Below are 53,795 nucleotides of genomic sequence, written 5' to 3' on the forward strand. Positions count from 1 at the left end.
CCCCCCCCCCCCCCCCCCCCCCCCCCCCCCCCCCCCCCCCCCCCCCCCCCCCCCCCCCCCCCCCCCCCCCCCCCCCCCCCCCCCCCCCCACCGCCTTGTCCCCTTACGTTCGTCCCGCTGCGAGCCGCCAGGACAACGGCGGCTCCCCAGACGGGAGATCGGGGGTGCACACGTGCGCATAGGACTGGTTACCGAGGGTGGCTATCCCTATGTGAGCGGTGACGCCATGCTCTGGTGCGACCGGCTCGTGCGGGGACTCGAACAGCACGAGTTCGACGTCTACGCGCTCAGCCGTGGCCAGCACCAGGAGGCCGAGGGCTGCGTTCCGCTCCCACCGCAGGTCAGCCGGGTGCGGACCGCGCCGCTGTGGACGGCCGGGGGCGAGGGGGCCGCCTACGGCCGACGCGCACGCCGGCGCTTCGCGGAGTGCTACGGGGAACTGGTGGCGGCGGTGTGCGCCGGGGCCGACGGGGGCGAGGGCGCAGGGGGTGACGGGGCCGGGAGCATCGCGGCTGGGGCCGGCCGGGCGTCGGACGTCCGGTCGCAGGACGCGCCCGCTGATCTGGCGGACCGTTTCGGCAGCGCGCTGTACGGGCTCGCCGAACTCGCCCGCGAGGAGGGCGGACTCGTCGGCGCCCTGCGCTCCGACGCGGCCGTACGCGCACTGGAAGGCGCCTGCCGCGCCCCCCGCGCGCTGCGCACGGCACGCGAGGCGCGCGTACCCGATCTGCTCACCGTCGCCGCGCACCTCGAACGCGCCCTGCGCCCCCTCTCCCTCGACTGGTACGGCGACGACGGCCTCGGCGCGGCCGACCTCTGCCACGCCACCTCGGGCGGTGCCGCCGCCCTCTGCGGACTCCTCGCCCGGCACTTCTCCGGCGTACCGCTGCTCGTCACCGAATACGGCGTGCAGCTCCGCTCGCACTACCTGACCCTCGGTCCCGACGCCGCCGCCCCCGCCGTACGCGCCCTGCTCGGCGCCTTCTACGGCCGGCTCGCCGCCGAGGTGTACCGGGGAGCCGAGATCCTCACCCCGGGCAACACCCACGCCCGCCGCTGGCAGGAACGGTGCGGTGCCGACCGCGCCCGGATCCGCATGGTGTACCCCGGCATGGCGGCCGACCGCTTCACGGAGGTCGGCGAGTCCCCGGACCGCGCCGACCCGCACACCCTGGTCTGGGTCGGACGCGTGGACCCCGCCAAGGATCTGGTGTCGCTGCTGCACGCCTTCGCGGAGGTGCGCAAGGAGGAGCCCGAGGCGCGTCTGCGGATCGTCGGCGCGCCCTCCGGCGCCGAGGGTGCCGCCTACCTGGGCCACTGCCGGGCGCTCGCCGCGCAGCTGTTCCCGGACGAGGCGGAGGGCGCGCACGCCGTCGGCGACAACCCCGTCTCCTTCGAGGAGGTCGGCGCCCCCGACGTGCCGACGCTGCCCGACGCGTACGCCGCCGGCGCGGTCGTCGTCCTCTCCAGCGTCGTGGAGGGCTTCCCGATCAGCCTCGTCGAGGCCATGTTCTGCGGCCGTGCCACCGTGTCCACGGACGTGGGCGCGGTGGTGGAGGTCATCGGCGGCACGGGCCTGGTGGTGCCCCCGCGCAATCCCCGGGCGCTCGCGGAGGCGTGCGTGGCGCTGCTGCGCGACCCCGAGCGCCGTGAGCGCCTCGGTGCCGCCGCGCGCGCCCGGGCGCTCGAACTGTTCACCGTCGAGCAGAACATCGCGGCATTTCACGGCATTTACCTGGAGATCGTCTCGCACTGCCCGGTCCGCCGGGTGGTCCTGGACGAGTCCGGCGAGCCCCTGCCGTTCGCCGCCCCCGCCGAGTCCCACGTCCCCGGCCACTGGACCGGCCCCGCACCCCGCGTCCTGTCCCGAGGCATCCCCACCTGGGCCACGAACACCCCGGTCAGGGCCACACCACTGGCGACGGAGGGCGCCCGATGAGCGAGCTGGACAGCACCTGGACGCCTGGTGGCGGTCTCGCCGGCGGGGGGCTCGGTTCCGACCTGGCGGGGGAGCTGGATGCTCGTCCGGAGGGTGAGCCGGTTGTGCGTTCTAGGGATGGGGCGGGTGAGCCGGATGTGCGTCCGACGGATGGGCCGGCTACTGGTCCGGCGGGCGGGTCGGGCGGTGCCGACTTCGCCGGGGGCGGCGACACACCGGGCCGGAGCGAGCCGACCGGAGCGGACCGGCCGGGGATGCCGAGCGGGGCCGGTCCGTGGGACACGTGGTCGGGGGAGTGGCTGGCGGGCGTGCCCGACGACGTCGCAGGCGGGGAGCCGTCGGCAGAGGTCGCCAGGACGACCACCGCCCCTGTGCCCTCGGCCGCCGGGCTCGGCACAGCCGACGCGACCGGCCGGACGGATCAGCGCGCCTTCACTTCGACAGCCGATGCCATAGGTGAGCCGGCCCGGCATGACTCCGGCTCGTCGGCCGGTCTCGCTGGGGAGGCGTCCGGGCCCGAGTCGGGATCGTCGGATGCGAGGGCGGGTGCACGTGCCCGGCGGCAGTGGGCCCCCGCGCCCCGCCGGGGGTCCGGCGACCCGGTGAAGGCCCTGCTGCACCGGCACCGGGAGCTGTGTGAGCGGGCCGTGGATCCCCTGGAGATCGCCGCGGGGCTGGAGGCGCACGGGGTCACCGACCGGACCGCCGCCCGCTTCCGGCACCGTGACGTCTTCTCGCTCGCGGAAGAGCTGTACGCGCGCGTGCCCCGCGCCACCGAGCCGCGCGCGGAGCCCGAGTCCCTGCCGGTGCCCCGCGTCCGCGTCGGCTGGGTCCTGCTCGCTCTCCTGCCCGGAGCGCTCGGCGCGGCCACGGTCGCCGGACCGCGGCTCACCCAGGGACACCTCCGCCTGCTGGTGGCACTCGGCGGTCTCCTCGCCGTCGCCCTCGCCACGCGAGCGGCCCTGCGTCACGGCCCGCTCGCCGGCCCGCCCGGCACGCGCGCGTGGGGCACCACGCCCGGCACGCGCGCGTGGGGCACCGCCGTCGGCACGCGCGCGTGGACACTCTGGCTGCTCGGGTACGCCCTCGTCGGCGACGGCCTCCTCCACACCGTCCTGACGGGCGGCCCCGACGCCCTGCCCACCGGAGCCCCGGACGCCCCCTGGCCCACGGCCACCGTGCCCGTCCTGGCCCTCCTGCTGGCCTGCGCCCCGGCGGCCTGGTCCGCGCACCTCCTCACCGTCGGCGCCCGGCGCAGGCTCGCCCGCAGCCGGGGCCTTGAGGACTTCACGGCCGCCGCGAAACCCTTGCTGCTCGGCGCGTTCGCCCTGTTCCTGGCCGCCCTCGCCGCTCTGCTCGCGCTCTGCGGCGCCTTCCTGCGCGAGCCCGCGGCCTACCCGCAGGCGCTCACCCTGGGCGCCCTCCTCCTGCTCGCCCGCCTGCTCACCGTGCACCGCCACCGGCACGCCCCCGCCCTCGCGCTGGGCGCCGCCGTGGCCACGGAGGCGGCGGCTGTCGCGCTGCCGCTGGCCGGCCGACTGCCCGGCTGCGCCTTCCTGGCGCCCCCCGTCGAGACCCTCGTCGGTGCCTGGGGCGAGGCCGCCGTACCGGCCCTCGCCTGCGGCACCGTGGCCCTGGCCCTGCTCTGGCACGCCGGCCGCACCCTCACCCAGGCCTCGGCCCACGCGCCGACGGGAGCACCCGACTGAACCTTCCGCCCCGGCCCGACCCACCGCCGGAGGCAACCGCACGACCCCCCTGAAGGAGAACACCAGATGACCACCTCCCGACCCGGAGCGTCCGGAACCCCCGGCACCACCGGAGCGCCCGGCGCAGCCGCAGGAGCCGTCGACCCGGCCGGTACCACCGGCGCGCACACCCCGGGAGCCGGCCGATGAGGGTCCTGCTGATCGGAGCCAACGGATTCATCGGCCGTTTCGTCGCCGACCGCCTGCTCGCCGACCCGGCCGTCCAGCTCACCGCGCTCGGCCGCGGCGACGACGCCGACGTGCGCTTCGACCTCGCCACCGGAAGCCCGGGCGCGCTCACCCGCTTCCTCGACGCGGTCCACCCCGGAGTCGTCATCAACTGCGCCGGCGCCACGCGCGGGGGCGCCCGCGAACTCACCCGGCACAACACCGTCGCCGTGGCCACCGTCTGCGAGGCCCTGCGCCGCAGCGGCTGCGGCGCCCGCCTGGTGCAGATCGGCTGCGGTTCCGAGTACGGCCCCAGCCAGCCCGGTTCCTCCACGGCCGAGGACGCCGTACCGCGCCCCGGCGGCCCGTATGGCGTCAGCAAGCTCGCCGCCACCGAACTGGTCCTCGGCTCCGGCCTGGACGCCGTAGTGCTGCGCGTCTTCTCACCGGCCGGCCCCGCTACCCCGGCGGGCTCCCCGCTCGGCCGGCTCGCGGAGGCCATGCGCCGCGCCATGCAGTCCGGCGACGGCGAACTCAAGCTCGGCGGCCTCGGCGTCCAGCGCGACTTCGTCGACGTCCGCGATGTCGCCCGTGCCGTGCACGCCGCCTCGCTCTCCGCCGCGCAGGGCGTGATCAATATCGGCTCCGGCCGCGCCGTCCGTCTCAGAGACGCCGCCGCCGTCCTCGCGCGTGTGGCCGGATACGGCGGCGCTCTCCACGAACTCGACGCCCCGCCCGGGCCGCTGCGCAGCGCCATCGGGCACCCCCGCGCCGACTCCGAGCACGCGATCCCGGTGGCGTACCCGTACCCGGACGGCTGCGGCAGCTGGCAGCAGGCCGATGTGCGCACCGCGCGCGACCGGCTCGGCTGGCGGCCCCGCATCAACCTCGAAGAGTCCCTGGCCGACATCTGGATGGAGGCGGCGTGCCGCATCTGACCAGCACCACAGCCGGCGCCACCGGAACCGGCGTACGCACCGCCCTCGGCATCCCCGGCTACGCCCATCCGCTCGTCGCCCCGGCGCAGTGGGCGGAACTCGCCCGCCCCGGCACCCCGCTGGACTGGGTGGTCCTCGACGTCGCCGCCGGCCCCGGCTCCCGCCCCGACCCGCACTGCCTGGAAGCCGCGGGCCGGCTCCACGCCGCCGGCGTCCGCGTCCTCGGCCACCTGGACCTCACCTACGGCGCCCGCGCCTTCGGCGACCTGCTCTCGGACGCCCACCGCCACCTCGACTGGTACCGCGTCGACGGCTTCCTGCTGGACCGCTGCCCCACCGAGCGCACCGCGCTGTCCGAGGTCCGCCGCGCGATCACCACGCTGCGGGCGATCAGCGACACCGCCCACATCGTCCTCGGTCACGGCCGCCACCCGTACCCCGGCTACGCCGAGAACGCCGACCAGCTGGTGACCTTCTCCGGCCCCTGGTCCGACTACCGCTGGTCGCAGGCGGCCGAGTGGACCGCCGACTACCCGCCCGACCGCTTCTGCCACTTCGTGCACGGCGTGCCCCGTGGTCACCTGGACGAGGCGCTGCGGATCGCGCGCTGGCAGGGGGCGGCCACGATCTACTTCACGGACCGTACGGACAGGGACGGTCGCGTGGACCCCTGGGAGACCATGCCCGGCTACTGGGACGACATCGTCTCGCGTCTCGGAACGGGTGTCTCGGAATGAAGAAGGCCGTGGCAGTGTTACAAGGAGAACAACTGTAGTGATTGACCGACCAACGGAGTCCCCGTGTCGCTGCCACCCCTGGTCGAGCCAGCTCCTGAGCTCACCGTAGACGAGGTCCGCAGGTACTCCCGCCACCTGATCATCCCCGACGTGGGCATGGACGGGCAGAAGCGGCTGAAGAACGCCAAGGTGCTGTGTGTGGGCGCCGGCGGCCTGGGCTCGCCGGCGCTGATGTACCTGGCCGCCGCGGGCGTGGGCACCCTCGGCATCGTGGAGTTCGACGAGGTCGACGAGTCGAACCTGCAGCGCCAGATCATCCACAGCCAGGCCGACATCGGCCGCTCCAAGGCAGAGTCCGCCCGTGACTCGGTCCTCGGCATCAACCCGTACGTGAACGTGATCCTTCACGAGGAGCGGCTCGAAGCCGAGAACGTGATGGACATCTTCAGCCAGTACGACCTGATCGTCGACGGCACCGACAACTTCGCGACCCGCTACCTGGTCAACGACGCGTGCGTGCTGCTCAACAAGCCGTACGTCTGGGGCTCGATCTACCGCTTCGACGGCCAGGCCTCGGTGTTCTGGTCCGAGCACGGCCCCTGCTACCGCTGCCTCTACCCGGAGCCCCCGCCCCCCGGCATGGTCCCCTCCTGCGCCGAGGGCGGCGTCCTGGGCGTGCTGTGCGCGTCCATCGGCTCCATCCAGGTCACCGAGGCGATCAAGGTCCTCACCGGCACCGGGGAGCCGCTGGTCGGCCGCCTGATGATCTACGACGCCCTGGAGATGCAGTACCGCCAGGTCAAGGTCCGCAAGGACCCCGACTGCGCGGTCTGCGGCGAGAACCCGACCGTCACCGAGCTGATCGACTACGAGGCCTTCTGCGGCGTCGTCTCCGAGGAGGCCCAGGAGGCGGCCGCCGGCTCGACGATCACTCCCAAGCAGCTCAAGGAGTGGATCGACGACGGTGAGAACATCGAGATCATCGACGTCCGCGAGATCAACGAGTACGAGATCGTCTCGATCCCCGGCGCCAAGCTGATCCCGAAGAACGAGTTCCTCATGGGCACTGCCCTGGAGACCCTCCCGCAGGACAAGAAGATCGTCCTGCACTGCAAGACGGGTGTCCGCAGTGCGGAAGTCCTCGCGGTCCTGAAGTCCGCGGGCTTCGCCGACGCGGTCCACGTCGGCGGCGGCGTCATCGGCTGGGTCAACCAGATCGAGCCGGAGAAGCCGGTCTACTGACCGGCCGTCCCGCCGACCGGCGGGCCAGCAGAAGCCCACGGCATCTGACCAGGTCAGATGCCGTGGGCTTCTGTTCGTTCTGCCGGATGCGTAACGGATACACGGCTCAGCGGCGGCTGATACACGGTCATCGTGATCCCGACACACGGGCCCGGGAATGTGGGCGGCATCCCACTTTCCCCGGTTCGGAGGTCGTCCGATGCTGCTGTACTCCCCGCCCGGCCGGCGGCTGCGCCATGTGCCGCCGTGGATCGCGCTCGTCTGCCTGTCGGCCGTCGCCGTCGCGGCCGTCGCCGTCGGCGTCGGCCGGCCCGGGCTCACCGACGGCCACAGCGCGGCGGCGGACCGGGACCTCGCCGCCTTCGCGGCAGAGCTGCCGTGGCCGGACGACGGTCAGTCGAGCGTGGAGGTCGAGGGGCTGGGCAGCCTCGGGACGCGGGGCGAGCAGACGCCGGTACCGATCGCCAGCCTCACCAAGGTGATGACGGCGTACGTGATCCTGCGCGACCACCCGTTGCACGGCACGCAGCAGGGCCCGGAGATCACCATCGACCCGCGGGCGGCCGACGAGTCGGTGTCCGGGACGGAGTCGACGGCCCCGGTGCAGGCGGGACAGAGGTACTCGCAGCGCCGGCTGCTCGAACTGTTGTTGCTCCCGTCGGCCAACAACATCGCCCGGCTGCTGGCACGTTGGGACGCGGGCAGCCAGGAGGCGTTCACCGAGAAGATGAACAGGGCGGCGTCCGGGCTCGGCATGGACCACACGACCTACACGGGCGCGAGCGGCATCGAGACGACGACCGTCAGCACCTCGCGGGATCAGCTGAAACTGGCCCGGGAGGCAATGAGGAACAAGGTGTTCCGGAAGATCGTCGCCACCCGGAGTACGACCGTACCCGGGGTCTCGGGGACGGTCACGAACACGAACACGCTGCTGCGGATACCCGGGGTCGTGGGCCTCAAGACCGGCTCCAGCACCCCGGCCGGCGGGAACCTCGTGTGGGCGGCGACGGCGGACAGCGACGGCCGGGAGCGGCTGGTGCTGGGGGTGGTCCTGCACCAGCGGGCGGGCACGTCCCCGGCACAGGGCCTCGAGGCGGCCCTCGATCGCAGCGAGCGACTGATCACAGCGGTCCGCGCGGCGCTGGCTTCGGGACGGGGGACGTCGGCATGAGCGGTGGTACGGGCACAGCGTGGCAGGTATCGGCCGGACCCGAGCAGGGGGCCAGGGCCAAGGGCCTCACATCACCGTGGTCGTGGGGGCGCGGGCGGGTGACGGCGGGGCTCGCGCTGCTGTGCACCGCCGCGCTCCTGCTGCACCGCCGGATACCCAACGGTCCCGGCCGGCTGCCCAGCCTGGTCGAGAACTTTCTGCCCTGGGTGGGCGCGGCCGTGCTCCCTCTGCTGGTGATCGCCCTGGTCCGGCGGTCGGCGACGGCGCTGGTCACCGTCTTGCTGCCCGCCGTGACCTGGGTGTCCCTCTTCGGGGGCACGCTCGCCGACAAACGCGGCACGGGTGGTGACCTGACTGTGGTCAGCCACAATGTGGGTGACGCCGACCCCGGCCCGGCCGGCCGTGTACTGGTCGCCTCCGGCGCCGATGTGATCGGGTTGGAGGAGCTGACCGACGCGAACGCCCCCGGGTACGAGCGGGCGCTGGCCGGCACCTATCCGTACCACCAGGTGGACGGCACCGTCGGCCTGTGGAGCAAACGGCCGTTGCGGGACGTGCGGCCGGTGCCGATCATGGCGTGGACGCGGGCGTTGCGCGCGACGGTCGAGACACCGAAGGGGCCTGTCGTGGTCTTCGTGGCCCATCTGCCGTCGGTGCGGGTGCGGCCGGCCGAGGGGTTCGCGACAAACTGGCGTGACCACGCCGTGGTGCGGCTCGCCGGCGCGGTCCGCGAAGCTCCGGAGCGGCGGCGGATCCTCATGGGCGATTTCAACGGAAGCCTCGATGACCGCGGACTGGCCCCGGTGGCCTCGGTGATGCGGTCGGCGCAGCAGGTGGCCGGCGCGGGCTTCGGGTTCACCTGGCCGGCGGCCCTGCCGGTGGTGCGGCTCGACCAGGTGTTCACGCAAGGGGTCGAGCCCGTGGCGGCATGGACGCTCCAGCGGACCGGGAGCGACCACCGGCCGGTCGCCACCTCGGTCAACTTCTGATCGCAGTCTTCCTTACTCTTGCGGTGGCTGATCGTGAAATCGTGCGTATGTGACAAGCAGGGCAGGTGTGGCAGGGGTGTCCGAGACCGTGAACGTGCTCCTCGTCGAGGACGACACCGTGATCCGCAGGGCCGTGGGGCTCGTGCTGGAGCGCTACGGCTACACCGTGGCATCCGCGGAGGACGGGCTGGCGGGCCTGGACCTGTTCCGCGCGGGCGGACACGACCTGCTGCTTCTGGACGTGATGCTGCCGGGCCTCGACGGCATCGGTCTGTGCCGACGGGTGCGGGAGACCAGCTTGGTGCCGATCCTGATGATGTCCGCTCGCGGCGACTCGATCGACGTGGTCGGGGGACTGGAGGCAGGCGCCGACGACTATGTCGTCAAGCCCGTCGAGCCCTCGGTTCTGGTGGCGCGGATACGTGCGCTGCTGCGCAGGGCCTCCTTCACCCGTGCCGAGCCGACCGCCGAGCCTGCCGCCGCCGGGCACCGGGTGCTCACCTTCGGAGATCTGACGCTCGACACGGAAGGGCTGGAGGCGCGGTTGGCCGGCGAGCCCGTGGCCCTGACGCCGACCGAGCTGCGACTGTTGCTGGAGTTCGCCGCGCATCCGGGGATGGTGCTGGAGCGGCAGAGGCTGCTGCGCGATGTGTGGGACTACGGCTGGGACGGCGACAGCAGGGTCGTGGACCTGTGCGTGCAACGGCTGCGAAAGAAGATCGGCGCCGAGCGGATCGAGACGGTCCGCGGCTTCGGCTACAAGCTGGTGCGCTGACATGCCCCGCCCTTTCGCCTCGCTGCGTTGGAAGATCACCGCTCTGGTGGCCACTGCCTGCGGCGTGGTCGCCCTGGTCATCGGTGTCCTCGTGCACTCCGCGACGTACGAGCGCTCGATCGCGGAGGGCGAGGCCAAGGCCGTTCTCCAGCTCGCCGACGCGGTGCGGCAGGAGCCCGGCGCGTACGACCCCGTCATCAGGAGTCCCGACGAACTGCCCCCTACCCTCCGCGAGCAGGTACGCGAGGCCGGGGGCAGACCGCAGACCTGGTACGACACACGTGTGGCTCATGTGCCCTGGATGTGGGCCGCCCAGGAGTCCGAGGGCCGATGGACGGGCGTCCGCGTCGCCATGGACCTCGACTGGCTCAGCCGTAAGGCACTCGACCGGCACATGGTGTACGCGGCGATCGCGGCGCTGGCCGTGGTGCTGCCCCTGTCAGCCCTGGCCACCGGGCTGATGGTCCGGAGACTGCGCCGGGTCGCCGCCACCGCACGCCGCATCACCGACGGCGAACTCGACGCGCGCACCGGCGGCCCGGGCCGGGGCAGGGACGAGATCGCGGACATCTCGGTGGCCGTCGACCAGATGGCGGGCAGCCTGGAGCGGCGGCTGCGCAGCGAGCAGCGGTTCACCGCCGATGTGGCGCATGAACTGCGGACCCCGCTGATGGGACTGGTCACCTCGGCGGAACTGCTGCCCGGGAGCGAGGCGACCGATCTGGTGCGGGACCGGGTCCGGGTGCTGAGCACGCTGGTTGAGGAACTGCTGGAGGTGTCGAGGCTGGACGCGGGCGCGGAACAGGCTGAGACGGTGACCGTTCCGCTCGGCGAGGTGGTGGAGGACTCGGTACGGCGCACCGGGCTGACGGTGCGGATGTCGGCGACGGATGCCGGGACGGTACGCACCGACCCGCGGCGGCTGGACCGGATCCTCGCGAACCTCGTCGGCAACGCCCACCGGCACGGACGGGCACCGGTCACAGTGACGGTGGACGGCGCCACCGTCGTCGTACGCGACCACGGCCCGGGCTTCCCGGCGGAGCTGCTCGCCCACGGGCCGCAACGCTTCCGAACCGGAGCGGTCGAGCGCGGCCAGGGCCACGGCCTCGGGCTGACGGTCGCGCTGGGCCAGGCACAAGTCATCCAGGCACGTCTGGAGTTCGCCAACGCGCCCGACGGAGGCGCGCTGGCCACACTGCGTCTCCCGCCCGGCTGACCGACGCCCCGGTTGCGAGGACCAGCCTTCGCGGACGGCCCGGACACCGGTGACGTCGGCGTCCGGGGCCCCGTCCGCGGGCCCCGTCCGCGTCAGGAACAGACCGTTCCGGCCTTCGGCGTCTTCCCGTCCAGCAGGTAGCCGTTCACCGCGCTCTGCACGCACTCGTTCTTGCTGTCGTACGAGCCGTGCCCCTGGCCCTTGTACGTCAGCTCGACGCCGACGCCCTTGCCGAGCGCGTCCACCATCTTCCGCGCGCCCTCGTACGGGGTGGCCGGGTCGCCGGTGTTGCCGACGACGAGGATGGGCGCCGCCCCCGGTGCGCTGACGTCGGGATGGTCGGCGGCGCCCGGCACCGCCCAGTCCGTGCAGCCGACCATGCCCCAGGCCAGGTAGTCGCCGAACAGCGGGGAGGCGGCACGGAACTCGGGCAGCTTCCGCTGGACGTAGTCCGCGGTGTACCGGGGTTTCTCGTCGGAGCAGTTGATGGCGATGTTCGCCGCCGTGAGGTTGCTGTACTCGCCGTTCTCGCTGCGGCCGTTCATCGAGTCCGAGAGCAGCATGAGGACCTTGCCGTCGCCGTCGTACGCCTGCTCCAGCCCCTCGGTGAGGTACTCCCAGAAGTCCTTCGAGTACAGGGACTGCGCGATGCCGTTGGTGGCGGCGGTCTGCGTCAGCTGACGCGGGAAGATGCCCGGGATCGGCTTCTTCTCCAGGTCGGCGAGGAGTTTCGCGATGCGGTCCTTCACCTCCTGCTCGGTGCTGCCGACCGGGCATTCCTCGGTCTTCGAGGTGCAGTCCTTCGCGAAGTTGTCGAGCGCGAGCTGGAAGCCCTTGGCCTGTCCGAGCGCACTCTGCTCGGGGTTCTGCGTGGGGTCCACGACCGCGTCCAGGACGGCCCGGCCGACGTTCTTCGGGAACAGGTGGGCGTAGACACCGCCGAGTTCGGTGCCATAGGAGATGCCGAAGTAGTGCAGTTTGTCGTCGCCGAGGACCTGGCGCATCAGGTCCATGTCGCGGGCCGCGTCCGTGGTGCGCACATGCGGCAGGATCTTCTCGGACTTCTTCTCGCAGGCCGCGTTGAACTGTTTGGTGCGGTTCAGGAGCCCGACCTGTTCGGCGCGGTCGTCCGGGGTCGCGTCCTGCTGGAAGTACTCGTCCAGCTGGGCGTCGCTCTCGCACTCCACCGGTGCGCTGCGGCCGACCCCGCGCGGGTCGAAGCTGACCAGGTCGTAGCGGGTGCGCAGGGCGGTGTAGTCCGCGCCGAACGCGGGCAGGGTGGTCACGCCGCTGCCGCCCGGGCCGCCGAAGTTGAACACGAGCGAGCCGATCCGCCTGCCGGCGGGGCCACTGGCCCGGGCGCGGATCAGGGCGATGTCGATCGTGTCGCCCTTGGGCTTGCTCCAGTCCAGCGGCGCCTTCATGGTCGCGCACTGCCATGTCCCGCCGTTCGGCAGCGGGGAGGGAGGGCTGCCGCCGCCCTCCGCCTCGGACGGGGCCGGGCAGTCCTTCCAGTCCAGCTTCTGCGCCGTGAGGTCCCCGTCCTTGCCGCTGTCGCCGCATCCGGCCAGCACAGCGGAGAGCAGCACAGCGGTGGTGGTCAGCACGGCGGCGCGCAGCCGGAACGGGTTCGCCATACTCCCATCGTGGGGGCGCGCACGCCGGGGCGCGCGGGACGCGGGCCGTACGAGGTACAGCACGGCAGCGCCGGGACCGCACCGGACAGGCTCGCCTACAGGGCTCCCTTGCGGGTGAGGTGGTTGAACGCCAGCCAGCCCGGCAGCACCGGCAGCCACAGGGTCAGCAGCCGGAACAGCAGTACGGCCGGCGCGGCGACCTCCTTGGGCAGGCCCACGGCGATCAGACCGACGGTGAGGGTCGCCTCGACCGCGCCCACGCCACCGGGGGTGGGCGCGGCGGAGCCGAGCGCGTTGCCGGCGAGGAAGACGACGGCGACGCTGGCGATGCTCAGCGACACCGATCCGTCGCCGAAGGCCCGGATGGAGGCGTCCAGGCACATCACGAAGCAGGCGGTCAGCAGCAGCATGCCGCCGATGCCGGTGATGAGCTTCTGGGGCCGCTGGAGCACGTCGAGCATCCGCGGCACGACACCGGCGAACAGCGACCTCACGCGCGTGACGACGAATTTCCGCAGGAACGGCACCGAGGTGACCACGAGGACCAGGACCGCCACGGTCAGCAGGCCCGCGATGACCGTGCGGGACGGCGACAGCGACGGCGTCTTCTCGGTGCCGGTCAGATAGCCGAAGGACAGCAGCATCAGGATGTGACAGCCGAGCCCGAACAACTGCGACGCGCCGACGCTCGCCACCGCGAGCCCCGGGCGTACGCCGGCGCGCTGGAGGAAGCGCGTGTTGAGGGCCACACCGCCGACCGCGGCCGGTGCCACGATCTTCACGAAGGACCCGGCGACCTGCGCCGCCACGGTCCGCGGGAACGGCACCCGCTCCGGCACGAAGCCCAGGAGGGCCATCGCGGCGGCGACATAACTGAGCGCGGAGAACAGCACCGCCGCGGCCACCCAGCCCCACTGGGCCTGCGCGAACAGCGTGCCGAACTCGATGTGGGTGAGCTGCGTCAGCAGGTAGTACGCGCCGATCGCACCGGCGATGAAGCTGATCAGCGTGCGCGGCCGGACCCGCTCCAGGCGGGCCGGTTCCACGGGCGCCTGGGGCCTGATCCGCAGTACCTGGTGCCGGATCTGGGTGAGCAGATCCTCCTCGCGGGCCTCTTCGAGGGCTTCGTCCATGGCCCGCTTCTCCGCGCGCTGCTCGGCGCGGACCGCCTTCTTGTCGGGCTTCTCGAGGGCGGACGGGGCCGTCTCGGGAGCCTCCTCCAGACGGGCCAGCTTGGCCTGCCGGGACGCTTCGAGCACCGCTTCCCGTTCGCGCTGGGCCCGCTCGCGGGCCAGCCGGCGCAGCGTCGCGCGCGTGGAGCGCGTCAGCGCGATCGGCTGGAGCATCGGCAGACAGTCGGCGACCGCGTCCGGGCCGAGCACCCCGACCGCCGAGGCCACCGCCCGCTCGGCACCGACCCGCAGACCGAGCGTGGTCACCAGCTGGGCGACGTCCATGCGCAGCAGCAGATCACCGGCCGCGATCTCGCCGCCGCGCAGCTCGGTGAGGATCACCCTGCCGGAACGATCCACCAGAATCGCGTCTCCGGCCAGCCTGCGGTGCGCGATGCGCCGGGACTGCAATGCCTGCACCTGGTGCCAGGTGTTGCGCAGCAGCTCGTCGGTGATGTCCTCGTCGGCCAGCGAGTCGAGCGTGCGCCCGCCGGTGTGCTCGTAGACGAGCATGACCGCGTCCGGGCCGAGTTCGGAGGTGGCGATCAGCTTGGGCGCGTTGGCGCCCGCCGCGATCGCCGCGTACGCCAGCAGCGCCTCCTGCTCCAGTGCCTGGCGCAGCGACTGGAGGCTGGAACGGGTGGCGAAGCCGCGCAGGGTCAGATTGCGCCAGGCGCGGTAGAAGAAGCCCTGCGCCTGCTGTTCCCGGTCGACGACGGTGACGTCCAGCGGCGGGCCGTTCTCCAGGGTGACGAAGTAGCGCCGGCCCCGGTCGCCGTTCTCCGTCTCCACGGCATCTTCGCGGGCCGCGCTGACGGGGTGGAAGCCGACGTGCCTGAGGCCCGCCATCAGGGTCTGGCCGGTCGGGCGGACATTGGGGGAGCCGACCGCGTACAGGGTGCCGTAGGCGATGGTCCAGCCGATCAGTACGGTCAGGATGATCGAGAAGGGGGTCGTGTAGCCGGTGACCAGCATCGAGAACGCGTCGAGCAGCAGCACGATCCACAGCACCGCGCGCCATCTGGGTCTGCGGGACATGCCGACGGCCGTCATGTAGGCGATCACGGGCGCCAGGTAGCCGTGCACCGGATCGGTCAGGGCGTGGATGTCGCCCGGCGAGGGCTGGGTGAGCGCCTCCTGGATCGAGTCCGGTGCGGCCCGGGCGACCCACAGGTCGGTGGCGAGTGTCACTCCGTGCGCCAGGACGGCCGCCAGGACGCCGTCGGCGATCCGCAGCCCGTCCCTCTTGATCAGCCGTTCGATCGCGAAGGCGACCGGCACCAGCAGGATCGCGATGCTGGACGCCAGCCCCGCGATCTTGATCAGCAGGTCCGGGGCCTGCCCGGTGCCCTTGTTGATGTCCTGTTCGAGACCCGAGGTCGTCCCGTGCGCGAACGCGGCGATCGCGAGCAGCACCACGATGCCGAGCAGGCCCACCAGGAGGCGCATCAGGTCGGAGGGGCGGTGCACGCGCGCGGGGAGCAGCGGTTCGTCGCGCTCCACCTGCTCGGCGTGGGGGTCGTCGTCGGCGCACGGGGGGTGAGCCGGGGGCGCGCTCTCGGGGACGTGCGCCGCCTCGGGTGCGCGTGCCCCCTCGGTGCCGTCGTCCTTGCGCTGGCCGGTGTCTTCCTGATTGCGCCGGCCGGCGTCTTCCTGCGCGTGCGGACCGGTGCCTTCCTGCTCGTGCGGACCGGTGCCCTTCTGCGTCTGCGGACCGGTGCCTTCCTGCGCCTGTGGACCGGTGTCTTCCTGCTGCGCGCCGGTGCCGCCGTCGTCCGCGCGGGCGGGACCGGGGCGCGCCGAGGCGTCAGGGGTGCCCGCCGCTCCTTCGGGGTGCACGCCCTGCTCCTTCATGGTCTCTTCTTGGTCTCGTATCACCAGTCACCGCCCGCACGATGGTGGCATGCCCCACCGACACTCACGGGCATCAGGGTGCGGATGCGCGGGCGCACAGTCTGCCCGAAGGACCGCGCGGGGGCGAGAGGACCGTTCCTCACGGCCCCCGCCGGAACGTCGGCGGGGTGCGGCAGGATGGGGTGGATGAGCGAGCAGAGCCCTCCCCGAGACGCCCGCGCGGAGTACGCGGACGCGCTGCCGGAGTACGCCGAGCGGGTACTGGACGTCGCCGAGCGGATTCCGCCGGGCCGGGTCATGACCTACGGCGATGTCGCGGAGTGGCTGGAGGAGGGCGGGCCGCGCCAGGTCGGCCGGGTGATGGCCCTCTACGGCGGCGCCGTCCCGTGGTGGCGGGTCGTACGCGCCGACGGCGTGCTGCTGCCCGGACACGAACTGCGCGCGCTCGCCCACTACCGCGCGGAGGGCACGCCGCTGAAGCAGGCGGGCAGGAGCACCGAGGGCCATCTGCCGCGGCTCGACATGCGGCGGGCCCGATGGGACGGCGGCGCGGGTGCGGAGGGTCACACCTGACAGCTTCCGCCATCGGATGCCGCCGCGGAGGGCCTGTGGCCCGTTCGGGGGACATGGGGGACGTCCGTGGCATGCCGTACGTTCGTGAGGTGTGGGACACGCGTGACCGCAGTGCCGCGAGGTAAGAATCGGAAGCCCTGCTTCCTGCCGGAGCGGCGGCGTAGCGTCGGCAGCACGTGTCCCCCTCATCCCGTGGCCACCGCCCCGCGCGCGTGACCGCCTGCCCGCCAGTACGACCACCAGGACCGGCACATCACGTGAGCTCCTCTTCCTCCACCAGGCGCCCGCCGCACCCCCCGGTGCGGCAGGGGAGCCGTGGCGCTTACCGACTGGTCCGTACCCCTCCGGCCGTCGTGGACCCCCCTCGTCTGGACGCGGCGCAGCGTGCCGTGGTTGACCACCGGACCGGACCGCTCCTCGTGCTCGCCGGTCCCGGCACCGGCAAGACCACCACGCTGGTCGAGTCCGTGGCCGCCCGGATCGCCCATGGCGGCGACCCGGAGCGCATCCTGGTGCTGACGTTCAGCCGCAAGGCCGCCGTCGACCTGCGCGACCGCATGGCCCTGCGCATGGGCGCCGCCCGCGCCCCCAGGGCGACCACGTTCCACTCGTACTGCTACGCCCTGGTCCGCGCCCACCAGGACAGCGACCGATTCACCGAGCCGCTGCGCCTGCTCTCCGGCCCCGAGCAGGACGTCACCGTCCGTGAGCTGCTCGCCGGCCAGCCCGAGCTGGAGCGGCTCGGCCTGACCCATGTGCGCTGGCCGGACGAACTGCGCGCCTGCCTGACCACGCGCGGCTTCGCCGACGAGGTCCGTGCCGTCCTCGCCCGCAGCCGTGAGCTGGGCCTCGGCCCGGACGCCCTGGACGCCTTCGCGCGCCGCATCGGCCGCCCCGACTGGCAGGCGGCGGCCGCGTTCCTCGCCGAGTACCTCGACACGCTCGACCTCCAGGGCGTGATCGACTACGCGGAACTGGTCCACCGCGCGGTCCTGCTCGCCCGCCGCACGGAGACCGCCGCACGGCTCGCGGCCCAGTACGACGCCGTGTACGTCGACGAGTACCAGGACACCGACCCCGCCCAGGTCCGGCTCCTGCACGCCCTGGCCGGCGGGGGACGCACCCTGGTCGCCTTCGGCGACCCCGACCAGTCGATCTACGCCTTCCGGGGCGCCGACGTGAACGGCATCCTGGACTTCCCGGCCGCCTTCCCGCGCGCGGACGGCAGCCCCGCCCCCGTCGCGGTGCTGCGCGCCGCGCGCCGCTCCGGCGCCGCCCTGCTGGCCGCGACCCGCCTGATCACCCAGCGCATGCCGCTGTCCCGGCTGCCCGCCGACACGGTCCGCGCCCACCGGGAGCCGGTCGCCGTACGGGACGGCGGCCGGGTCGAGGTCCAGACGTACCCGACGTCCGGCGCGGAAGTGGACAACATCGCGGACATCCTGCGCCGCGCGCACCTGGAGGACGGCGTCCCCTGGAGCGACATGGCCGTCCTGGTGCGCGCCGGCTCCCGCCTCCCGACCCTCCGCCGGGCCCTCACCGCGGCCGGCGTCCCCCTGGACATCGACGGTGACGACCTGCCCCTGCGGCACGAGCCCGCCGTCGCACCGCTGCTCACGGCCCTCCGCGCGGTGGCCACGGCGGAGGCACGCCACCGCGACGAGGAGTCGGCCGGGGGCTCCGAGGAGGGCGCACAGGCTGCTGAAGAAGCCGCCGGGGAACGTGCTGAAGCCACCAGGGAACGTATCGAGGCCGCCGAAGGGCTTACCGAGGCCGCTCGGGAAAGTAGCGAAGCCGCCGAAGGGCGTGCCGAAGCCGCTCGGGAAAGTAGCGAAGCCGCCGAAGGGCGTACCGAGGCCGCTCGGGAAAGTAGCGAAGCCGCCGAAGGGCATACCGAAGCCACCGGGGAACGTACCGAAGCCGCCGATGGACCTGCCGAAGTTGCCGGCGAGCGCCGCGCAGCCGCCGCGCAGCCGGCTCCGGGCGTCTCCTCCTGGCTCGACACCGAGACCGCCCTCACCCTGCTCACCTCCCCGCTCGCCGGCATGGACGCCGCCGACCTGCGCCGCCTCGGGCGTGCCCTGCGCGAGGAGGAGCGGGCCGGCGGGAACCCCCTGCCGCCCCCGTCCGACGAACTGCTCGCGCGGGCGCTCGCCGAACCCGAGCGTCTGGCCGTGCACGATCCGGCGTACGCGCGCGGGGCGCAGCGCCTCGGCGCGCTGCTCCGCAAGGCCCGCGAGCGCCTCGCCGGCGGTGGTACGGCCGAGGAGGCGCTGTGGGACCTGTGGGTGGGCACGCCGTGGCCCGGGCGCCTGGAGCGGGCCGCGCGGCGCGGCGGCGCGGCCGGCCGCAACGCCGACCGGGACCTGGACGCCGTGTGCGCGCTGTTCGCCACCGCCGCGCGCGCGGAGGAGCGCATCGGAGGCCGCGGCGCCCTGAACTTCCTGGAGCAGATCGAGGCCGAGGACATAGCCGCCGACACGCTCGCCCGCCGCGCGGTACGCCCCGACGCCGTCCGTGTGATGACCGCGCACCGCGCCAAGGGTCTGGAGTGGCGGCTGGTGGTCGTCGCCGGCGTCCAGGAGGGACTCTGGCCGGACCTGCGCCGCCGCGGCTCGCTGCTGGAGGCCGACCGCATCGGCCGTGACGGGCTCGCCGAGCCCCTGCCCCCCGGCGCGCTGCTCGCCGAGGAGCGCCGACTGTTCTACGTCGCCGCCACACGCGCGCGTGAGCGCCTCGTCGTCACCGCCGTGAAGGCACCGGCCGACGACGGCGACCAGCCGTCCCGGTTCCTCACCGAGCTGGGCGTCGAGCCCAAGGACGTCACCGGGCGCCCCCGCCGGCCGCTGTCCGTCGCCGCGCTCGTCGCCGAGCTGCGCGCGACCACGGTCGACCCCCGCGCGTCGGCCGCGCTGCGGGAGGCCGCCGCCCGCCGGCTCGCCCGGCTCGCCGCGCTCGCCGACGAGGACGGCCGCCCGCTGGTGCCGTCCGCGCACCCCTACCGCTGGTGGGGCATGTTCGAGCCGACCGAGAGCAAGGTGCCGCTGCGCCACCGGGACCAGCCCGTGGTGCTCTCCGGCAGCGCCCTCGACCAGCTCGCCAACACCTGCGCGTTGCAGTGGTTCCTGGGCCGCGAGGTGAAGGCCGACGCCCCCGCCACCACCGCGCAGGGTTTCGGCAACGTCGTCCACGTCCTCGCCGACGAGGTCGCCTCCGGCCGCACCCCCGCCGACCTCGACGTCCTCATGGAACGCCTGGACTCCGTGTGGAACGCGCTCGCCTTCGACGCCCCCTGGAAGTCGCGGCAGGAGAAGGACAACGCGCGCGTCGCGCTCGAACGCTTCCTGAACTGGCACGTGCTGAACCGGGCCGGCCGCACCCCGGTGGCGAGCGAGCACGACTTCGACGTCACCCTCGAAGCGGGCGACTACGAGGTCCGCATCCGCGGCCAGATGGACCGTGTGGAGACGGACGCCGAGGGCCGCGCCTACGTGGTCGACTTCAAGACCGGCAAACAGGCGCCCACCGCGGGCGAGGTGGAGCGCCACCCCCAGCTCGCCGTCTACCAGCTCGCCGTCCGCGAAGGCGCCGTCGACACGGCCTTCGACGGCGTACGCCCCGAGCCGGGCGGCGCCGAACTGGTCCACCTCAGACAGGGCGCTCCCCAGCGCGACGGGGGAGACACCCTGCCCAAGGTGCAGACCCAGGAGCCGCCGACGGGGGAGTGGGTCGGCGAGCTGCTGGCCACCGCCGCAGGAAAGGTCCTCGACGAGCGGTTCACGCCGAGCGCCGGCCAGCACTGCGCGCACTGCGCGTTCCGGGCCTCGTGCAGCGCCCGCCCGGAGGGACGGCACGTGGTCGAGTGACGTGACCGTGACCGGGGTGACGTACGGCACCACATGGGCTGACCTGCGCTTCTTCGGCCCTGGGTGGCCTGGCCGGCCTCGATTGTCAGTCCCCGCCGCTAGCCTCTTTCGACATGCCCGCCCATATCACCGACCCCGAGCAGCTCAAGGAGCTGCTCGGCATCCCGTTCACCCCGGAGCAGACGGCCTGCATCACCGCGCCGCCCGCCCCGCAGGTGATCGTGGCCGGCGCCGGGTCGGGCAAGACCACCGTGATGGCGGCCCGCGTGGTCTGGCTGGTCGGCACCGGACAGGTCGCCCCCGAACAGGTCCTCGGCCTGACCTTCACCAACAAGGCCGCCGGTGAGCTGGCCGAACGCGTCCGCAAGGCGCTGATCAAGGCCGGCGTCACCGACCCCGACGCCCTCCCGCCACCCGGCCACCACCCCTCAACGACCGCGCTTCGCGCCGACACCTCCTGGTCGGACCCCGACAACCCGCCGGGCGAGCCGGTCATCTCGACGTACCACTCCTTCGCCGGCCGCCTGCTCACCGACCACGGCCTGCGGCTCGGCCTGGAGCCCAGCTCACGCCTGCTGGCCGACGCCACCCGCTACCAGCTGGCCGCGCGCGTGCTGCGCGAGGCCCCCGGCCCGTACCCGGCACTGACCCGCTCCTTCGCCGACCTCGTCAGCGACCTGCTCGCGCTCGATGCCGAACTCGCCGAACACCTCGTCGACCCCGAGGAACTGCGCGCCTGGGACGCGGGCCTGCTGCGCACCCTGGAAGGGGCCAAGCTCACCAACGCCGACCTGCGCAAGGTCCCGGAGACCGCCGCGTCCCGCCGGGAACTCGCCGAGCTGGTCCAGCGCTACCGGACCGCCAAGCGCGCGCGGGACCTGCTCGACTTCGGCGACCAGATCGCCCTGTCGGCCCGCCTCGCCGGCATCCCCGAGGTGGGCCGCCTGCTGCGCGAGGAGTTCCGCGTGGTGCTGCTGGACGAGTACCAGGACACCTCCGTGGCCCAGCGCGTCCTGCTCGCCGGCCTGTTCGGCGGCGGCACCGGCCACCCGGTGACCGCCGTCGGCGACCCCTGCCAGGCCATCTACGGCTGGCGCGGCGCCTCCGTCGCCAACCTGGACGATTTCCCCGACCACTTCCCCCGCGCCGACGGCAGGCCCGCCACCCGGCAGGCGCTCAGCGAGAACCGCCGCAGCGGCGGGCGCCTGCTCGACCTCGCCAACGGCCTCGCCGAGCCCCTGCGCGCCCTGCACGCGGGCGTGGAGGCCCTCCGCCCGGCCCCCGGCGCGGAGCACGACGGCACGGTCCGCTGCGCCCTGCTGCCCAACCACGCCGAGGAGATCGACTGGATCGCCGACTCCCTCGCCCACCTCGTGCGCACCGGCACGCCACCCGGCGAGATCGCCGTCCTGTGCCGGACCGCGACCGACTTCGCCGAGATCCAGGGCGCCCTCGTCGCCCGCGACATCCCCGTCGAGGTGGTCGGCCTCTCCGGCCTGCTCCACCTGCCCGAGATCGCCGACCTCGTCGCCGTCTGCGAGGTACTCCAGGACCCCGGTGCCAACGCCGCCCTGGTGCGCCTGCTGACCGGACCGCGCTGGCGCATCGGTCCCCGCGACCTCGCCCTGCTGGGCCGCCGCGCCCGGCTGCTGGTCGCCCACGCGCGCGTGGACGGCACCGACGACCCCGACCGCCGGCTCGCCGAGGCCGTGGAGGGCGTCGACCCGTCCGAGGTGATCTCGCTCGCGGACGCCCTCGACACCTTCCTTGAAGCGCCCATGCAGGAGGGTGACGACGACGGGCTGCCGTTCTCCCCGGACGCGCGCGTGCGCTTCGCCCGGCTCGCCGCCGAACTGCGCGACCTGCGCCGCTCGCTGTCCGACCCGCTGATGGACGTCCTGCACCGCGTCCTCGCCGTCACCGGCCTGGAGGTGGAACTGTCGGCGTCCCCGCACGCGCTCGCCGCCCGCCGCCGCGAGACCCTGTCCAACTTCCTGGACGTCGCCGCCTCCTTCGCCGCGAGCGACAGCGAGGCCACCCTGCTCGCCTTCCTCGGCTTCCTGCGCACCGCCGCCCAGTACGAGAAGGGCCTCGACAACGCCCTGCCCGGCGGCGAGAACACCGTCAAGGTGCTCACCGCGCACAAGTCCAAGGGCCTGGAGTGGGACGTCGTGGCCGTCCCCGGACTCGTGACCGGCACGTTCCCCAGCGCCCAGGGCCGCGAGAAGTGGACCGCCCAGGCCAAGGTGCTGCCGCACGCCCTGCGCGGCGACACCGACACCCTGCCCGACGTGGACTCCTGGGACTCGCGCGGCATGAAGGCCTTCCACGAGGCCATGAAGGAGCACCAGCACACCGAGGAACTCCGCCTCGGCTACGTCACCTTCACCCGCCCCCGCTCGCTCCTGCTCGGCTCCGGCCACTGGTGGGGGCCCAGCCAGAAGAAGCCGCGCGGCCCGTCCGACTTCCTCCAGGCCCTGTACGACCACTGCGCCGCCGGGTACGGCGAGATCGAGGTGTGGGCGGACCCGCCCGCCGAGGACGAGGAGAACCCGGCCCTGCACACGGCCACCGCCGACCAGGTGTGGCCGCTCCCGCTGGACGCCGCCGCCCTGGCCCGCCGCCGCGCCGCCGCCGAGACCGTCCTCGCCCACCTGGACGCCCTGGCCGCCCAGCCCGCCGACGGCCGCCGGCCGGCCCTGCACGACCCCGCGGGCGCCGATGACCCCGACTGGCCCGCGCCCCCGGACGACGAGCCGTACGGTGACGACCCGTACGGCGATGGGCCGTACGACGAGGAGCGGTACGGGGACCTCTCTTATGAAGAGGACCTTCCGTACGACGATCCCTTGGACGGCGATCCGTTCGACGACGACCCATTGGACGCCGATCCGTTCGGTGACGATCGCTTCGACGGCGAGCCCTCCGGCGGCGACACCTTCGACAGCCGGCCCTTCGGCGACGTGCTTCCGGACGACACAGCCGTCCCCGCCCCGGCCACCCCCGCCGACCGGGACGCCCGGAGCGCGGAACGGCCCACGGTCCCGCACCAGGCATCCGCCCCCCAGGACCGCCCCCGTGCCGCCGAACCGCGGCCCACCACCGCCCTCACCCCGGAGGAGGCCCGCACCATCGCCTCCTGGGACCGGGACCTGGACGCGCTCACCGGAGAGCTGCTGCGCGCCCGGCAGACCGTCACCGAGGTACCCCTGCCCACCACGCTCACCGCGACCCAGCTGCTGCGCCTCGCCGAGGACCCGGACGGGCTCGCACAGGAACTCGCGCGCCCCATGCCGCGCCCCCCACAACCCGCCGCACGCCGAGGCACCCGGTTCCACGCCTGGGTGGAAACCCGCTTCGAGGAGCTGACCCTGCCCCTGCTGGAACCGGACGAGCTGCCAGGCGGCGACGCCGAGATCGCCGACGAACGCGACCTGGAAGCCCTGAAAGAGGCCTTCGAACGCACCGAGTACGCCCGGCGCACCCCGTACCGGGTCGAGGCCCCCTTCCAGCTCACCCTCGCCGGCCGCGTCGTCCGGGGCCGCATCGACGCCGTCTACAGAAACGGCGACGGCGAGGAGGCGACGTACGAGATCGTCGACTGGAAGACCGGCCGCACCGGCACCGCCGACCCGCTCCAGCTCGCCGTGTACCGGCTGGCCTGGGCCGAGCAGCAGGGCATACCGCCCGAGTCGGTCACCGCCGCGTTCCTCTACGTGCGCAGTGGCGAGGTCGTACGCCCCGAGGGCCTGCCGGACCGGGCCGCGCTGGAGCGGCTGCTCACGGGTGAGACGGAGCGCACACCGGAGGCCAGCTGAGTGTGACGAACCGCCCGCCGAGGATGTCGGTGCGGGCGGATAGGCTCGGGAGCATGAGCCAGACCCCGGACAGCGCCGTCCGCACGTACATCGAGCAGCATCGCGCCGCCTTCCTCGACGACCTCGCCGCATGGCTGCGCATCCCCTCCGTGTCGGCCCAGCCCGATCACGCGCCCGACGTACGGCGCAGCGCCGACTGGCTCGCCGCCCAGCTGAAGGAGACCGGCTTCCCGACCGCCGAGGTCTGGCAGACCCCCGGCGCCCCCGCCGTCTTCGCCGAGTGGCCCTCCGGCGACCCCCAGGCGCCCACGGTCCTGGTCTACGGTCACCACGACGTGCAGCCCGCCGCCCGCGAGGACGGCTGGGACAGCGACCCCTTCGAGCCGGTCGTCCGCGACAACCGCCTCTACGCGCGCGGGGCGGCCGACGACAAGGGCCAGGTGTTCTTCCACACACTCGGCGTCCGCGCCCACCTGGCCGCGACCGGCCGCACCGCGCCGGCCGTCAACCTGAAGCTGCTGATCGAGGGCGAGGAAGAGTCCGGCTCGCCGCACTTCCGGGCCCTGGTTCAGGAGCGCGCGGGCCGCCTCGCCGCCGACGCCGTGATCGTCTCCGACACCGGCATGTGGTCCGAGGACACCCCGACCGTGTGCACGGGCATGCGGGGCCTCGCCGAGTGCGAGATCCGGCTGTACGGCCCCGACCAGGACATCCACTCCGGGTCCTTCGGCGGCGCCGTGCCCAACCCGGCCACCGCGGCCGCCCGCCTGGTCGCCGCCCTCCACGACGAGCACGCGCGCGTGGCGATCCCCGGCTTCTACGACGGCATCGTCGAGTTGACCGACCGTGAGCGCGAGCTGTTCGCCGAGCTGCCCTTCGACGAGGAGCGCTGGCTGCGCACCGCCAAGTCCTCCGCCCTTCACGGCGAGGCCGGCCACTCGACCCTGGAGCGCATCTGGGCCCGCCCGACCGCCGAGGTCAACGGCATCGGCGGCGGCTACCAGGGCCCCGGCAGCAAGACGATCATCCCCGCCACGGCCATGGTGAAGCTGTCCTTCCGGCTGGTCGCCGGCCAGGACCCCGACCACATCGAGAAGGCCGTCCGCGCCTGGGCCGCCGAGCAGGTGCCCGCCGGAATCCGGTACGAGATCGACTTCGGCTCGGCCACGCGCCCGTGCCTGACCCCGCTCGACCACCCCGCGTTGCAGTCCGTGGTCCGCGCCATGGGCCGCGCCTTCCAGGGGCCGGTCCGCTTCACCCGGGAGGGCGGCTCCGGACCCGCCGCCGACCTCCAGGAAGTCCTCGGCGCCCCCGTGCTCTTCCTGGGAATCTCCGTCCCGTCCGACGGCTGGCACGCGCCCAACGAGAAGGTCGAGCTCGACCTCCTCCTCAAGGGCGTCGAGACCAGCGCCTACCTGTGGGGTGACCTGGCCCGGAACTGGCGTACCGCACCCTGACCGGCCGGCCCCGTACGGCGGGGCACCGCGCGCGGGGCACACTGGAGGGACCGCCCCGACCGTTCCGTCCGCCCCGGCCGCACCCGGCCCGGTGCCCTCCCGCCCTACGTCCCGCCGAACCGCCCGCCGAAAGAACCGCCGTACTGGGGGAGTTGGAAGCACCCGTGACCACCTGGACCGACCACACAGCCGACCGACCCATCTCGCTGACCGCTCCGAGCGGCATCGACCGCGCCGCCCACCACCGGCTGGACGAGGCCTGGCTCGCGGCGGCGTGGAGCCACCCCACGACCCGCTGTTTCGTGGTCTCCGGCGGCCAGGTGCTCATCGACGAGACCCCGGACGGCCGGACCGAACTCGTCATGACGCCGTCCTTCGAGGCCCCGCTCACCGAGGCGCACCGCTACTTCCTCGGCATCGACGAGGAGGGCGTCAGCTACTTCGCGCTCCAGAAGGACTCCCTGCCCGGCCGTATCGACCAGTCCGCGCGCCCGGCGGGGCTGCGGGAGGCCGGCCTGCTGCTGTCGCCGCGCGACGTCGGGCTCATGGTGCACGCGGTCGGGCTGGAGAACTGGCAGCGCACCCACCGCTTCTGCTCCCGCTGCGGCGAGCGCACGGTCATCGCCGCGGCCGGCCACATCCGCCGCTGCCCGGCCTGCGGCGCCGAGCACTACCCGCGCACCGACCCCGCCGTGATCATGGCGGTCACCGACGAGGACGACCGCATCCTGCTCGGCCGCCAGGTCCACTGGCCCGAGGGCCGCTTCTCCACGCTCGCCGGGTTCGTGGAGCCCGGCGAGTCCATCGAGCAGGCGGTGCGCCGCGAGGTGTGCGAGGAGGTCGGCGTCACCGTCGGCCCGGTCGAGTACGTCGCCAGCCAGCCCTGGCCCTTCCCGTCGAGCCTGATGCTCGGCTTCATGGCCCGCGCCACCTCCACCGAGATCGACGTCGACGGGGACGAGATCCACGAGGCCCGCTGGTTCTCCCGTGAGGAACTGCACGCCGCCTTCGAGTCCGGCGAGGTGCTGCCGCCCTACGGCATCTCCATCGCGGCCCGCCTGATCGAGATGTGGTACGGCAAGCCCCTGCCGACCCGCAGCTTCGTCTGAGACGGCGAACGGCGGCTCCCGAGCCGATCAGGACTCGGGAGCCGCCGTCCGGTGCGGCTCGCGGTTACGCGGCGAGCTTCTGCTTGACCTGGGCCAGCGACGGGTTCGTCAGCGTGGAGCCGTCCGCGAAGAGCACGGTCGGGACGGTCTGGTTCCCGCCGTTCGCCTTCTCCACGAAGGCGGCGGACGCGGGGTCCTGCTCGATGTTGATCTCGGTGTAGGCGATGCCCTCCCGGTCCAGCTGGCTCTTCAGCCGCCGGCAGTAGCCGCACCAAGTCGTGCTGTACATCGTCACAGTGCCCTGCATGTCTCTCGCGCTCCTCAGGCAGCTCGGAAAAGGTCGTCCGGGGGGACAACGTAAGGGACCGGCCCGCCATTCCCGGGGGGCCGGCCCACCAGTTCCGGTAATGCGGTCGCGGCTGTGACGCCTGCCGCATCAAGCGGCTGTGACGCCTGCCGCATTAATACGACTGCGAGCCCCAGCCTGTGGACAACCGGCACAGCCGTCCCGGGCGACCTGGCAGCATGGCGGTGTGACAGCAGCAACGCACTCCACCCTTTTCCCGCAGGGCACCGGTGGCTCTCCGCACGCGGCTCCGCCGAGCGGGGCCGACGCGGTGCTCGAAGGGCTCGACCCCGAGCAGCGCGAGGTGGCCACCTCCCTGCACGGTCCGGTGTGCGTGCTGGCCGGAGCGGGCACGGGCAAGACCCGGGCGATCACCCACCGCATCGCCTACGGGGTGCGCGCCGGCATCCTCCAGCCGTCCAGCGTGCTCGCCGTCACCTTCACCAACCGCGCCGCCGGAGAGATGCGCGGCCGACTGCGCCAGCTCGGCGCCCAGGGCGTCCAGGCCCGCACCTTCCACTCCTCCGCCCTGCGCCAGCTCCAGTACTTCTGGCCGAAAGCGATCGGCGGCTCCATGCCCCGGCTCGTCGACCGCAAGGTCCAGCTCGTCGCCGACGCGGCCGCCGCCCTGGGCACCCGGCTGGACCGCAACGAGCTGCGGGACGTGACCGCCGAGATCGAATGGGCCAAGGTCACCCAGACCGTCCCCGCCGACTACCCGTACGCGGCCGCGAAGGCCGGCCGCGAGGCCCCCCGCGACCCGGCCGAGATCGCCCATCTCTACGCCGCATACGAGGACCTCAAGCGCGACCGCGCGGTCATCGACTTCGAAGACGTCCTGCTGCTCACCGTCGCCATCCTCCAGGACCGGCACGACATCGCCGAACAGGTCCGCGCGCAGTACCAGCACTTCGTCGTGGACGAGTACCAGGACGTCAGCCCCCTCCAGCAGCGGCTGCTGGACCTGTGGCTCGGCGACCGCGACAACCTGTGCGTCGTCGGTGACGCCAGCCAGACCATCTACTCGTTCACGGGAGCAACGCCCGACCACCTCCTCGACTTCCGCGCCCGGCACCCGGGCGCCACCGTCGTGAAACTGGTCCGCGACTACCGCTCCAGCCCCCAGATCGTCCACCTCGCCAACGGCCTGCTCGCCCAGGCCCGGGGCCGGGCCGCCGGCCACCGGCTGGAACTCGTCTCCCAGCGCCCCTCCGGGCCCGAGCCCGTCTACACCGAGTACACCGACGAGCCCGCCGAGGCCGAGGGCGCCGCCCGCCGCATCCGCGAGCTGATCGACGCGGGCGTCCCGGCCGCCGAGATCGCCGTCCTGTTCCGCACCAACTCCCAGTCCGAGACCTACGAGCAGGCGCTCGCCGACGCCGGGGTGCCCTACCAGCTGCGCGGCGCCGAGCGCTTCTTCGACCGGCCCGAGGTCCGCAAGGCCGGCATCGCCCTGCGCGGCGCCGCCCGCTTCGGCGGCAACGACTCCCTGCTGGACGACGCCGTGGACCTGCCCTCCCAGGTCCGCGCCGTCCTCTCCGGTGAGGGCTGGACCAGCGAACCACCGGCCGGCTCGGGCGCCGTCAGAGAGCGCTGGGAATCCCTGGCCGCGCTGGTCAACCTCGCCCACGACCTGGCCGCGGCCAGACCAGGAGTCACCCTCGCCGACTTCGTGGCGGAACTGGACGAGCGGGCGAACGCGCAGCACGCTCCGACCGTCCAGGGCGTCACCCTGGCCTCGCTGCACGCCGCCAAGGGCCTGGAGTGGGACGTCGTCTTCCTGGTCGGCATCGCCGAGGGCATGCTGCCCATCACCTACGCCCGGACCGACGAGCAGATCGAGGAGGAACGCCGACTGCTCTACGTCGGCGTGACCCGCGCCCGGGAACGCCTCCATCTGTCCTGGGCCCTGTCCCGCTCACCCGGCGGGCGCCCCAACCGCCGGCCGAGCCGCTTCCTCGACGGTCTGCGCCCCGGCACCACCCCCACCGTCGGCCGCACCGGCGCCGGCGCGGGCGCGGGTGTCGAGCGCGGCACCGCCGCGAGTGCCGCCGTCACCCCCCGGCGCACCCAGCGCAGCCCCGCCCGCTGCCGGGTCTGCGGTCGCACGCTCACCGACGCGGGCGAGATGAAGCTGATGCGCTGTGAGGACTGCCCCTCGGACATGGACGAAGGGCTCTACGAGCGGCTCCGGGAGTGGCGCGCGGTACAGGCCGGGCGCAGCGGCCAGCCGGACTTCTGCGTCTTCACCGACCGGACGCTGATGGCCATCGCGGAGGCATGCCCGGAGAGCCCCGCCGAACTCGCCCGCATCCCCGGTGTCCTCAACCGCAAGCTGCGCAGCTACGGAGCCGACGTTCTGGCCATCTGCGCAGGTCAACAACCCGGTGGAGACGACGGGCGCGACTGATGCCAACTCGTCGGAAAAATAGTTTGCGCATGCCCCGCGAATCCCCATAGGTTCTAGGCACGGAAGCGGCGGCCTTCTCCAAGGCCGGTGTTCCGTGTTGTACTTGCATACCCGAACGGGACCGGTTCACCGCAGTCCCTTGAGACGCCGAGAGGAGGCGAGTCCAGTGATCAGCATCAACATCAGCACCACCGTCAGCGCGGCCAAACTGACCGATCGCTCGGCCGTCTCCACGTGCATGCTCGGCGCCTCGAACCAGGGCACCGGTCTGTCCGGCATCCGTGCCGTGCGTCCGGCGTCCTCCCCTGCCCTCGCGGGTCTTCCCATCCGTGAGCGCAATGAGCGACCGACCAAGGCACTGGAAGCGGTAGCGGCACAGGCGCATGCCTATGCCTTTGCGGCGGCCGGTGCCGGATTCCGGAAGCAGACGACGCAGCACCACCTGATGTGGGCCTTCCGTGGGCCAGAACCCTGGAGTGATCCAGCCTGATCGCCGATCAGGCCGGCGCCTTCAGGGCCGCGGAACCCCATCCGGGATCCGCGGCCCTTCTGTTTTCCCCGAACGGGGACGACGGAGCGAAGGGGCCTCGGGACAGGAAAAGAACCCGGTACCAAGCCGACACCCGGTCAACCGGCCGGACCGACCAGACGAGGAAGACAACTCGTGCAACTCGAAGCGCACGCCCCGTCCGTACCGCCTTCGCAAACGATCCCCCCGCCCGGCCTCACGGAGGACTCCACCTTGACCCCCCTCACCGCGCTCACCGCGCTCGACGACGCCATCGAGAACCTCGGCGTACCCGTCCCCTGCCGCTCCTACGACCCGGAGGTCTTCTTCGCCGAGTCGCCGGCGGACGTGGAGTACGCCAAGTCCCTCTGCCGCACCTGCCCGCTGATGGAGGCCTGCCTCGCCGGCGCCAAGGAGCGGCGTGAGCCCTGGGGCGTCTGGGGTGGCGAGCTGTTCGTCCAGGGTGTCGTCGTTGCCCGGAAGCGGCCCCGTGGCCGCCCGCGGAAGAACCCGGTCACGGCATGAACACCGCAGGAACGATCGACCGCCCCCTCACGCACGACCCCAAGAAGCAGGCCCCGATGAAGCCGTCCACCAGCGAGCCCGCCGGCTCCGCGACCTCAGACTTCACCACCACCGGCGCGACCGAAGCGCGCCAGAACAGGAACCGTGAGATGCAACTCATGCAAGAAGCCCTGGCTCGTGCGCATATGCACGAGCGACTCCATGACGCCCTGCGCGAACGCCGGGCCGTGCGCCTGGCCGCCGCCCGGCGGATGCAGCGGCGAGCCGAGCGTGCCTCGATGCGCGCCCGCCGCGCGCTCGCCATGGCCGTCATGCAGTAACGCACACACCTGAGCAGCGGTGGCCTCCCGGAGCAGGGAGGCGAAACCTCCCCGCGGGGGCCGGTCCGGCCGAACGGACCGGCCCCCCCGGTGCGTTGCGCAGGCGATCCGCCCGTCACGGAGTTATCGTCACCGGGTGACGAGTCTTCCCGGCGGTAGTGATCAGGGCGGCTCCACCGCGGAGCGCCACCGCCTGGTGTGCGCCCGCTGCGGCACCCCCGCCGACGGTCCCCAGCCGGCCACCTGGACCTGCTCCGTGGAGAACGGCGTCCGGCAGTACTTCTGCGACGCCTGTTCCCGGGAGAACCTCCGGGCGATCGAGGGGCGGCTGGACTCGGCCTGGTGGTGAGATCCCTTCTCCCGGGGCCCCGCCGCTACGACGAGAAGATCACTCAGGGCACGCCGATCACGCCCCCGCCACGGACTCCTCCTCACCGGTGTCGTCCTCGGCCAGGTCGGTCACGAAGCCCGGCAGCCACTCCTCCAGTTCCTCGCGCAGCCGTACCGTGGCGCCCAGCTGGCACAGGACCCCGATCGTGCTGAGCGTCACCCGGTGTATCAGCAGATAGGCCGGCGGCAGGTTGAGCTTCTTGCCGAGCTGGTAGGCGGGGGAGCGGGGGTCGGCGATGCGGGCGGCCTGGCTGCGCACCCAGGAGCGGGTGAAGGTGAACGCCTCCACCCGGGCCGGCTCGATGATCGGCAGCAGGTAGTCCAGGACCGCGTCCGGGTCCAGCTCGATGGTCTCCTTCACGAAACCCTCGGCGCACAGCAGCTCGTAGACCGTCTCCGCCTCCCCGTCCAGCGTCATCCGCAGCGAGATGCCGATCGGAGCCGGCAGGCCGCCGGGGAGCCGGTCGACGGTGCCGAAGTCGAGGACCCCCAGGCGCCAGTCGTCCGCGCCGTCAGGGCCGCCGGGCAGCAGACGGAAGTTGCCCGGATGGGGGTCGGCGTGCAGCAGGCCGGTGCGGGCGGGGCCGGAGAAGAGGAAGCGGGCGAGGAGCTGGCCGGCCCGGTCACGCTGCTCCTGGGTGCCGTCCGCGATGACCTCGGACAGCGGGATGCCGTCGATCCACTCGGTCACCAGCACCTGATCGCACTGGTGCACCACCGCCGGGACGACCACGTCCGGATCGCCCGCGAACTCCTCCGCGTGGGCGCTCTGCGCCTGGGCCTCCAGTCCGTAGTCCAGCTCCTCCGAGACGCGGTCCCGCAGCTCCGCGATCAGCGGCTTGATGTCCATGCCCGGGATGAGCGGGCCCAACAGCCGGGCGAACCGGCTCAGTTGGCCGAGGTCGGAGAGCAGTGCCTCGCCGGCGCCCGGGTACTGGACCTTGACCGCCACCTCGCGGCCGTCGTGCCACACCGCCCGGTGCACCTGGCCGATCGAGGCGGCGGCGGCCGGCTTGTCCTCGAACTCCTCGAACAGGTCGCGCCAGTCCGGACCGAGCCGCTCCTGGAGCACCGCGTGCACGGTGCGGGTCGGCATCGGCGGGGCCGCCTCCTGGAGCTTGGTCAGGGCCGCGCGGTAGGGGCCGGCGACCTCCTCGGGCAGCGCCGACTCGAAGACGGACAGTGCCTGCCCGAACTTCATCGCGCCGCCCTTCAGCTCGCCGAGCACCTTGAACAGTTGCTCCGCCGTGCGCTGTTGCAGCTCGCGGCCGACGATCTCCGCGGACTCGCCCACGATCCGCTTGCCCAGCCCCCAGGTCGCCCGGCCGGCGAAGCCGAGCGGGAGTGCGGCGAGCTTGGCGGTCCGGGTGACCGCCTTCCGGGGAAGATCAGACATGCGCCCTCCAGGTCCCAGTCGGCCGTGCCGCGCCTTCGCGTCGCCGCTTCGTCGACGGCCGTTGCACCGCCATTGTCGCGCGCGTCTCGCCATCGGTTGCGGAGTGCTCCCGTTTCTCTCTCTCCGCCGCCCCGCAGGCGCATCCCGGATGCGGCCGGACCGGCCGGGCGCGCCAGTGCAGACCGGGCAGGGACACCTCCCAGCGAGTACCCGCGGTGGACGGTGTCCCCCCGTCGAGGAAGGCCAGGGCGTGCGCCGCGGCGAGACCGGCCACCGCCGTGGCGAGGGTCAGATCACAGGCCCCGACCCGGCGTGCCCTGCCCGACCGCCACTGGGTGACCAGGCGCGGCCAGGCCGGGTCCCGGTCCGTGCGGTCCCGGTCCAGGCAGCCGGCGCAGCCCGACTCGCCGGGCAGGACGAGCGGGCCGACGACACCCGTGCCCTCCACGACCCCGGCATACAGATGAGGGGTGCCGGTTGTCATGAGCGGTTCGGCGGTGAACGGATCGGGGGCGTGCACGGCGACGTCGTCGCGGGGCGCGAAGATCACCAGGGAGAGGCCGGGGTCCTCGGCGCCGGAGCCCGGGGAGTGGGCGTGGCGCGGTGGGCGGTCCGGTGCGGCGCGGCGGACGGCGGCGCGCGCCGCCGCGTCCCGGCGGTCGCCCAGTGACTCGGCGGTCAGCCCGCCCGGCGCCACGTCCCACGGCTCCACCCGGCCCACGTCGCACACGTCGACCTCACCGACGCCGGCGCCCGACAGGACGGACGCCAGCAGGGCGCCGACCCGGCCCGCGCCCCGCACCCGGACCCGCAGCGCGCGCCGGGCCGCGAGCCGGGCCAGCGCGCCGCCCGGCTCGGGCGTGATGAGGGAGAGCGAGGCGAGGTCGGGGCGCAGCCGATCGAGGACGTCCGTCTTCTCCCGCAGCGCGTCCGCGGCCGGTCCACCGCCGCGCGCGTCGTCGACGAGGCCCGCGCGGGCCAGCCGCTCCACCAGCGCGTCGACGTGATCGGCCGGCACGTCCGCCCGGCGGCCCTCCTCGCGCAGCAGCGGCAGCCCGCGGGTGCCGTCGAGCAGGTCCAGGAAACTGCCGGTCGCCGTGGCGACCGGGCCCAGTGTCAGGGCGTGCGCCGGGGTCATCCCGAACTGCACGGTGTTGCGATCCCGCCAGCCGCGCCGCAGCGCGGGCTTCACCACCGGATGCATGACTCGCCCCCCGTGTCCGTGTCGTCGTGTCTGCGCCAGCATGCCCGGCCCCGTGCTCCGGGCGTCGGGAGTTATCCACAGGCTGGGGGTGTTCTTCATACCAATCAGGTGAGGCCAGGTGGGGTGAAGTGGTGCAAAACGGATGTACGGATCGGTCGTACTAATCAAACACATGGTGGGGGATCAGGAGTGAACCGTCCCCGGGCCGGGACTTTGCCCCTGCCCAGCGGGTAACGTCGGGGCGTGCCCGCCGACCCACTGCACCGCGCCGGTGAACCACAGCGCAGCACGACGAGCCAGCCGCCCCGCGGCTCGGGGACGAGCGCGATCGAGGTCCGCAGGAGCGCCCGGCGCCGCCGGACCGTCTCCGCGTACCGCGAGGGCGACCGCACCGTCGTACTGATTCCCGCCCGGATGTCGAAGGCGGAGGAGCAGCGCTGGGTCACCGTCATGCTCGACAAACTCGCCGCCCAGGAGAGCAAGCGGGTACTGGGCGACGCCGAGCTGGCCGAGCGTGCCGAGCGGCTGTCCGCGCAGTACTTCGACGGCCGCGCCCGGCCCGCCTCCGTGCGCTGGGTCACCAACCAGAACACCCGCTGGGGTTCGTGCACCCCGGCCGAGGGCAGCATCCGGCTCTCGCACCGGCTCCAGGGGATGCCGGAGTACGTCGTCGACTACGTGCTCTGTCACGAGCTGGCGCATCTGCTCGTCCCCGGCCACGGCCCCGACTTCTGGCGGCTGCTGGAGGCCTTCCCGCGCACCGAGCGGGCCCGCGGCTACCTCGAAGGGGTGGTCGCCGCCGCGCGGCTGCCGCACGTGCCGGGCGCACGCGATGAGCAGGACACCTGAGCGCCCTCCTGTAGGGCCGAGCGTCCTTCCGTAGGACCGAGCGCCCTCCCGTAGGACCGAGCGCCCTCCCGTGGCACCGGGCGCACTCCCGCGTGCCGATCGGCCTCCGTGTGCGCGGCCGGGTGCGGTTGTGTACCGGGTCTGTACCGACCAGCACCCTCGGGGGTCGCTGTCGGTCTTTGCCGTTAGCCTGGCGCGACGCACTCACATTCGGGATGGGGGACGGTCGTAACGCATGGCCAGGGAATTCCAACGCGGCCACAAGGCCAGGATCAGTGACCTCACCGCGGGCACGGATCTGTACGTAGGCGTGCAGATCTCCGGCCCCGGACTGACCTTCGACATCAGCTGCTTCGGTCTGGACGCCGACGAGCGTCTCTCGGACGACCGGTACTTCGTCTTCTTCAACCAGCCGAAGTCCCCGGAGGAGTCCATCCAGCTGCTGGGCGCCCAGGCGGGTGACACGGAGTCGTTCCGGGTCACGCTCGACCGGATCCCCTCGCACATCCGCAAGCTGTCCTTCACGGCGACCCTCGACGGCGCCGGACAGATGTCCCAGATCGCTCCCGGATACCTGCGCATCGTGGCGGGCGGCGAGGAGGTCGCGCGGTACTCCTTCAGCGGTGCGGAGTTCTCCACCGAGCGGGCCGTGATGCTCGGTGACTTCTACTTCAAGGACGGGTGGCGGTTCGCCGCCGTCGGACAGGGCTTCGACGGCGGTCTGGAGGCGCTGCTGAAGAACTTCGGTGGCGAGGTGGCGGAAGAGGAGGCGCCGGCCGCCCCGCAGCAACCGCAGCCCGGCGCCGCCCCCGGCTTCGCCCCGCCCGCCCAGACCACGCCCCCGCCCGCGTTCGGCGCCCCCGCGCCCGCCCCGGCCCCCGCCCCCGAACCCACGCCGGCGCCCGCCCCGCAGGGCTTCGCCCCGCCCCCCGGCCACACCCCGCCCCCGGCACCGGCCCCGGCGCCCGGTCCGAACGTGCACGCCGCGCCCACGGTCGTCGCGCCCCTGACCCCGCCGGGCGGCGGCACCGTCCCGCCGCCGGCCGCGCCCCCGGCTTCCGCCGCGCCCTACGGCCAGCCGCCGCAGCAGCCGTCGTACGGCGGCCAGCCCGGCGCGCCGTTGCCGCCCGGATACGGCCAGCAGCCCGCGCCCTACGGCGGTCAGCCGACCCCGCCCATGCCCCCGGGCTACGGGCAGGTCCCCGGTCAGCAGCCCGCCCCCTACGGCGTGCCGCAGGGCGCGCCCCAGGGCGGCGCCGGGGTGACGGCCGCGCTCCAGGCGTTCAAGGAGACGCCGACCGGCCAGCGCTGGACGCAGCAGAACAAGAAGCTGATCCGCGTCGACCTCGGCGTCGGCGGCCAGCCCGTGCTGGCCAAGCAGGGCAGCATGGTGCTCTACCAGGGCAAGGTCGACTTCAGCTACAAGGGCGCCGGGTTCGCCGGGCGGATCGTCGGCAACGCCACCGGCCAGGAGATGCAGCTGATGCGCTGCACCGGCCAGGGCCAGGTGTTCCTCGCCGAGAACTCCACCCATCTGCACCCCGTCGAGCTCCAGGGCGACGCCATCTGCGTGTCCGCCGAGAACGTCCTCGCCTTCGACGAGAGCCTCCAGTACGAGGTCCGGCGGATCGAGGGCCACGGCATCCCGGGCGGCGCGCTGTTCACCATGCAGTTCCAGGGCACGGGCACGATCGTCGTCAAGACGCACGGCACGCCCGTGGTCCTGCCGGTCACGCCGACCACCTTCGCCGACTGCAACGCCGTCGTCGCCTGGTCGGCCGCCTCCCAGGTGATCGTCTCCAGCCAGGTCCGCATGCGCCGCAACGCCTACCCGGGCGACACCGGCGAGAGCGTCAACCTCCAGTTCCGGGGCGCGCCCGGCAACTTCATCGTCGTCCAGCCGTACGAGGTCTGAGGGAGCCCGTCATGAACCAGCCGCTCGCGGGCTTCGCCCCCGCACCCGTCACCGCCCGCATGGAGAACCACGGCAGCCACATGCTGAAGGTCGCCCTCCAGACCGGGAACGACCTCCTCGCGCGCGTGGGGTCGATGGTCGCCTACGAGGGCTTCATCCAGTACGAGCCCAACCCGCCGGCCGTCCGCCAGATCGCCCGCGACTGGGTCACCGGCGAGGGCGCCCCGCTGATGAAGTGCTCCGGCGACGGCCTGCTCTACCTCGCCGACTACGGGGCGAACGTCGTCGTGATCAACCTCAACGGCGACGGCATCTCCGTCAACGCGACCAACCTGCTCGCCTTCGACGCGCACCTGACCTGGGGCGTGGAGCGCGTGAAGGGGCTCGCCAAGTTCGCCGGGCAGGGGCTGTGGAACACGAAGATCTCCGGTCAGGGCTGGGTGGCCCTCACTTCCCGGGGCAAGCCGATCGTCGTGGACTGCGGCGGCGGCGAGGACGAGACGTACGTCGACCCGGACGCGCTCGTCGCCTGGTCGCCGAACCTGAAGGTGAAGGGCAAGCGCAGCTTCAAGGCCCAGTCGCTGATCGGCCGGGGCAGCGGCGAGGCCTACCAGATGGCCTTCTCCGGCCAGGGCATCGTCGTCGTCCAGCCCAGCGAGGACAGCACCGACCGCCTCCGGATCCGGGGCTGAGGGGGAGCCAGAACACCATGCAGAGCCCGCTTTTCGCGCACAACGACCTCCAGACGCAGGAGCGCTGGAGCCTCCAGAACGCGCAGATGCTCCGCGTCACCCTGGAGGGCCACGACGACCTGCTCGCCCGCAAGGGCACCATGGTCGCCTACCAGGGCCTGGTCGAGTTCGACGCCGAGTACCGCAGCAACGGCCAGGCACGCGCGCGTGCGCACACCGGCGAGGGCCTGGACCTGATGCGCTGTCACGGACAGGGCACCGTCTATCTCGCGAACCTCGCCCAGTACGTGCACGTCATGGATGTCGAGCAGGACGGGCTGACCGTCGACAGCTCCTACGTCCTCGCCATGGACTCCTCGCTGCACCACGAGGTCATCGCCGTCGACAGCCTCTACGGCATCTCCGGCTCCGGGAAGTACCAGCTCAACATCACCGGGCGCGGCCGGGTCGCCCTGATGACCTCCGGGGCGCCGCTGCTGATGCAGGTCACGCCCGACAGATACGTCAACTGCGACGCCGACGCGATCGTGGCCTGGTCGACCGGGCTGCGCGTGCAGATGCAGGCCCAGACGCACTCCTCCGGCGTGTGGCGCCGGCGCGGCAACACCGGTGAGGGCTGGGAGCTGAGCTTCATGGGCACCGGGTTCGCGCTGGTGCAGCCCAGCGAGCTGCTGCCGCCGCAGAACGCGCAGATCGGGCAGGGCGTCGCCGCCCAGTTCGGCATGGGGCAGCAGGGGGCGCGCGGCCAGAACCAGGGCAACGTCTGGAGCTGAGCCGGACAGGCGGAAGTGAGGGTGACCGTCGGCAAGAAGTAAGGGGCGACCGCCTGGGCGGTCGCCCCTTACCCCCCTCAGGGTCTCGCGCGCGTGGCCTCCAGCAGGCGTACGACCGACTCGTCGGCCACGCCCGCCACCTCGTCGTAGGCGTACCAGCGCAGGTCGAGCGACTCGTCGCTGATCTCCTGCACCGCGCCGGGCGGGGCCAGGACCGCGTACTGGACGTCGAAGTGCCAGTGGCACGGCGCCGGGATGGGATGCCGGTCCAGCCTCACCGGGCCGCCGGGAAGCAGCGTCAGTCCGGTGATGCCGGACTCCTCGGTCGCCTCCCGCAGGGCCGCCGCCTCGAGCGTCGGGTCGCCCGGCTCACAGTGGCCGCCCATCTGTAGCCACATCCGCAGCTTCCGGTGCAGCGTGAGCAGCACCCGGCCGCGCTCGCGGTCGATCACCAGGGCGCTGGCCGTGAGATGGCCCGCGTGGCAGGCCTTCCACAGGCCGTCCGGGTGGGCCGCCAGATGGTCCAGGTAGGCCTGGCGCAGCTCTTCCTGGCCCTCGTACCCCTTCAGGACGAGGACCGCGTCGTCGTACAGGCTCACTCGGCGTCGTCGCCCTTGCCGTCGTCGCCCTCGGCCTCGTCCCTCTCGCCGTCGTCCTTCCTGCGCAGGTCGGGCTTGCCCTCGGAGCCGCCCGCCGCCTCGCCGAGCATCTTGTCCAGCTCGGAGAAGTCCAGCTGCTCGCGGTGGACGAAGCCGTCCGGGTCGTCCAGGTCGGTCGCGGTCGGCAGCATGTCCGGGTGGGCCCACAGGCCGTCCCGGCCGTCGACCCCGCGCGCGTCCGTGAGCGAGGCCCACAGACGGGAGGCGTCGCGCAGCCGGCGCGGGCGCAGCTCCAGGCCGATCAGCGTGGCGAACGTCTGCTCCGCCGGGCCACCGGTCGCACGGCGCCGGCGCAGCGTCTCGCGCAGGGCGTCGGCGGACGACAGGCGCGGCTTCGCGGCGGCGTGGACCACCGCGTCCACCCAGCCCTCCACGAGCGCCAGAGCGGTCTCCAGACGGGCCAGGGCGGCCTTCTGCTCGGGCGTGTCCTCCGGCTGGAACATGCCCTGCTGGAGCGCGTCCTGCAACTGCTCGGGGTTCTGCGGGTCGAACTGGCCGACCACGTCCTCCAGCTTGGCCGTGTCGACCTTGATGCCGCGCGCGTAGCCGTCGACCGCGCCGAACAGGTGCGAGCGCAGCCACGGCACGTGCGCGAACAGCCGCTGGTGCGCGGCCTCGCGCAGCGCCAGGTAAAGCCGCACCTCCTCCTGCGGCACGCTCAGATCCTTGCCGAACGCCTCCACGTTGGCCGGGAGCAGCGCGGCCTTGCCTGCCGGGCCCAGCGGCAGGCCGATGTCGGTGGAGCCGACGACCTCGCCCGCGAGCACGCCCACGGCCTGCCCGATCTGCGTGCCGAACATGGCGCCGCCCATCGAGCGCATCATGCCGATCAGCGGGCCCGCCATGGCCTGCATCTCCTCCGGCAGGACGTCACCCATGGCCGCGCCGACCCGCTCGGCGACCGGGTCGACCAGCTCCTGCCAGGCGGGCAGGGTCGCCTCGACCCACTCCGCGCGCGACCAGGCCACCGCGGAGCCGGAGCCCGACGGCAGGGACGTCGCGTCGTCCAGCCACAGGTCGGCGAGGCGGACGGCCTCCTCCACCGCCCTGCGCTCGGCCGGGCCGACACTCGCGTCCTTCGTGCCGTCCGAAGTGCCCTGGGCGACCGTCTGGCGGGCGATCTGCTTGGCCATGTCCCAGTTCACCGGGCCGCCCTCGTACGAGAGCATCTGGCCCAGCTGCTGGAACGCGGCGCCCAGGTCGGTGGGGTTCAGGGAACCGAACATGGCTGCGAGCGGGTTGTCGGCGCCGGGGCCGCCAAAGCCGCCGGCTCCGGGCAGGCCGCCGAAACCGAACGGATTGGCCGGTCCCTGCCCACCACCGCTCTGCTGGTCCTTCTTCTTGCCCTCGTCGCCGTCTTCCGGCTCCTCCGGCGGAAGGCCGAAACCGAATGGGGTGTCACTCACGGGATTCCTCGGCTGGTAAGGCCACCGGTTTCGCTCCGGCGGCGCGGCTGCCCGACAACACCACCCAGCGTAGACACCCCGACCCGATCGGGCCTCGGTGCTTCGCCCACGGAAGGCCTGCGGCAGGATGGATGCACCTGGTACGCACGCGTCACTCGCGCCCGTACTGAAGACAACCGCTGGAGACGCCCGGTGAGTTCCCCAGATCCGCAGGTTCGCGCAGCGCGAAACCTCTCAACCTCTCCCGCCGTGCGCGGGCCCGTCGTCGCGGTGACCGGCGCCGCCACCGGGGTCGGCGCCCTGCTCACCGAGCGACTCGCCGCGTCGCAGGAGATCAAACAGGTCCTCGCCATCGACGAGCGGCGCGGCGAGTGCGCCGGCGCGCAGTGGCACATCCTCGACGTCCGCGACCCCGCCATCGCGGACAAGCTGCGGGGCGCCGACGTCGTCGTCCACCTCGCGCTCGACCTCGACCTGGAGACCGATCCGGCGGCGCGCACCGCTTACAACGTCCGGGGGACCCAGACCGTGCTGACCGCCGCCGCGGCGGCCGGCGTGCACCGGGTGGTGCTCTGCACCTCGGCGATGGTCTACGGCGCGCTGCCCGACAACGAGCTGCCGCTGTCGGAGGACGCCGAGCTGCGCGCCACCGCCGAGGCGACCGGTGTCGGGGACCTGCTGGAGATCGAACGCCTGGCGCGGCGGGCTCCGCGCGCGCATCCGGGCCTGAACGTCACCGTGGTGCGGCCGGCCGTCCTGGTCGGCGGCACGGACACCGCGCTGACCAGGTACTTCGAGTCGCCGCGGCTGCTGGTCGTGGCCGGGTCGCGGCCCGCGTGGCAGTTCTGCCATGTCGAGGATCTGTGCAGCGCCCTGGAGTACGCCGTGCTGGAGAAGGTCGACGGGGAGCTGGCCGTCGGCTGCGACGGGTGGCTGGAGCAGGAGGAGGTCGAGGAGCTGAGCGGCATCCGGCGGATGGAGCTGCCCTCGACGGTCGCGCTCGGCGCGGCGGCCCGGCTGCACCGGATCGGGCTCACCCCGTCCCCGGCGGGGGACCTCGCGTACACGATGTACCCCTGGGTGGTCAGCGGGAGCCGGCTGCACGACGCCGGGTGGCGGCCGCAGTGGACCAACGAGGAGGTGCTCGCCGAGTTGCTGGAGGAGGTCTCCGGGCGGCACACGGTGGCCGGGCGGCGGCTGGGGCGCAAGGACGCGACGGCCGCCGGTGCGGCGGGCGCGACGGTCGCTCTGCTCGGCGCGGCGGCTGTCGTACGGCGGGCCCGGAAGGCTCGGCGGCGGGTCTGAGGTGCGCCGAGCGGCCGAAGTGGAAGCTCCGCTGTAGGAGCCTCCAAAGCGTCCCGCGCGCGTGCCTGCTGAAACTCGTATTCCGCGTTGTCACACCCGTGGGGCACGATGGGGGGCATGGCGCATACGAACGATCACCCCGGTGAGCAGGCGGCTCAGGACCCCATCAAGCTGATCGGCATCCGGGAGACCCCGCTCTCCGTGGACGAGGTGTTCCAGGCCGTCGGGGACGACGCGGCCGGGGGTGTCGCACTGTTCGTGGGGACCGTGCGGAACCACGACGGGGGCGCCGACGTGGACGCGCTCGGGTACTCCTGCCATCCCAGTGCCGAGGCGGAGATGCGGCGGATCGCCGAGAAGGTCGTCGCGGACCACCCCGTGCGGGCGCTGGCCGCCGTCCACCGGGTGGGGGATCTCCGGGTCGGGGACCTCGCCGTCGTCGTCGCCGTGGCCTGCCCGCACCGCGCGGAGGCCTTCGACGCCTGCCGCAAGCTGATCGACGACCTCAAGCACGAGGTGCCCATCTGGAAGCACCAGAAGTTCTCGGACGGCACAGAGGAGTGGGTCGGCGCCTGCTGATCCCGCCCGGCCCGCCTGCTGGCCCTCGTCGGCCCGCCTGCTGACCTCGGCCGGCGCCTGCTGACCCCGCCCGGCGCCCGCCGACCCCCGCCGCGCCCGCTGATCCGTCTGGTCTTCGGTGGTCCCCCGAAGGCGTCACAAGGGGCACACGCTTCCTCCGGTTGCGTAACCGGCACCCTAGCGTGAGCGTTGTCCGTGCAGAACGTTAATCTGCTGATCAGTCATTTGCGGACGCTCATGGCGTATGGGAGGTCGGCATGGGGGTGCTTGTCTGGCTGCTGATTCCGCTTGTGGCTGCGATCGGCGGTGGACTGTGGGGAACGTGGGCCAATCGGACCCGCAAGGCGCGGAGCGACGGCCCTGAGCTGGACGGATACGCCCGGTTCCGCGAGGCCATGGAGAAGTCCCACTCGGGTGCGCGCGGCGCCTGACGGGGGTGCCCTGACAGTGCGCTGACAGAGGCGTCCCGTACTGTCGTGACATGCCACGCCGCACCGCGACGATGCTCGCCTCGACCCTGATGCTGATCGCGCTCCTGTGCGCGGGAGTCCTCATCCCCGTGCCGTACGCGGAGATGTCTCCCGGCCCGACCGTGAACACGCTCGGGGAACACGACGGCGAGCCGGTGCTTCAGGTCTCGGGGCACAAGACCTATCCGACGGACGGCCATCTGAACATGACCACCGTCCGGGTCACCAGCGCGGACTACCGGATGAACCTGGTCGAGGCCGTCTACGGCTGGCTCGCGCACGACAGCAAGATCGTCCCGCACGACACGCTGTACCCGGACGGCAAGACGGAGGAGCAGTCCAGCCAGGAGAACGCCGAGGAGTTCAGCCAGTCCCAGGAGAGCGCCAAGGTCGCCGCCCTGAAGGAACTGGGCGTCCCGGTGAAGTCCTGGGTGATCGTCTCCACGGTCGTCAAGGGCTCCCCGGCCGAGGGCAGGCTGCACGCCGGTGACGTGATCAAGGCCGTCGACGGTACGGCGATCAAGCAGCCGTCCGACGTCGCCAAGCTGGTCACCCGGCACAAGCCGGGGCAGAAGGTCGTCTTCACCGTCGTGCCCGCCAAGGAGCAGGCCGCCGCCGAGAAGGCCAACAGGACGGCGACCAGGACGCGGGACGTCACCATCACGACGACGACCTCCCACGACACCGGGGCCAAGCGGGCCATCGTCGGCATCTCCGCCGGGACCGACCACACCTTCCCGTTCACCGTCGACATCAAGCTGGCCGACGTCGGCGGGCCCAGCGCCGGTCTGATGTTCGCCCTCGGCATCTACGACAAGCTCACCCCGGGCAGCCTCACCGGCGGCAAGTTCGTCGCCGGCACCGGCACCATCGACGACAACGGCACGGTCGGCCCGATCGGCGGCGTCGAGATGAAGACCGTCGGCGCGCGCGACCGGGGCGCCCGGTACTTCCTGACCCCCGCCGACAACTGTGCGGCGGCCGCCAAGGACACCCCGGGCGGGCTCACCCTGGTCAAGGTCAAGACCATCGGCGACGCGCTGGACGCGCTGAAGGACATCCGCGGCGGGGACACCGCCGCCCTGCCGAAGTGCACCACGAAGGGCTGAGCGGGCCGTGACACGGCTGGGGGCGCCCCTGACCACCAGGGGCGCCCCCAGCGCCGTACCCCGGGCGGGACGGGGTCCGTCCGCGAACGGGATCAGTCGGCGAACGTCGCCGCCAGGGCGTCCGCCAGGCCCGGTACCAGGTCGGGGCCGGTCAGGACCTCCGTCGGGGAGTCCTTCTCCCGCAGCCGCAGCGCCGACTCGCGGCTGCCGTCGCGCAGCACGGCCACCGTCATCCGGACCTCCTGCCGCTCGGGGTGCTCGGCCACCCACCTGGCCAGCCCGGCCTCGTCCAGACCGGAGGGCACCTGGGCCTCGGCGGACGGCGGCAGCATCAGGCGCTCCACCGTGAGCGCGCAGCCGGTCACCGCGTCGGGCCAGGCGATGGTGGCGAGGAACTCGTCGAGAGGCTTGCCGGACGGGATCTCGTCCTGCTCGATCGGGGTGAGACCGACGGTCTCGGACTCGTCCTCCAGGCCCAGCTGGGCCGCGAGCGAAGGTTCCTGAGCCCGCAGCCGTGCGGTGTCTACGAGGGCGAAGAGGCGAGCGGGCTGGTCCCAGCCGAGGCCGGAGACGTACTCGTCGATCTCGAGTACGGCCCGGGTGAGCGGGCTCGCTGCCATGGGAGTGTTGGACATGGTCACAATCCTGCCTCGTTCCCGGCCTGAATCGGGAACCGAGTAAACCGTGAGTAAGTTGCATAGGTGTGGGCCCGCGATCACGGGGGGCCACGGCGGGCCCGCGAACCCGAGGGTCTGACGGATCGACAGCGAACTTCGAGGTGCGCACCTTGGCTTTCCAGATGCCGGACCGCGGCGGAGGCCCGACGGGGCCACGGATCAGAGCGGGCCGCCCGTCCCGGAGGGTGAGGACCCTGCTCGTGACACTGGGCGTCCTTGCCGTGCTCGGCATGGTGTTCACCATGTTCGCGGGCTTCTGGACGGACTGGCTGTGGTACCGGTCGGTGCACTACTCGTCCGTGTTCACCACCACCCTGTCGACCAAGATCGGGCTGTTCTTCGTCTTCGGCCTGCTGATGGCGGCCGCGGTCGGCCTCAACATCTGGCTCGCGCACCGGCTGCGGCCCCCGCTCAGCGCCATGTCCATGGAGCAGCAGAGCCTCGACCGCTACCGTATGGCCGTCGCGCCGTACAAGAAGTGGCTGCTGCTCGCCGTCACCGCCCTGGTCGGGCTGATCGCGGGCGCCTCGGCGGCCGGCCAGTGGCGGACCTGGCTGATGTGGGTGAACGGCGTGCCGTTCCACCAGAAGGACCCGCAGTTCCACCTCGACGTCTCCTTCTACGCCTTCGACCTGCCCTGGTACCGCTTCCTGCTGGGCTTCGGCTTCGCCGCCGCCATCCTGTGCCTGATCGCCGCCGCGCTCACGCACTACCTGTACGGCGGGCTGCGCGTCACCAGCCCGGGCGCGCGCGCCACCGCCGCCGCGACCGGACACCTGTCGGTGCTGCTCGGCATCTTCGTCGCCCTCAAGGCGGTCGCCTACTGGCTCGACCGGTACGGCCTCGCCGTCAAGTCCAGCGACTTCAAGGCGACCGACAACTGGACCGGGCTGCGCTACGTCGACGCCAACGCCTATCTGCCGGCCAAGACGATCCTGTTCTGCATCGCCGTCATCTGCGCGCTGCTGTTCTTCGCCACCCTGTGGCGGCGTACCTGGCAGCTGCCGGTCATCGGCTTCGGCCTGATGGTCCTGTCGGCGATCCTGATCGGCGGCCTGTACCCGGCCATCGTGCAGAAGTTCCAGGTCCAGCCGAACGAGCAGGCCAAGGAGGCGCCGTACGTCCAGAAGAACCTGAAGGCGACCCGGGATGCGTACGGCATCGACGACGCCAAGGTCACCGAGTACGCGGGCAAGTCCACGACCTCGGACAAGACCAGGCTGCGCGACCAGGTCGACGCCACGGCCAGCATCCGCATCATGGACCCGAACGTCGTCTCGCCGACGTTCCAGCAGCTCCAGCAGATCAAGGCCTACTACGGGTTCCCGACCAACCTCGACGTCGACCGGTACGCCAAGGACGGCAAGGAGCAGGACACCGTCATCGGTCTGCGCGAACTGAACCTGGACGGCATCCCGAAGAACAACTGGATCAACGACCACTTCCGCTACACGCACGGCTTCGGCGTGGTGGCCGCCAAGGGAACCGAGGCCGACTCCGAGGGCCGGCCGGTGTTCACCGAGAAGAACCTGCCGTCGCAGGGCGACCTCGGGACGTACGAGCAGCGGATCTACTACGGCGAGAAGACCACCACGTACTCGATCGTCGGAGGCCCCCAGAAGGAGGTCGACTACTCCGACAACGAGCGTGAGATGACCACCAGCTACCAGGGCGAGAGCGGGGTCAACCTCGACAACCCGGTCAACCGGGCCGCGTACGCGGCGGCGTTCAACGAGCCGCAGATCCTCTACTCGGGCGCGATCGGCAAGGGCTCGCGGATCCTGTACAACCGCACGCCCAAGGAGCGCGTGGAGGCGGTCGCCCCCTGGCTGACCATCGACGGCGACGCGTACCCGGCGGTCGTGAACGGCCGCATCCAGTGGATCGTCGACGCGTACACGACGTCGAACGGCTACCCGTACTCCTCCCGTACGACCCTCGGCGACACGACGGCCGACTCGCTGACCGCGACGAACAACTCCCGCGCGGTGGTGGCCCAGCAGAACCAGGTCAACTACATCCGCAACTCGGTGAAGGCGACCGTCGACGCGTACACCGGCGAGGTCAAGCTGTACCAGTGGGACACCCAGGACCCGGTGCTGAAGACCTGGATGAAGGCCTTCCCCGACACGGTGGAGCCGCGCAGCGCGATCTCCGCCGACCTGATGGACCATCTGCGCTATCCGCAGGACCTGTTCAAGGTGCAGCGCGAGCTGCTCACCCGCTACCACGTGACGGACGCGCAGACCTTCCTCACCGGCAGCGAGGTGTGGGAGGTCCCGGACGACCCGACCAACAACTCCGGCAGCGCGGTGCCGCCGTACTACCTGAGCATGAAGATGCCGGGCCAGAGCGCCCAGGCGTTCTCGCTGACGACGACGTTCACGCCCAACGGGCGGGACAACCTCAGCGCTTTCATGGCCGTCGACTCCGACCCGCGCACCAGCGACTACGGCAGGATCAGAGTCCTGAAGCTGCCGACGAACACGACCGTCGACGGCCCCAAACAGGTCCAGAGCCAGTTCAACTCCGAATCGGCCATCGCCGAGACCATCAGCCTTCTCAGCCGCGGGCATTCGAAGGTCGAGTACGGCAATCTGCTGACCGTGCCACTGGACGGGGGCCTGCTGTACGCGGAGCCGGTCTACGTCCGCGGTGGCTCGCTCAAGTACCCGTTGCTGAGGAAGGTTCTGGTCACCTACGAGGGCAAGACCGCCTTCAAGGACACCCTGGACGAGGCCCTCAACGAGGTGTTCGGGGTCAAGAGTTCGACCAGACCGCCGGAGACCGGCACCACGACCCCGCCCAACACCAGCAATCCGACGGTCAAGCAGGCGCTGGAAGACGCCCAGAAGGCGTTCGACGCCGGGCAGCAGGCGCTGAAGAACGGGCCGGACTGGGACGCGTACGCCAAGGCGCAGAAGGATCTTCAGAACGCGCTGAAGCGGGCCGAGGAGGCACAGTCCAAGGCCGGCGACACCAGCGGCAAGAACGGCGACAAGAGCAGCGACGAGAACGCCGACAAGAACGCTGACAAGAACAGCGACGAAAACAGGAGTTGATCAATACCCCTCCGCGCCGTGGTACGGTTGACACACAACGGCGCGGGGTGGAGCAGCTCGGTAGCTCGCTGGGCTCATAACCCAGAGGTCGCAGGTTCAAATCCTGTCCCCGCTACTGAAGTCGAAGGCCCGGATCCAACACGGATCCGGGCCTTCGTGGTGTGCGAACTCATGTACTGAGGGGAGGGACGGCCGCGCCGCCGTGGGGAGTTGGGTGGTCTGTGTTTGACTTGTCTCCCTGTGGGCATGTCGACAAAACGCTCAAGTGACCTCACGGGCTGCGGTATACCGGGTGTACCCAGGTTGCAGGTGGTGCGACGATGGACGTTATGGGGGACAAGGCAACTCTGTTCGAGTCAGGGCGATTTGTGCAGCCTTCCGCTACGGAGCCGGCCCGCGACGAGATGGTGGACATGGGGGAAGCCGCCGAGGAGACGCGCCTCGCGCTCGCCGCGCAGAGCGGTGACGCCGAGGCGGCCAGCGTCCTCGGAGCCATGCTGCTGCGCCGTGGCGACCTCGACGGAGCCGAACCCCACCTGCGCGCGGCCACCGCGGCCGGTGACCGGGCCGCCGCCAACAACCTGGGCGTCCTGCTGCACCAGCGCGGCTACCCCGAGGAGGCGGCCGGCTGGTGGCGGATCGCCGCCGTCGCCGGTTCCGCCGCCGCAGCGCACGCGCTCGGCCGCCACCACCGCGAGCGCGGGGACGAGCCCGCCGCCGAGTACTGGCTGCGCCAGTCCGCCGAGCAGGGTCATGTCCTCGGCGCCTACGCGCTCGCCGACCTGCTGGAGCACCGCGGGGACGTCGGCGCCGAGCACTGGATGCGCGCCGCCGCCGAGCGCGGGCACCGGGAGGCCGCCTACCGGCTGGCGCGCGCGCTCGACCGCGCGGCCGGACACGGGGAGGAGACCGGGGGTGACAACGCTGCCGCGGAGGCCGAGCAGTGGTACCGGCAGGCCGCCGCGCGCGGCCACCGGCGGGCCGCGCTGCAACTCGGGGCGATCCTGGAGAAGCGCGGCGAGCTGAAGGAGGCCGGCCGCTGGTACCTGACCTCCGCCAAGGACGGCGAGCCGCGGGCCGCCTGCGCGCTCGGCTTCCTGCTGCGCGACGCCGGGGACACCGAGAGCGCGGCCGTGTGGTGGCTGCGCGCCGCCCAGGACGGCGACGGCAACGCGGCCAACGCGCTGGGCGCGCTGCACGCCGAGCGCGGCGAGACCCAGACCGCCGAGCGCTGGTACCGGGCCGCGCTGGACGCCGGCGACGACAACGGCGCCTACAACCTCGGGCTGCTCTGCGCCGAGCAGGGGCGGACCGCGCAGGCCGAGCAGTGGTACCGGCGGGCCGCCTACGCCGGGCACCGGGAGGCCGCGAACGCGCTGGCCATCCTGCTGCTCCAGAACGGCGACACGACCGGCGCCGAGCCGTGGTTCTCCAAGGCCGCCGAGGCCGGAAGCGTGGACGCCGCGTTCAACCTCGGCATCCTCTACGCCGGGCGCGGCGAGGACGCGATGGCGCTGTGCTGGTACGAGCGCGCGGCGGCCGCCGGGCACGCCGAGGCCGCGCTCCAGGTCGGGATCGCCCGGCTGCGCGAGGGCGACGAGCAGGAGGCCGAGCGCCATCTGCGCTGTGCGGCGGGCGGCGGCAGCGCGGAGGGCGCATACCGGCTGGCCACCCTGCTCGACGCCCGCCGGCCACCGGAGCCCGCGCACGAGCTGGGGGAGACGGTGCAGGAGAAGACCGAGTGCGAGGAGTGGTACGAGCGTGCCGCCTCGCAGGGGCACCGGCGGGCGCAGGTGCGGGTCGGCATGCTCGCGGCGGCCCGGGGTGACGTGGTGGAGGCGGCGCGGTGGTACCGGGCGGCGGCCGAGGCCGGGTCGCGCAACGGCGCCTTCAACCTGGGGCTGCTGCTCGCCCGCGAGGGGAGCGAGCCGGAGGCGGCGGTGTGGTGGACCCGGGCGGCCGACGCCGGGCACGGGCGGGCGGCGCTGCGGCTGGCTCTGGTCTACGCGCGTCGGGGCGAGCTGGCGGAGGGGCAGCGGTGGGCCGACAGGGCGGTCGCGCTGGGGCCGGCGGAGGTGGCGGAGCGGGCGGGACGGCTGCGGGACGCGCTGCGTGAGGAGCTGTCGGCGTGACGCCGGACACCCCCGCCCCAACTGATTTGCTTCTCGATGCTTCCCTCCCGTAGTGTCGTGTTCATCGACGCGGGGTGGAGCAGCTCGGTAGCTCGCTGGGCTCATAACCCAGAGGTCGCAGGTTCAAATCCTGTCCCCGCTACTGAAGGCCGAGGGCCGGAATCCAGAGATGGGTTCCGGCCCTCGGTGTTTTCGTGCGCGTAATGCCCTACGTGCGCATACGCGAAGAGCCCCGGCGGATGCCGGGGCTCCGGGGAACGGGTGTGCTACGCGCCCGAACAGTTCGGGCACAGCCCCCGGTACGTCACCTCGACGTCCGACACCGTGAAGCCGAAGCGCTCGGTGTCGGGGAGGTCGGCGAGGGGGTTGCCGGTCGGGTGCACGTCGCGGATCGCGCCGCACCGGGCGCAGACCAGGTGATGGTGTGGCTGGTGGGCGTTCGGGTCGTACCGCTTGGCGCGCTTGTCCGTCGTGACTTCCAGCACCTCGCCGAGCGAGACCAGCTCGCCCAGCGTGTTGTAGACGGTCGCCCGGGAGATCTCGGGCAGCTTCGCGACAGCCCGTGCGTGGACCTCGTCGGCCGTCAGATGGACGTGCTCGCCGTTCAGGACCTCGGCCACCACGCGCCGCTGCGCGGTCATCCGCCATCCGCGTCCACGCAGCCGTTCCAGAAGGTCGCTCATGGCCACCAGCCTAACAGGAAGACACCCTAGGACGGAACAGGTGTGACTTTGGATCGCCGTTTGACTTAGACAATGTCCATTGTAGGATCGGGAACGGCTTTGGCCACAGGACAGGACTAGTCAGTGATGACGCAGGAGGCGCACGTGACGCAGGGACCGCTCACCACGGAGGCCGGTGCCCCGGTCGCCGACAACCAGAACAGCGAGACGGCGGGCGTCGGCGGGCCGGTCCTCGTCCAGGACCAGCTGCTGCTGGAGAAGCTGGCGCACTTCAACCGTGAGCGCATCCCGGAGCGCGTGGTGCACGCCCGTGGCGCCGGCGCGTACGGCACCTTCACCGTGACCGCCGATGTGACGCCGTACACGCGCGCCGCGTTCCTCTCCGAGGTCGGCAAGCAGACCGAGGTCTTCCTGCGCTTCTCGACCGTGGCCGGCAACCTCGGCGCGGCGGACGCCGTCCGTGACCCGCGCGGCTTCGCGCTGAAGTTCTACACCGAGGACGGCAACTACGACCTCGTCGGCAACAACACCCCGGTCTTCTTCATCCGGGACGCGATCAAGTTCCCGGACTTCATCCACACTCAGAAGCGCGACCCGTACACCGGCAGCACCGAGGCCGACAACGTGTGGGACTTCTGGTCGCTGTCGCCCGAGTCGACCCACCAGGTGACCTGGCTGTTCGGAGACCGTGGCATCCCGGCGTCGTACCGCCACATGGACGGCTTCGGCTCGCACACCTACCAGTGGAACAACGCGGCCGGCGAGGTCTTCTGGGTCAAGTACCACTTCAAGACCGACCAGGGGATCAAGAACCTCACCGCCGAGGAGGCGGAGGTCCTCGCGGGCAAGGACCCCGACTCGCACCAGCGCGACCTGCGCGAGGCGATCGAGCGCGGCGAGTTCCCGAGCTGGACCGTGGGCGTGCAGATCATGCCGGCGGCGGACGCGGCGACGTACCGCTTCAACCCGTTCGACCTGACCAAGGTGTGGCCGCACGCGGACTACCCGGTCATCGAGATCGGCAAGCTGGAGCTGAACCGCAACCCGCAGAACATCTTCGCCGAGGTCGAGCAGTCGATCTTCTCCCCGGCGCACTTCGTGCCCGGCATCGGCCCGTCGCCCGACAAGATGCTCCAGGGCCGGCTCTTCGCGTACGGCGACGCCCACCGCTACCGCGTCGGCATCAACGCCGACCACCTGCCGGTGAACCGTCCGCACGCCACCGAGGCGCGCACCAACTCCCGTGACGGCTACCTCTACGACGGGCGGCACGGCGGTGCCAAGAACTACGAGCCGAACAGCTTCGGCGGGCCGCAGCAGACCGGCCGCCCGCTCTGGCAGCCGTTCGACGGCTTCACGGGCGGCACCGGCAACCACCCGACGCCCGTGCACGCCGAGGACGACGACTTCGTGCAGGCGGGCAACCTCTACCGGCTGATGTCCGAGGCGGAGAAGGAGCGGCTGATCGCCAACCTGGCGGGCGCCATCTCCCAGGTCTCCCGCGAGGACATCGTCGAGCGCGCGATCGGCAACTTCGCGGGCGCCGACGCCGACTTGGGCAAGCGGCTGGAAGCGGCGGTGCGGGAGCTGCGCGGCTGAGCCGGCCGCCCTCGCGGCTGGGCGGGCCGGACCCCATGGTGCTCGGGGTCCGGCCCGCTTCGCATGTCACAGGGCGGGTGTGGGCTCGCGGGCCGGGAGCCAGCGGCGGACGATGTCGCGGACCGAGACGATCCCGGCCACGTCACCGCGGTCGAGGACCACGAGGTGCCGGAAGCCGCCGTGCGCCATGGCGCGGGCCGCCTCCTCCAGCGTCCAGGTGGGGGCGGCGAAGACGACGTCGGTGGTGGTGTGGGCGTGGGTGCGTTCCGCGTCCGGGTTCTGACCGAGGCCGACGGAGTTGAGGATGTCGCGTTCGGTGAGGATGCCGATGCCGCCGGCGTCCGGGTCGAGGACCACGGCGGCGCCGACGCGGCGTGCGGACATCAGGGCGGCTGCCTGGCGGAGGGTGTGGGCGGGGCCGAGGGTGAGTATCACCGTGCTCATGGCGTCACGGACGAGCATGGATGGGCCACCTCCTTGGGAATCCACGACTGGTTCATGGATTCACAAATTCACAAGTGGGGGTGGGCTCAGAGTGCCAGGTAAAGGGACGGTCAACAAGGGGGCGCGCGGCGCCAGTTGAGGGCGTGGCGGGAGTACGCCCGGTCCTCACCGGCGGGGGTTGAGATACCCCAGCAGCTCGTCGTGGAGAAGGCCGTTGGACGCCGCCGCGTTGCCGCTGTGCGGGCCCGGGCGGCCGTCGAGGCCGGTGAAGGTGCCGCCCGCCTCCGTCACGATGATCGCGTTGGCGGCCATGTCCCACAGGGACAGCTCCGGCTCGGCGCAGATGTCCACAGAGCCCTCGGCGACCATCATGTACGGCCAGAAGTCGCCGTACGCGCGCGTGCGCCACACCTGGCGGGAGAGGTCCAGGAAGCCGTCCAGGCGGTTCCGCTCCTCCCAGCCGGAGAGCGAGGAGTACGCGAAGGAGGCGTCCGCGAGCTTGCCGACGCGGGAGACGTGGATGCGGGTCGCGGAGGTGAGGTTGCGGCCGGTGAAGGCACCGTGGCCCTGCGCGGCCCACCAGCGGCGGCCGAGGGCGGGGGCGGAGACGAGACCGACGACGGGCTGATAGCCGGTTTCACCCGCCTCCATCAGGGAGATCAGGGTGGCCCAGACGGGGACGCCCCGGACGTAGTTCTTCGTGCCGTCGATCGGGTCGATCACCCAGCGGCGGGGGCCCGTGCCCTCGATGCCGTACTCCTCGCCGAGGACGGCGTCCCTCGGGCGGGCCCGCTGGAGCTGGCCGCGGATGAGTTCTTCGGCCGCCTTGTCCGCTTCGCTCACCGGCGTCATGTCCGGCTTCGTCTCCACCTTCAGGTCGAGAGCCTTGAAGCGGGCCGTGGTGGCGGCGTCGGCCGCGTCCGCGAGGACGTGGGCGAGGCGGAGGTCGTCGAGGTAGTCGGGCATGTGAGGAACGGTATCCGGCGGGGCCGGTACGGGGCCACAGGGGCCTGGCGAGTCCGCGGGGGAGTGCCCCGAAGGGGCGCGGGAACCGCGCGACCGGCCACGGCGGGCCCGCGGCGGAAGGACGGCCGAAGCACCCCCTGCCCCCTCGCAAACCCTTGACAGTGCATACAAGCGCGTCAAATCTGGGCGCAGAGTCGGTGTGGTCCAGGGAGGCGAGGATGCCTGCTGCCCGGGAATCGCTGTTGGACGCCGCGTACACGGCGCTCGCGCGCCGGCCGTGGTCCGCCGTGCGGATGGTCGACGTGGCGGCGTCGGCCGGGGTGTCCCGGCAGACCCTGTACAACGAGTTCGGCAGCAAGGACGGCCTGGCCCGGGCGCTGGTGCGGCGGGAGGCCGACGGATACCTCGCCGGCGTCGAGCGGGTCCTCGCCGGCTCCGCCGAGGCGCGGGACCGGCTCACCGCCACCGCCGAGTGGACGGCCACCGCCGCCCGGGACAACGCGCTGGTCCGGGCCATGCTCACCGGCTGCTGGACCGAGCGGCTGCCGAGCCCGCCGCTCACCGCCGTACCCTCCACCTCCGCCGTGCCGGCGCAGCGGCGGGCGGACGGGCCGCTGCCGGCGCCCCGCGACTTCGTGCGGATCGTCCGGGACCGCGCGGCGACCGCGCTGGCCGGTCCCGCCGCCGCCCCGGCCGACACCGCCGAACTGCTGCTCTCCTGCGAACTGGTCGTACGCCTCGCCCTGTCCTGCGTGGCGGCGCCGCCGGGGGAGGGCGGGATGGCGGAACTGGTGCGGGCGGTACTCCCACGACACCTGGTGTGAGGTGGCTGCCGCCCACTTCGGGCGCGGTTCTCGTACGGTGCGCCGCCCACTTCGGGCGCGGTTCTCGTACGGTGCGCCGCCCACTTCGGGCGCGGTTCTCGTACGGTGCGCCGCCCACTTCGGGCGCGGTTCTCGTA

General features: G+C 72.5%; 41 protein-coding genes and 2 tRNA genes. 32 read left to right on the forward strand and 11 right to left on the reverse strand.

Annotated features, from left to right (window positions below; all coding sequences use genetic code 11):
- Positions 1–172 precede the first annotated feature (172 nt).
- The 9 genes from ACZ4WH_RS31345 (at position 173) to ACZ4WH_RS31385 (ending at position 10,929) form a co-directional block, all read left to right on the forward strand.
- Positions 173–1,939 carry a DUF3492 domain-containing protein gene (locus ACZ4WH_RS31345; protein WP_468187191.1) on the forward strand — a complete coding sequence of 589 codons (1,767 nt, stop codon included), beginning with the start codon at positions 173–175 and terminating at the stop codon, positions 1,937–1,939.
- Between the two features lie 602 nt (positions 1,940–2,541).
- Positions 2,542–3,648, forward strand: a complete 1,107-nt coding sequence (locus ACZ4WH_RS31350; protein WP_468187193.1) for a hypothetical protein — start codon at positions 2,542–2,544, stop codon at positions 3,646–3,648.
- Positions 3,649–3,833: 185 nt separating this feature from the next.
- Positions 3,834–4,793, forward strand: coding sequence for an NAD-dependent epimerase/dehydratase family protein (locus ACZ4WH_RS31355; protein WP_468187195.1), 960 nt, complete (start codon positions 3,834–3,836; stop codon positions 4,791–4,793).
- The gene (locus ACZ4WH_RS31360) at positions 4,781–5,530 is read left to right on the forward strand and encodes a spherulation-specific family 4 protein (protein WP_468187197.1); all 750 of its coding nucleotides are present in this window, start codon (positions 4,781–4,783) and stop codon (positions 5,528–5,530) included. The genes ACZ4WH_RS31355 and ACZ4WH_RS31360 overlap by 13 nt, the downstream gene beginning before the upstream one ends.
- 63 nt (positions 5,531–5,593) lie before the next feature.
- Positions 5,594–6,772 (forward strand): adenylyltransferase/sulfurtransferase MoeZ, encoded by a 1,179-nt coding sequence (moeZ, locus tag ACZ4WH_RS31365; protein WP_468187199.1) that lies wholly within the window; start codon positions 5,594–5,596, stop codon positions 6,770–6,772.
- A gap of 199 nt (positions 6,773–6,971) precedes the next feature.
- Positions 6,972–7,946, forward strand: coding sequence for a D-alanyl-D-alanine carboxypeptidase family protein (locus ACZ4WH_RS31370; RefSeq protein ID WP_468187201.1), 975 nt, complete (start codon positions 6,972–6,974; stop codon positions 7,944–7,946).
- Positions 7,943–8,935, forward strand: coding sequence for an endonuclease/exonuclease/phosphatase family protein (locus ACZ4WH_RS31375; protein ID WP_468187203.1), 993 nt, complete (start codon positions 7,943–7,945; stop codon positions 8,933–8,935). Before ACZ4WH_RS31370 ends, ACZ4WH_RS31375 begins: the two co-directional genes overlap by 4 nt.
- A 49-nt stretch (positions 8,936–8,984) precedes the next feature.
- Positions 8,985–9,710 carry a two-component system response regulator CseB gene (gene cseB, locus ACZ4WH_RS31380; protein ID WP_468187205.1) on the forward strand — a complete coding sequence of 242 codons (726 nt, stop codon included), beginning with the start codon at positions 8,985–8,987 and terminating at the stop codon, positions 9,708–9,710.
- Between the two features lies 1 nt (position 9,711).
- Complete coding sequence (locus ACZ4WH_RS31385) at positions 9,712–10,929, forward strand: sensor histidine kinase (protein WP_468187206.1); 1,218 nt, start codon at positions 9,712–9,714, stop codon at positions 10,927–10,929.
- A 92-nt stretch (positions 10,930–11,021) separates the two neighbouring features.
- Here ACZ4WH_RS31385 and ACZ4WH_RS31390 read toward each other — a convergent pair whose 3' ends face one another.
- Both ACZ4WH_RS31390 and ACZ4WH_RS31395 read right to left on the reverse strand, forming a co-directional pair.
- A complete protein-coding gene (locus ACZ4WH_RS31390; protein ID WP_468187208.1) occupies positions 11,022–12,566 on the reverse strand; it encodes an alpha/beta hydrolase in 1,545 nt (514 codons plus the stop codon).
- A gap of 95 nt (positions 12,567–12,661) precedes the next feature.
- Complete coding sequence (locus ACZ4WH_RS31395) at positions 12,662–15,592, reverse strand: lysylphosphatidylglycerol synthase domain-containing protein (RefSeq protein WP_468187210.1); 2,931 nt, start codon at positions 15,590–15,592, stop codon at positions 12,662–12,664.
- Positions 15,593–15,778: 186 nt separating this feature from the next.
- Here ACZ4WH_RS31395 and ACZ4WH_RS31400 point away from each other — a divergent pair, with 186 nt between their 5' ends.
- The 5 genes from ACZ4WH_RS31400 (at position 15,779) to nudC (ending at position 26,415) form a co-directional block, all read left to right on the forward strand.
- A complete protein-coding gene (locus ACZ4WH_RS31400; protein WP_468187212.1) occupies positions 15,779–16,165 on the forward strand; it encodes an MGMT family protein in 387 nt (128 codons plus the stop codon).
- 257 nt (positions 16,166–16,422) lie between these two features.
- Positions 16,423–20,031, forward strand: coding sequence for an ATP-dependent helicase (locus ACZ4WH_RS31405; protein WP_468187214.1), 3,609 nt, complete (start codon positions 16,423–16,425; stop codon positions 20,029–20,031).
- A gap of 113 nt (positions 20,032–20,144) precedes the next feature.
- Positions 20,145–23,849 carry an ATP-dependent helicase gene (locus tag ACZ4WH_RS31410; protein WP_468187216.1) on the forward strand — a complete coding sequence of 1,235 codons (3,705 nt, stop codon included), beginning with the start codon at positions 20,145–20,147 and terminating at the stop codon, positions 23,847–23,849.
- Positions 23,850–23,902: 53 nt separating this feature from the next.
- Positions 23,903–25,306, forward strand: coding sequence for a dipeptidase (locus tag ACZ4WH_RS31415; protein ID WP_468187218.1), 1,404 nt, complete (start codon positions 23,903–23,905; stop codon positions 25,304–25,306).
- 164 nt (positions 25,307–25,470) lie between these two features.
- A complete protein-coding gene (nudC, locus tag ACZ4WH_RS31420) occupies positions 25,471–26,415 on the forward strand; it encodes an NAD(+) diphosphatase (RefSeq protein ID WP_468187220.1) in 945 nt (314 codons plus the stop codon).
- A gap of 64 nt (positions 26,416–26,479) precedes the next feature.
- Here nudC and ACZ4WH_RS31425 read toward each other — a convergent pair whose 3' ends face one another.
- Positions 26,480–26,722 (reverse strand): mycoredoxin, encoded by a 243-nt coding sequence (locus ACZ4WH_RS31425; RefSeq protein ID WP_385840122.1) that lies wholly within the window; start codon positions 26,720–26,722, stop codon positions 26,480–26,482.
- Between the two features lie 139 nt (positions 26,723–26,861).
- Here ACZ4WH_RS31425 and ACZ4WH_RS31430 point away from each other — a divergent pair, with 139 nt between their 5' ends.
- The 5 genes from ACZ4WH_RS31430 (at position 26,862) to ACZ4WH_RS31450 (ending at position 30,873) form a co-directional block, all read left to right on the forward strand.
- Complete coding sequence (locus tag ACZ4WH_RS31430; RefSeq protein WP_468187222.1) at positions 26,862–29,171, forward strand: ATP-dependent DNA helicase UvrD2; 2,310 nt, start codon at positions 26,862–26,864, stop codon at positions 29,169–29,171.
- A gap of 166 nt (positions 29,172–29,337) precedes the next feature.
- The gene (locus ACZ4WH_RS31435; protein WP_468187224.1) at positions 29,338–29,661 is read left to right on the forward strand and encodes a hypothetical protein; all 324 of its coding nucleotides are present in this window, start codon (positions 29,338–29,340) and stop codon (positions 29,659–29,661) included.
- Positions 29,662–29,835: 174 nt separating this feature from the next.
- The gene (locus tag ACZ4WH_RS31440) at positions 29,836–30,204 is read left to right on the forward strand and encodes a WhiB family transcriptional regulator (protein ID WP_103817702.1); all 369 of its coding nucleotides are present in this window, start codon (positions 29,836–29,838) and stop codon (positions 30,202–30,204) included.
- A complete protein-coding gene (locus ACZ4WH_RS31445) occupies positions 30,201–30,524 on the forward strand; it encodes a hypothetical protein (RefSeq protein ID WP_468187226.1) in 324 nt (107 codons plus the stop codon). The genes ACZ4WH_RS31440 and ACZ4WH_RS31445 overlap by 4 nt, the downstream gene beginning before the upstream one ends.
- Positions 30,525–30,660: 136 nt before the next feature.
- Positions 30,661–30,873 (forward strand): hypothetical protein, encoded by a 213-nt coding sequence (locus ACZ4WH_RS31450; RefSeq protein ID WP_146075798.1) that lies wholly within the window; start codon positions 30,661–30,663, stop codon positions 30,871–30,873.
- A gap of 57 nt (positions 30,874–30,930) precedes the next feature.
- Here the strand turns inward: ACZ4WH_RS31450 and ACZ4WH_RS31455 are convergent, their stop codons facing one another.
- On the reverse strand, positions 30,931–32,310 hold the full coding sequence (locus tag ACZ4WH_RS31455; protein ID WP_468187228.1) for an ABC1 kinase family protein: 1,380 nt from the start codon (positions 32,308–32,310) through the stop codon (positions 30,931–30,933).
- On the reverse strand, positions 32,303–33,514 hold the full coding sequence (locus tag ACZ4WH_RS31460; protein ID WP_468187230.1) for a TOMM precursor leader peptide-binding protein: 1,212 nt from the start codon (positions 33,512–33,514) through the stop codon (positions 32,303–32,305). Before ACZ4WH_RS31460 ends, ACZ4WH_RS31455 begins: the two co-directional genes overlap by 8 nt.
- Positions 33,515–33,757: 243 nt before the next feature.
- Between ACZ4WH_RS31460 and ACZ4WH_RS31465 the strand changes: the two genes are divergently transcribed.
- From ACZ4WH_RS31465 to ACZ4WH_RS31480, 4 genes are all read left to right on the forward strand, one after another.
- Entirely contained in the window at positions 33,758–34,363 is a 606-nt protein-coding gene (locus ACZ4WH_RS31465) for a M48 metallopeptidase family protein (protein WP_468187232.1), read from the forward strand.
- 235 nt (positions 34,364–34,598) lie between these two features.
- A complete protein-coding gene (locus ACZ4WH_RS31470) occupies positions 34,599–36,278 on the forward strand; it encodes a TerD family protein (protein WP_468187234.1) in 1,680 nt (559 codons plus the stop codon).
- 11 nt (positions 36,279–36,289) lie between these two features.
- On the forward strand, positions 36,290–36,970 hold the full coding sequence (locus ACZ4WH_RS31475; RefSeq protein WP_468187236.1) for an AIM24 family protein: 681 nt from the start codon (positions 36,290–36,292) through the stop codon (positions 36,968–36,970).
- Between the two features lie 17 nt (positions 36,971–36,987).
- Entirely contained in the window at positions 36,988–37,743 is a 756-nt protein-coding gene (locus ACZ4WH_RS31480; RefSeq protein ID WP_468187238.1) for an AIM24 family protein, read from the forward strand.
- A gap of 77 nt (positions 37,744–37,820) precedes the next feature.
- On the opposite strand, the gene ACZ4WH_RS31485 is transcribed toward ACZ4WH_RS31480, so the two are convergent.
- Together ACZ4WH_RS31485 and ACZ4WH_RS31490 are read right to left on the reverse strand one after the other, a co-directional pair.
- Entirely contained in the window at positions 37,821–38,342 is a 522-nt protein-coding gene (locus tag ACZ4WH_RS31485) for an NUDIX hydrolase (protein ID WP_468187240.1), read from the reverse strand.
- Positions 38,339–39,808, reverse strand: a complete 1,470-nt coding sequence (locus tag ACZ4WH_RS31490; protein WP_468187242.1) for a zinc-dependent metalloprotease — start codon at positions 39,806–39,808, stop codon at positions 38,339–38,341. Before ACZ4WH_RS31490 ends, ACZ4WH_RS31485 begins: the two co-directional genes overlap by 4 nt.
- Positions 39,809–40,000: 192 nt before the next feature.
- Between ACZ4WH_RS31490 and ACZ4WH_RS31495 the strand changes: the two genes are divergently transcribed.
- The 3 genes from ACZ4WH_RS31495 to ACZ4WH_RS31505 all read left to right on the forward strand — a co-directional run bounded on the left by ACZ4WH_RS31495 (position 40,001) and on the right by ACZ4WH_RS31505 (position 43,271).
- A complete protein-coding gene (locus ACZ4WH_RS31495; protein ID WP_468187244.1) occupies positions 40,001–41,113 on the forward strand; it encodes an SDR family oxidoreductase in 1,113 nt (370 codons plus the stop codon).
- 117 nt (positions 41,114–41,230) lie between these two features.
- Positions 41,231–41,692 carry a molybdenum cofactor biosynthesis protein MoaE gene (locus tag ACZ4WH_RS31500; protein ID WP_014674870.1) on the forward strand — a complete coding sequence of 154 codons (462 nt, stop codon included), beginning with the start codon at positions 41,231–41,233 and terminating at the stop codon, positions 41,690–41,692.
- Positions 41,693–42,173: 481 nt separating this feature from the next.
- A complete protein-coding gene (locus tag ACZ4WH_RS31505) occupies positions 42,174–43,271 on the forward strand; it encodes a YlbL family protein (RefSeq protein WP_468187246.1) in 1,098 nt (365 codons plus the stop codon).
- Positions 43,272–43,363: 92 nt separating this feature from the next.
- On the opposite strand, the gene ACZ4WH_RS31510 is transcribed toward ACZ4WH_RS31505, so the two are convergent.
- The gene (locus tag ACZ4WH_RS31510; RefSeq protein WP_468187248.1) at positions 43,364–43,906 is read right to left on the reverse strand and encodes a PPA1309 family protein; all 543 of its coding nucleotides are present in this window, start codon (positions 43,904–43,906) and stop codon (positions 43,364–43,366) included.
- 164 nt (positions 43,907–44,070) lie between these two features.
- Between ACZ4WH_RS31510 and ACZ4WH_RS31515 the strand changes: the two genes are divergently transcribed.
- The 4 genes from ACZ4WH_RS31515 to ACZ4WH_RS31530 all read left to right on the forward strand — a co-directional run bounded on the left by ACZ4WH_RS31515 (position 44,071) and on the right by ACZ4WH_RS31530 (position 49,284).
- Entirely contained in the window at positions 44,071–47,010 is a 2,940-nt protein-coding gene (locus tag ACZ4WH_RS31515; RefSeq protein WP_468187290.1) for a UPF0182 family membrane protein, read from the forward strand.
- A 41-nt stretch (positions 47,011–47,051) separates the two neighbouring features.
- Positions 47,052–47,125 (forward strand) — tRNA-Met (locus ACZ4WH_RS31520).
- A gap of 205 nt (positions 47,126–47,330) precedes the next feature.
- Positions 47,331–49,142 carry a tetratricopeptide repeat protein gene (locus ACZ4WH_RS31525; protein WP_468187249.1) on the forward strand — a complete coding sequence of 604 codons (1,812 nt, stop codon included), beginning with the start codon at positions 47,331–47,333 and terminating at the stop codon, positions 49,140–49,142.
- Positions 49,143–49,210: 68 nt separating this feature from the next.
- Positions 49,211–49,284: transfer RNA gene (locus ACZ4WH_RS31530), tRNA-Met, on the forward strand.
- Between the two features lie 124 nt (positions 49,285–49,408).
- Here ACZ4WH_RS31530 and ACZ4WH_RS31535 read toward each other — a convergent pair.
- Entirely contained in the window at positions 49,409–49,825 is a 417-nt protein-coding gene (locus ACZ4WH_RS31535; protein ID WP_468187251.1) for a Fur family transcriptional regulator, read from the reverse strand.
- Between the two features lie 144 nt (positions 49,826–49,969).
- On the opposite strand from ACZ4WH_RS31535, the gene ACZ4WH_RS31540 reads away from it, so the two are divergent.
- Complete coding sequence (locus tag ACZ4WH_RS31540; RefSeq protein WP_468187253.1) at positions 49,970–51,424, forward strand: catalase; 1,455 nt, start codon at positions 49,970–49,972, stop codon at positions 51,422–51,424.
- 66 nt (positions 51,425–51,490) lie between these two features.
- Here the strand turns inward: ACZ4WH_RS31540 and ACZ4WH_RS31545 are convergent, their stop codons facing one another.
- On the reverse strand, positions 51,491–51,886 hold the full coding sequence (locus ACZ4WH_RS31545; RefSeq protein ID WP_189890598.1) for a CBS domain-containing protein: 396 nt from the start codon (positions 51,884–51,886) through the stop codon (positions 51,491–51,493).
- Between the two features lie 147 nt (positions 51,887–52,033).
- Entirely contained in the window at positions 52,034–52,834 is an 801-nt protein-coding gene (hisN, locus tag ACZ4WH_RS31550; RefSeq protein ID WP_468187256.1) for a histidinol-phosphatase, read from the reverse strand.
- 218 nt (positions 52,835–53,052) lie between these two features.
- Between hisN and ACZ4WH_RS31555 the strand changes: the two genes are divergently transcribed.
- A complete protein-coding gene (locus ACZ4WH_RS31555; protein ID WP_468187258.1) occupies positions 53,053–53,658 on the forward strand; it encodes a TetR/AcrR family transcriptional regulator in 606 nt (201 codons plus the stop codon).
- Positions 53,659–53,795: the final 137 nt, after the last annotated feature.

Source organism: Streptomyces sp. NPDC029138, assembly GCF_055564375.1.

Excerpts from the sequence above, each read along its gene's own strand:
- ACZ4WH_RS31375 (WP_468187203.1), top strand. The coding sequence starts at position 7,943 with ATGAGCGGTGGTACGGGCACAGCGTGGCAGGTATCGGCCGGACCCGAG.
- ACZ4WH_RS31480 (WP_468187238.1), top strand. The coding sequence starts at position 36,988 with ATGCAGAGCCCGCTTTTCGCGCACAACGACCTCCAGACGCAGGAGCGC.
- ACZ4WH_RS31500 (WP_014674870.1), top strand. The coding sequence starts at position 41,231 with ATGGCGCATACGAACGATCACCCCGGTGAGCAGGCGGCTCAGGACCCC.
- ACZ4WH_RS31510 (WP_468187248.1), bottom strand. The coding sequence starts at position 43,906 with ATGTCCAACACTCCCATGGCAGCGAGCCCGCTCACCCGGGCCGTACTC.
- ACZ4WH_RS31400 (WP_468187212.1), top strand. The coding sequence starts at position 15,779 with ATGAGCGAGCAGAGCCCTCCCCGAGACGCCCGCGCGGAGTACGCGGAC.
- ACZ4WH_RS31525 (WP_468187249.1), top strand. The coding sequence starts at position 47,331 with ATGGACGTTATGGGGGACAAGGCAACTCTGTTCGAGTCAGGGCGATTT.
- ACZ4WH_RS31475 (WP_468187236.1), top strand. The coding sequence starts at position 36,290 with ATGAACCAGCCGCTCGCGGGCTTCGCCCCCGCACCCGTCACCGCCCGC.
- ACZ4WH_RS31535 (WP_468187251.1), bottom strand. The coding sequence starts at position 49,825 with ATGAGCGACCTTCTGGAACGGCTGCGTGGACGCGGATGGCGGATGACC.
- ACZ4WH_RS31555 (WP_468187258.1), top strand. The coding sequence starts at position 53,053 with ATGCCTGCTGCCCGGGAATCGCTGTTGGACGCCGCGTACACGGCGCTC.
- ACZ4WH_RS31460 (WP_468187230.1), bottom strand. The coding sequence starts at position 33,514 with ATGCATCCGGTGGTGAAGCCCGCGCTGCGGCGCGGCTGGCGGGATCGC.
- ACZ4WH_RS31515 (WP_468187290.1), top strand. The coding sequence starts at position 44,071 with ATGCCGGACCGCGGCGGAGGCCCGACGGGGCCACGGATCAGAGCGGGC.
- ACZ4WH_RS31415 (WP_468187218.1), top strand. The coding sequence starts at position 23,903 with ATGAGCCAGACCCCGGACAGCGCCGTCCGCACGTACATCGAGCAGCAT.
- ACZ4WH_RS31390 (WP_468187208.1), bottom strand. The coding sequence starts at position 12,566 with ATGGCGAACCCGTTCCGGCTGCGCGCCGCCGTGCTGACCACCACCGCT.
- ACZ4WH_RS31505 (WP_468187246.1), top strand. The coding sequence starts at position 42,174 with ATGCCACGCCGCACCGCGACGATGCTCGCCTCGACCCTGATGCTGATC.
- ACZ4WH_RS31355 (WP_468187195.1), top strand. The coding sequence starts at position 3,834 with ATGAGGGTCCTGCTGATCGGAGCCAACGGATTCATCGGCCGTTTCGTC.
- ACZ4WH_RS31455 (WP_468187228.1), bottom strand. The coding sequence starts at position 32,310 with ATGTCTGATCTTCCCCGGAAGGCGGTCACCCGGACCGCCAAGCTCGCC.
- ACZ4WH_RS31545 (WP_189890598.1), bottom strand. The coding sequence starts at position 51,886 with ATGCTCGTCCGTGACGCCATGAGCACGGTGATACTCACCCTCGGCCCC.
- ACZ4WH_RS31470 (WP_468187234.1), top strand. The coding sequence starts at position 34,599 with ATGGCCAGGGAATTCCAACGCGGCCACAAGGCCAGGATCAGTGACCTC.
- ACZ4WH_RS31445 (WP_468187226.1), top strand. The coding sequence starts at position 30,201 with ATGAACACCGCAGGAACGATCGACCGCCCCCTCACGCACGACCCCAAG.
- ACZ4WH_RS31385 (WP_468187206.1), top strand. The coding sequence starts at position 9,712 with ATGCCCCGCCCTTTCGCCTCGCTGCGTTGGAAGATCACCGCTCTGGTG.
- ACZ4WH_RS31395 (WP_468187210.1), bottom strand. The coding sequence starts at position 15,592 with ATGAAGGAGCAGGGCGTGCACCCCGAAGGAGCGGCGGGCACCCCTGAC.
- ACZ4WH_RS31425 (WP_385840122.1), bottom strand. The coding sequence starts at position 26,722 with ATGCAGGGCACTGTGACGATGTACAGCACGACTTGGTGCGGCTACTGC.
- hisN (WP_468187256.1), bottom strand. The coding sequence starts at position 52,834 with ATGCCCGACTACCTCGACGACCTCCGCCTCGCCCACGTCCTCGCGGAC.
- ACZ4WH_RS31370 (WP_468187201.1), top strand. The coding sequence starts at position 6,972 with ATGCTGCTGTACTCCCCGCCCGGCCGGCGGCTGCGCCATGTGCCGCCG.
- ACZ4WH_RS31410 (WP_468187216.1), top strand. The coding sequence starts at position 20,145 with ATGCCCGCCCATATCACCGACCCCGAGCAGCTCAAGGAGCTGCTCGGC.